Origin of the sequence: Cronobacter sp. HA18006, from assembly GCF_011605445.1 — a bacterium.
Lineage (GTDB): Bacteria > Pseudomonadota > Gammaproteobacteria > Enterobacterales > Enterobacteriaceae > Cronobacter > Cronobacter sakazakii.
Genome location: NZ_JAANQB010000022.1, coordinates 286,374 through 343,671 on the forward strand (window position 1 = coordinate 286,374; position 57,298 = coordinate 343,671).

Genomic DNA, 57,298 nt, shown 5'->3' on the forward strand with positions numbered 1-57,298 from the left:
CGCGCCCGCTTCACGCAAATTCGAGAGTGAAAACGCCACGCCGCCGCCGCGTTTGGAGAGCTGGAGCGCGGCGTTTACCGCGCGGCCGATAGACTCCATATTATCCTCAATGCGCAGCAGGAAGCAGGAGACCAATTCGCCGCGCTGCTTTTTCCCGCAGTTCAGGAACGTGGGCGTGGCGGGCTGGAAGCGGCCGCTTAAGATTTCATCGAGGATCTGGCGCGCCAGCGTTTCATCGCCGCAGGCGAGCGTCAGCGCCACCATGCAGGCGCGATCCGGGAAGTGCTCCAGATAGCGCTTGCCGTCGAAGGTTTTCAGCGTGTAGCTGGTGTAAAACTTCCACGCGCCGAGAAACGTTTTAAAGGTAAAACCGTAGCGCTGTGCCTCATCAAACAGCCCGGCGACGAAACCCGCGTCGTAGCGTTTGAGGACATTCTCATCGTAATAGCCTTCGCTTACGAGATACGCCAGACGCGCGTAGGTGTCGGGAAACGTCACCGAGCGCGGTGCCACATGCGCGGTTATAAACGCCGCCACCGCCTCGCGGTCTTTCTCAAACTGGATGCGTCCGTCGGCGTCGTAAAGGTTGAGCATCGCGTTCAGCGCGTGATAGTCCGGCGGCGTTTGCAGCACGGCATCGCCGGTTAATGTTGTCGTTGCCAAAATTCGCTCACTCCCTTACGCACGTTATCGATATCTTGCCCGGTGCCCATCAGCTCGAAGCGATAGAGAAACGGCACCTGACATTTATGGGCGATGATGTCGCCAGCGCGACAAAACCCTTCGCCGAAATTACGGTTGCCTGCGGCAATCACCCCGCGCAGCAGCGCGCGGTTGTGTTCATCATTAAGAAACCGAATCACCTGGCGCGGTACGGCACCGGCGGTGCCGCCACCGCCGTAGGTCGGCACCACCAGGATGTAAGGCTCGTCTGCCCGTAGCCGCTCGCGGTCTTCCAGCGGAATTCGCGCCGCCGGCAGCCCCAGACGCGCGATAAACCGGTGGGTGTTTTCCGAGCGGCTGGAGAAGTAAATGAGCCTGGTCATGCGTTCGCCGCAAGGGAGTCCGCGCGCAGGCGGTTAATCATGTCCGGGCGAAAACCACTCCAGCTCAGGGAATCGGTCATCACGACCGGTAACTGGCGAAAACCCTGCGCGCGCAGCGTGTCGATGGCTTCCGGCTGCTCGTCGAGATTGATGGTGTCAAACGCGATCCCGCGGCTTTCCAGCGCGCGTTTAGTGGCGTGACACTGGACGCAATCATTTCTTGTGTAAATAGTTATGCGCATGATTCGTATTCTCATCAATAGATTAAAATCCCCACAGCGAGGCAGTGAAGATTGGGGTTGCCTGATAAGAAAGATACTAGATGTAGTTATAATAAGTTTCAACTACGCAATATATAGGGTTTATGGAGAAAGACGTGTCAACGCCGCGCAGACACAGGCAGGACGCCATTCAGGCACAAGAAAGATTTTTTGAGAGGAAGAAGGGCAGAGAAAGGACTTACAAGACGCCGTTCCCCGGCAGCGCCGGGGAAAAGGCATTGAACCGTGCTTCAGAGGTTAGCGGCGGGTAATCAGCAGCGCGCCGAGGAAGATCCCGACCGCTGCGCCGATACCCAGGCTGCTCAGCGGGCGCTCGCGCACAAAGGTGCTCGCGCAGCTCACCGCGTCACGGGCCGCCTGAGAAACCTGGCTTCTCCCGTGCATACGGGCGCGGGTTTCGCGCAGCAGCGATTCTGCTTTACGGCGCGCCACGTCCGCTTCGCCTTTGGCATCGCTGCCCCAGGATTTGAGTACGCCTTCCAGCGTATCGGCAAGGCGGCTAATGTCCTGGTTAATCTCATCCACACCAGCGTTCACGTCACTACGGGTATTTCGGTTAAACATAACGCTCTCCCTTTTGTGTTTACTTAATAACAGTATAGAACAAAATGTGAGCCGTCTCGGCGCGTGGGGCCGTCAGGAGGCGTTTCTGGACTTTTCCGAAAGCCCTGCTATTCCTCCTAATGTAAGGTTTCCCCGCAGCTGAAGCAGATGAGGAAAATTTATGTATTTACGACCCGATGAGGTGGCGCGCGTCCTGGAGAAAGCCGGATTTACCATGGATGTGGTAACGCCAAAAACTTATGGTTATCGTCGCGGCGAGAATTATGTCTATGTGAATCGTGAAGCGCGGATGGGGCGCACGGCGCTGGTTATTCACCCGACGCTCAGAGAGCGCAGCCAGTCGCTGGCGGACCCGGCTTCAGAAATGAAAACCTGCGATCACTACCAGCAGTTTCCGCTGTGGCTTGGCGGGGACGCGCAGGAGCATTACGGCATCCCGCTGGGATTCAGCTCCCGCATGGCGCTGGAGCGTTATCTGAACGGCTTATTTGGCGAACCGCAGTAAACCGTCCCTTCTCAGGCCTGCGCGCTGACCGGCGCAGCGGGGCTTACCCGGAACAGACGGCGGCAATAATCGAGGAAATACCCGTAGGCCGCCCCCATCATCATCGACACCACAATATTGGAGCTTACCGCGGTGATAATCTGCGGGATATCCGCGCCGACAAACAGCAGGATGGCGGCGTACACGGGCGACTGAAAAGTAATGTAGGCGATAACATCTGCCAGATTTTTCACCAGGCGGCCCTTACCCACACGCGCGGCAAGGCGCATCACGGCGTCACGGTAAAGGCCATACGGCCAGGCAATCACCATATTGACCGGTATCGCCACCAGGCGTGACGAGAGCGATTGTTCGAAGCTCATTCCTGAGACGAATATTTCAATCATCATCCCCACGACGGAGCAATACACTACCATGGCAAACGTGTCCGCTACGGCGTGACGCAGGCGAGAATGCGGCGAAAACATCGAATTAAGCTCCTGGCTCATCAACAGGGAAAACGGGAAGGTAAAGGCTATGCTGGCGATATGCCTTGCATTTTGCGTTGATGATAGAGTATATGGCTGGATTATTGCTTTCAATTAGCGATAAATTTTTATTTATTGCCGCTTTGTCCATAAAATCCTCTGTAAATTCAAAAACGTGCGGCGCTTCGCTATTTTTTCGCACTCGTTATCATTTTTATATTTAGTTTCAATGAGTTATTTTTTCTCTGGCAAACGTATTGCTTCGCCTGCGGCAGAGAATTTTTTGCCAGGCGTTTTTGGGTTTGTCGTGGAGTTTTCCATAGCGTCTGCGTGAAAATTGCAGCTTTTTATGCTGTTCTGACGTGAGGTACAGGCAGGTGCCATGGGAAGGATTTATCGGTGCGATGAATATGATTAGCCCGCCGTAAAACAGGTTTAACCATTATTCAGCCCAACTCTGTGCGTGCTGTCGGATAATGCCCGTCATGCTTTCTACGGGGATTAACTATCATCATGGACGCCATTAACGACGTGTTATATCAGGTTGAACGGGGCATTATGGCGCTCGTTCGTGAAGGGGATTTGCGCAAAAAATTGCGGCGATTCTGGTTTGAATCGCTTATCGACATATCGCCCGCCGCACTGCCAGAAGCACTACAGCGCGAGCTGCATATGCTTCGCGCGCCTTTCAGCGCTGTGCAGGCGCGCCCGGTCGCGCAGTGGAGTGAGAACGAGGTTCAGCAGTGGCTTAAAGCTGTCCTGGGGTTTTATCACAGGCTTAGTGAACAGGCGTTCAGAGAAAATGCGGGGCAGAAAATGTAAGGCGGATGCACTTCGCTTATCCGCCAGACGTAAAACCGAAGGGTGGGTAAGCAAAGCGCACCCACCGTGAAACGCCGCTACCGCACTTACAACCGGTGCGGCCGCAGATCAACACACCCCGAAATCGCCGTCTTCTTTATACAGCGCCACATCGGCGGCTTTCAGCGTGACTTTCTCACCCTGCTCGTCATCCGGGCGCACCGCGACAATCTGATCGCCATGCACTTCGATAACTTTCAGTTTCGGGCCGCCCAGACGCGGTTGAACGATATCGCCTGCTGCAAACATCATGACCTCCTTTATTCATAGGGTTTCTGTAACAGTAGCCCACCACCGCGTTCACCGACAACCGCAATCCCGCGCTTTGTTGGCAAAATGTTAATAACTTATCTTCTGTATAGCCGCGTTAGGCCAGGTAAAGTCCTGTATGGCGGGTGGCGCTTTGTCTTTCAGCGACTAAACTTAATAAAAATAAGCGACTTACAACACCTGCAAAAAACTACAGGAGTAACTATGGGATTCTGGAGAATCATTTTTACCATCATTCTGCCGCCGCTTGGCGTACTGCTGGGGAAAGGTGTCGGTGGGGCGTTCCTTATTAACATCCTCCTGACGCTGCTGGGCTATTTCCCGGGGCTCATCCACGCCTTCTGGGTGCAAACCAAAAACTAATCCCTCTTTTAAGAAACCCGCTATGGCGGGTTTTTTTATGCATGATTTCTGCCATTTTTTCCCGCCCTTTTCCCGTTTCAACCTTACTGCGAAACCGCTCACGATTTAACCGCTGTGTTGGATTTTAATTGCATACAAAACGTGCGGATTTACTCACGCTTAACAATATTTTAGCGAATGAACTGTTTTAATCGAAACTTTTGCCGATAACAGAGGGGCAGAGAGGCGTTTTTCTCTGAATAACTTGAAAAATAGAGATAAAAAGAGGCCACCATGGGGATCCTGTCAACATTAATCACGGGTCCAGGACGGACATTTTCGGCGCAAAGCCCCCGTAGCGGTGTGTATCGCTGTAATAAATTACCTACATCGTTACGTGACGCGGGCGTGCCGGATAAGCCGGGCATCTTGATGGTATTTGTACCGCCCAACGCGGATTTTCATGCTGTCAGTCAGGTCTGGCAGCGCTTCGCCACGCCGGAACGCACCGTACTGGTGCTTTCCTCCACCGGCACGCTGTGCCAGCAGGATAAAGCGACGGTCTATTGCTCGTTGGAGAGCGACGAGGGGAGCTGGCTGCTGCTCCCTAAAGGGCTGATCGGCCGCCACGAAGTGCATTCTGTCGATCTTCATACCCGCATTCCGGGCGCGGTACAGCGCGTGCAGGCGATTTCACGCGATCTCAGCGCACTCGACGTGAAGATGTCGTTAAGCGCAGACCGCACCTTTGCAATGATCTATTGCGACGGGCTCGCCGCCTCGGAAGGGTTCCTGATGCAGGCCTGGTATAAATCCGGGCGTTTCCCGTGCCTCGCGGTTGGCGGGGCGGCGGGCGGCAAGCTCGATTTCAGCGGCACCTGGATGAGCGTTAATGGCCGGATGATGGATGGCCGCGCGATTGTCATCCTGTGTGAAATGGCACCGGGTAAATCTTTCGCGCCGTTTAAAAGCCAGAACTTCCAGCCGACCGACAAAAGCTGGCTGGTGGCGCAGGCCGATCCGGTCGCGCGTACCGTCACGTCGCTGTTCGACGCCAAGGATCATCAACAGCCCATTACGTCGTATCTGGCAAGCCAGCTCAACTGCAAACCGGATCAGCTGGCGCAGGCGCTGGAGGGGTATACCTTCGCGGTAAAAGTGGGCGATGACTTCTTTATTCGTTCCGTGGCGCAGATAGAATCCTCACAGATCCGTTTTTTCTGCGATCTGGAGTTTGGCGACAGGCTGTATCTGATGAAAGCGACCGATTTTGTCGCGCACACGGAGCACGACTGGCAGGCGTTCACGCGCCGTTACGGTAAACCGTCCGGGATGCTGCTTAACGACTGCGTACTGCGCCGGATGAACAACCTGGCAACGCTGCCGCGCGCCGATTTCTTTCGCAAGATCCCGGCGGCGGGCTTTTCAAGCTTTGGTGAAATTCTTGGGGTGCCTATCAACCAGACGCTCTCCGCGCTGGTGTTTTTCGATAAGCCCAATCAGGCGATGAGCCAGTTCCCGGTGGAATACGCGGCTTACGCGGCACACTACGCGCAACGCACGCTGCGCCGCTGGGAGGCGATGCACCGTATGCAGTCGCAGGTGATTGAGCAGGTCATCAGCTATCAGCAGGAGCTGTCGCCGCTGCTCTCCACGCTGCCGCTGCTGGAGCACGCAACGTCGCAGCAGACCGAAACGCTGGATATCGCGCAGGGGAATATCCGCTCCATGAGCAATGCCGCGCGCGACACCCGTGACGCGCAGGACAGGCTGGAGCAGGGCTTAAGCGATCTGGAGACCATTTCGGCGGGGATCACCAAAATCACCAGCGGGATCCGCTCTATCGCCGATCAGACCAACCTGCTGGCGCTCAACGCCGCGGTGGAGGCGGCGAGAGCCGGTGAATCCGGGCGCGGTTTCGCGGTGGTGGCGGGCGAAGTGCGCCGTCTGGCGCATCTGTCACGCGAGCAGGCGGAGGCAACGGCGCACAGCATCAACGAGTCTGTTGAGACGATAGCGCGTATTCGCCAGGTCACCACGGAAACGGTCAGCGCGACCCAGACCATGGCGGACCGCAGTATCGAAGCCGCGGATCGTATCGCCTCGATGAGCGAGCAGACCAGCGAAGAGCGCGAAAACGTCGCCCAGAGCCTGGGCCGCCTGAAAGTCGTCGCGAAAGGGATGGACGCGATGCAGGAGGCGGTCGCGCAACTGCGCACGTTGCAGGAGCTGGCGAAGTAGATTTAAGTCCGTTCTGAAAAGCGCGGTGTTTATATAAAAGTGAGACGGGATAACACCCTCTCGCTTTTTTTATCGGTTTCGTCGGCGGGCGTTACTCTTCTTCGCCAGGCGGGGCGGGAAGGCGTTATTCACAAAACGCGTAAAACCGTGTGCTATTCTCCCTTGATCTGGCTTTACATTGATTCGCGCTATCCGGCACCTTTAATTCCACGGTCTTAGAGGTGTTTTCATAACGGCATACCAGCCAGAGCGGTAAACCCATTTTCTTTCCGTAAGACTGATATTCTTTCAGCGTCCAGACCATGCGGTTGTCATTATCAGGCATCAGCTCACCCTGTTTTTCCGGCGGCCCCTGAAAAAGGCTGGAATCATTTAAACGGTGCGTGATTAACGCATTCGGTAACGTGTTCGGGCATGCTATTTTTTCGGCACAGGCAGCGCCAGAAAAGATAAGCACAGCCGTACTCAGCAGTAATATTTTATTCCACGACATAATAATTATCCCCGTTTTTTTCCGCGCGCGGCGCATGCCGGAAATAAATTGTACGCTGGCTGACGGGGTGGGGTGAGTGATTATTGGGTAGTTGTTTTCTGAATATGCCTTTAGCGAAGAGAAGAAACAGTATGCTATGCAGTATCAAGACAGACGGGACAAACGTTATCAGGAAGTCAGAAAATAAACGTTAAGGAGGCGTTCGTCTGAATGGTTTGTACTTCTGACGCCAGTATCCAGGCGAGTAACCCCGAATAATGCACCATTTTTCTAACCCTGTTTATTACCAGGCCAACATGGTCGATGAAAAATGGATTGATCCCGAAAACTAAAGGGGGATGTTGAGCGAGTAAGCTAAGATTCTTCTCACCTTCATTATAAAGCCAGGAAACCATTAGCCCGGTTTGCACAGTGGCAACGATCTGCGCCTGAAGCCTTACGCGCGGTTACGCGTTAGAATCATCGCAACATGCACAAATACACGTTAAACCAGGCAGGGCCAGTGGCCCGTAATCAGGAGCAGAGATGTTCAGTAAAATTTATGAGGTTGATGAAAGCCATATCGATTTTCAGGGCGTCGTGGACGGGCTCTATTACCCGTTTTACATGGAATGGGCGCGCCACGCGTTTATGAGAGAAGCGCTGGGGATTGATATCGAAGAGGAGTTTAAGCAGGGGCGACTGTACATGGTGCTGGAGTATTCTCTGCGTTTTCGCCAGAGCCTGAAAAAAGGCGACACTGTGGAAGTGACCTGCCAGCTTGAAAAAAACGTCAAACGTAACAGGGTTAACTTCGCTCAGCAGATCCGCGTGAATGGCGCGACCTATGCGGAAGCAACCTTCGTCGCCACGTGTCTGGTCAATGGCAGACCTTCTATGCCGGACGCGGTGGTCAAGGCGTTGGAAGAACTCTGATTTTCTTTCATGACCGGCGCAGTCGTTTTTGAGGGGGCGTGCGCCGGTTTCAAGCGGATCATCCTTTAAAAGCCCCGCCGCTGAATGCGTGGGGCGGTAAAACAGGAAAGGTTACGCTCAGCGCGTGACCTGAACAGCTAAAGTGGCATTCGCCAGGAAGCGATATTCAGATGGCGCTATCCAGCCCAGCGCAGAGCCGGTCGATTTCAGTCTGAATATATTTCCTGCGCTGCTTAAACAGGATACGGGCAGGGACGAGGCGCTCAATCAACATTGGCTTTCTGATGACGTATTCTATGACCATCTCTTTTACATCTTTTTCTGACCATCCCTGCGCAGCATATAAAAATAGACTAAGTTCCTTTAAGTATATCCTCAAAGTCTGTACTGCTTAAATCTGGTGCAGCACATAGCATATCTTTGGCCAGCGCGCGTCGACGCTTAAGAAGTTCATCAAGCGTTACTTCAAAAGTGGTGATTTCAGGATCTCTCACTGTAGGGTAATAAACATATACATCTTTAGTTTGCCCAATTCGGTACGCCCGATCCGTTGCCTGATCTTCTTTAGCTGGATTCCAGCATCGCGTGAAATGAATAACATGATTAGCTTTCTGTACATTAACGCCGAAACCTACGGCAACCGTAGACAGAATGATTACTCCAAACCCTGGTTGAGACTGGAAATTATCTATCAGGCGCTGGCGGCTGTTTTGACTGTGACTTTTAGTACTGGTATCACCATTGATAATAACCGGTCGGAAACCAAATTTTTGGTATATCGCATGTTGAAGTTCACGCTGTAAATCACGAAGCTCTGTAAAAATAATAACCTTGTCTTTTGTGGTTGCTTTTATTTCCGCAAGTTTTTTTAGCAGCCAATTAAGTTTGGGAGAGTTGTCCCGAAAAGGAGGGGCTGGATCAACGACTGCGGGATGCGCGCAAATGAGTTTCAGCTTGTGTAACAAACCTAACATACCAGTTCCTGCCTGTTGCATCTCTTCGCTAAAGGCTTGTTGCTGTTGCCAGTTTGCAACAGACGAAAGGTAGAGCTTTTTTTGAACACCGGAGAATATCAACTGTTTGCAGCTTTCCACTTCAATTTTCCGGGGTAAATCACGAGCAACCTCTTCTTTAGTGCGGCGTAAAGTCTGAGGTTCTATTAGCGCGCGCAAAGTTTCCAGCCGTTCAGTATCTCGTCCAGCTTCGTTCTCTATAGAACGCACATAATGTTTACCAAATTCATTTAGCGCTCCTAACAAGCCTGGCTGGGCAAAATCAAACAAGCTCCACAGGTCAACAAGGGTATTTTCGACCGGTGTGCCGGTGCAAGCCACTTTAAATCTTGCTTGTACCGCGTTAGCGGCATGTGTGATTAGTGCTGCAGGATTTTTTATCTTTTGCGCCTCGTCGCATACCATAATAGACCAGGACTGGCGTGCCAGAGAAAACTCTTGATCGCGAAGTGTTTCATAGGTCGTCAGTACGATTTTCGACTCACCTTGCCAGCCTGGTTTAAGCAGGTTCTTGATCCCCTGAGATTGCAGATGAGCAGGAATAGCTTGTTTAGGATATTTCAACGCTTTAATGGTCTCGCCATACAACTTCAAAACCGGAACACCTGTTGTGTAGAAAAAATTGTCCAGCTCACGTTCCCAGTTATCAAGAAGAGAGACAGGCGCAACAATAAGACTTGGCGGCTCTTGCGGGAATTTTTCAATGAACCATACCAGGAAGCTTAAAATTTGTAGTGTTTTCCCAAGCCCCATATCATCCGCAAGAAGGCAACCTGCGGTTTCCTCTGGTGAACGGATGAATAGTTGCTGAAGCCAGGCGAGACCTTCGCGTTGATGATCTTTAAGTCGGATATGTTCTTTGAGACTGAGCGGAATTTCAGGTTCTGCATTACGCGCACTGAGAAGTAAATTACGGCGCTGTTTTATGTAGGCAGCTTCTTCAATATTTTGCTCAATTTTGAGTACGGCTCGGGTTGGTTTATCTACAATATTGCCCGCAGATCCATTCGCAACGCTCTGCTTTTTTTCCCATTTTTTACTAAAGATTTTTGCGGCATCCAGCGGTAATTCGCTGTCATTCCAGGGGGCAGTAATATGCGTTTCACCAGCAGCTTCAGCCTGATTAATTCTCTTCTGTAGTTCATCGAAATGGTGAAGATTTTCAGGTTGCCAATCAGTCAGCGTTTCGACTGCAAACACGGAAAAATCGATGTCATCTGGAAGCCAGTTTTCACTTTGCGCTTTCGTCAGCCAGGGCGAGGAAATTTTTTCAAACTCACCGATGCCAATTACCCGGTCACCATATTTCGCGATATCCAGCACATCGCTAAATTCTTTCCCTTCAATTTCTTGCTGCCAGCGAGCCAGGAGAGCCTGGCAGTCGTGCCACTGTTTTTCTGTGAACTGACTTAACTCCAGTTCGTACCCTTGCCATGAACCTGCAGGCATCTGTGCAGCGACACTAATACCGAGTTGCTGTACGAATTTTTCCAGCTCCCAGGGGGCGGAGAACACAAAAGCAATTTCTGGCTGGGGAACAGGTGATATAGGCTCAAGTACAAGTGTAACATCCGCAATTTTATTATCTGGATTCCATTGAGGTATTAACCTGAAATGATGAAAGAAAATTTTGGCGTTAAATAATGCTCTTTCATGCTCTTCTGGTGCAATAACTCTGGCTGCGTCTTCACCTAAAAATGCATAAGGATTGCGGACAAAAGAAAGCGCTTCACTTCCGGCTACTCTCCGACCTGGAATCGAATGAATTGAATTCAAAACCTCTTTTACTTCGGGAGCGATTATGACATGGCTGAGTTCACCATTCTCTCCTGGAATGCGGTAGCTATCGTGAACCTGCGAGTTCTTGTCAAAATTACTCAGCCAGTTAGCGGGCTGGTCTTCGAAATGAGGTTCAATTTCGATAACCGCGGTATCCGCAACGGTTGCTTTACGCAGACGTAATGACAATGAAGTCGGTTTGACGACATGCGTTTTTTCTAAATAATCATCAAATTTTGCGCCAGCTTGTTTCGCACATTTGCGGATAGCGGCCCAGCCCAGCTGGTTAGTGGTTTCGCCGGGAATCTGAATTTGCTGCGCACTGAGTTGTTCTGTTGCCTGTAAAAGTGCCCAGTTTTCCTGCGATAACAGATATTGCTGATTATCATGGGTTAGTATGGCACCAAGACGACTAAAACGGATTGGCTTGCGGCCTGGGACCGTAGCCCATTCCGAAATCCAGACGCGAAAATCGCTATCGCTTAACGCACCACGTGAACACAAGCTTGCGCGTAACGGCAGTACCTCAGGTACGCCGATAAGTGGCAGGCTAGTGGCATGATCTTCATCTTCCAGCAGGCAATATAATGCCTCCCAACTCAACAGCCACCGGTCTGTCAGCGATATCAGATAGTCTTCTTCAGCCAGTTGCTCAAGCCAGGATGCCAGTGCCCAGAGCTGCGAATCATCAACCAGAGACAGTGAAAAGCTGAGCCCGTTTTCCTCAACCTGATATTTATCTTTAAGGTGGCGCTCTATCTGCTGACGGTCTCCCGTCAGTTTACTTAACAGGCGTTTCAGCATTATTTTATCCAGTAACGATGGGGTGCTTTGGCTACAGGTGAAAAGCCTAATCGTAACAACTCTCTTTCTAATGCGTCGTCAGCGGTATTAAGCTGGACGGACAGCACTCCACCTTTTTGCCGGTTATCGCTAACGATACAGGGGACATTTTCTACAAGACGCTGTATAGCAGTATCCCGCTGTGGGTTAATAATTTTTACTTTGGAGAAAGAAATAGAAGAAGGCTTCTGTTTCTCAATAAATTTAACAGGTTCTTCGGCCAGCCAGCGAATACCTAATTTGCGTAACTCATCATCATATTTCAACATCCAGCCCGTGATATGAGCTTTGCTATATCCTTCAGCACGTGGCATATGAGGTATTCTTAATACACATTGCCCTTGATCTTTTAAATGAAGGTTGATGTCCAGAGTACTTGATTCAGGATTAAAAGGGGCCTGGCCAACTCGATAGGCGTACATCGCGTTCCCGGTTCCTGAGAACTCAACGAAGATATAATCATTAATCTGCATAATCATCGCGTTATCAAAATTACGTCCACCTCGTAAGTTACTTAAGCGTCCTTTATTCTCTTCCCTGAATTTCACAAAATCACCTCTTCGATCTTGCCTTGCATCCGTGCCTAGCACAATACGGGTGAAGCCCATCTGATTTGCAAACCTGAGCCAGTAAAAGAGGCGGGCTTGATCTACATCGCCGTTTCCACGCAACAACTCGAAGAAATGCATCAAATCTTGTTTTGCCAGCCAGCTCCGAACCATGCCTGCAACGGGTTCAGAAACATATTGGTACCATTTATTCTGCTGGCTTTTTAGCTGTGGGTTATCCCAATATTCTAGTGCAGCTACTTTCAATGCGGAATGAGCCTGATCACGATATGTTGAATGGTAATAGCGAGTAAGGGTTGCGCTTATAATGTCATTCCGAAAGCGAACCCATTGCGCTGCCAGATCTAACAGCCAGCTGATTTTATCCAGATATTCTGGGTCATCCATAGTATCAAGCTGTGCCAGGAGCACGGTAAAAATACGTTTCCACAACCAGCTGCTGTCATGAATTTGAGCGATCTTTTCCAACGATGAGAGTGAGTTATGCTCACCTGCAAGTAACTGTCTGGAGATAACGCCGCCTGCCTGCGGGGTAAAAATATCGTGATAAAATTCTATGGTTTTCATCCAGGGTTTTTCTCGCCTTATGGCCGATTTCACAACGAGGTAACCCTGTGCTATATGACCACGTAGTACGCACCAGTGTGGATTTTGTTCAGGAGTTTCATTCTGGTAGGCAAAGTAGCTTGCACAAAGTGCAGCCCAATCCTTGCGCTTAAGATTATTTGATGCGATGCATTTTTTAATTTTACTATCTACTTTTGGAAAGAGCGTGTCGTCTTCCAGCAGTATCGGTTGGTTAGGATATAACGGATCATTATCGGCAAGCCCATAAAATATCATCCGCCAGTCTCGCCCGCTGAGTTCTTGTGCAAGGCGAAGACGACGTAGCGCCTCCAGACGAATTTCATGTGGTGGAGCGGGGATTTTATCGGCTTTATCAAACCTTTTTTCCATTTCTATTCCTGCTGACGTCAATGCATCAAAGTCATTTCGCAAAAAAGTTTCACTCTGCTGGGTGACTGAGAGAGCCGCAGTAATACGTTGTGAAAGCGAATTCAATGCTGAGGTCATTGCGGCATTACCAACTGACAAACTTCTTTATTTATTACAGGAGGAAAGTCCACCGTCTCATCCCCATCGCGTTTATCTTTAAGCCCGAAGAACTGCATACGTAACTCAACACGACGGCTGGCTTCTTTACTCTCTTTAGCATTATTAAAGGAAACACCACCTGCCAGGAAAAGCTTACGGATTTGAAGCTGTTGCTCGATGGTAATGTTTTTTTGCAGAGGGCTGCGGCTATCTAGCAGGCTGCACATTACCCATTCAGAACGCTGTAAAGAAAGATGCAAATTATAAAGATATGAACCGTCGGTATCGGTGAATCCTTCAATAACAATTTGCTTAAACCACTTTTTGCCTTCTTCACTTTCGGCAGCTTCAAGCACCAGAGGGACGACATCCTGCAATGCCTTTTGTCCTTCTGCATTGAGGAAAAAACGATTGTGATCGAAGCGGCCAGCCTCGCCAAAACTGATACGATTATCGTGACAATCTACCACAATGGTTTTGTTTAGATTACGGGCATGGAGTTCAAGGCGCTCGCACAATCGCGTAATATCCTGCCCACGTGTTTTTTCGCCTTGTTCTGCTTTCTGAATGCGTTGAGTAACCGAACTTAGCGAAGCAACCATGACAACCAGAAATAGCACCATCATTGCCGTCATCAGATCAGCATACGAAATCCAGAAGGGTTTCTCCGCTTCGTCACCGCGCCGTTTTTTTATGCTCCATGTATTACCAAACATTTACTGTTCCCTCTCAGACACGAACGCGGGACAGGACATCATCAAGCTCGCTGATGCTTTCTCCGACTTGTTCAACAGCGCCTGCAAGCAAAGTGGAAGCTTTCGCCATTTCAACGTCCAGCTTGCCAAGCGTCTTGTCCAGACTACGTGATACGCCTTCAGCGAAGTCTTCAAAACCTTTGCCGAGTACATCACTGACGTTATCCATAAAGGTCTGCGCTTCCCGGTTATAGCTCTGTAAACGCTCGCCATGTTGCTTAAGATCGGCAATAAACTGACTACGGGTGGTTTGTTCAGATTGTGTATTGGCAGCGAGCAGCTCGAGCATGGCGATAGATTTGCTAATGGCTTCGCGATTGTTACGATAATCTGCCACGACAGAAGTAAGCTCGCTGGTAGCGCCGGAAAGGGTTGAACCTGCCGATTGCGCTTTATTCAGGACATCAGCGGTAATGTGGTTGGCTTGCGATACGCGATCACCTGCCTCTTCGAAACGTTCAGCCGCCACTCGCATTTTGTCTGCGCCGTGTTGCATATCCTGAATTTGTCGGTTGGTTTGTTCCGCAAGCTGGCGCAGCGTTTCAGTGGTGCTCTTATGTTGCTGCGAAACGGTGTCGATCAACTGTTTAATCTGATCATCAACCTCACCCATGACGCGCTGTGTCTGTTCGTGCAGCGACTGCTGATTTGCTTGCTGATGTGCAGATATCTGTTGTTGGCCTTTGTCCATCTGACTAAACAGACCGCCAAGCTGTTCGCCAAGTGCCTCAACGGAGGACGCCATTTTTTCCATTGTGGCGCTTTGCCCTTGCTGCACTGAATTCTGAATGGCTTCGATAAAGGCAGCCATATGTTCAGCCTGAGCCTTTCCACGGGCTTCACTGTCAGCGAACATTTTTTCAAGCTGTCGAGCCATACGCTCACCTGCGCCTTCGCCTTCGGCGCCGATTCTGGCGACCGATGCCTGCAGGCTGGTAAGCATATCGTTCATGCCTGCCTGCATGGCTTGCTGACCGGATTTCATTTCAGCTAACAATTGTTCAATTAACTGCGCGCTCCCCTGACGGGAATCGTCGCTGACCTGACGCATGTCCTGTAACAAAGCAGAGAAACCACTTTGCATCGTTTGGATCGCGCCAACGGTTTGTCCCATCATGTCGTTGAGGTTCGTAAATTGCTGACCAAATGTGGTATCGAGCTTCGCCATAAACGCCGTCAACACATCCTGCAGCATGTTCTGCACCATACCGCTTTGATCGCCACTGGCGGTCTGAACTGCACCCGCAATTTTATCAAGTGGAGACTTCAGGCTATTTTCGATAGCACCACTGACCTGATCGGCGAACTGCATGCCGGATTCACGATAGGTAGCACTTAGCGTATTCGCCAGTCGTTCGTTTTCAACCTTTTGACTCTCGGTGAGATGCAGCAGCATATCGCGCAGATCGGTGACCAGGCTTTCTTTTAAATGACGAGCTTGTGTCGCGCTGTCATTGCTGGATTTCACCAGCGAGGCGAGGTACTCCTCACCCACACCGCTGATATAGAGTTTGTCGAGCGAAGCAGTAAACTTTTCCAGATATTTGTAGCATTTGGCGATAGATAGCTTTTCGATCCAGGTCACTACAATAGAAGCACAAATGGCGGCGGCTGACCCCAGGAAAGCGTATAACACGTCGTGCAGCAGATTATTGACGCTGCTGGAGACTTGCTCTGGAGTGCTGGGGTCGAAATGATTGAGGCCTATCATCAGGCCATAAGAAGGTGCCGATAATACCTATGCCGGTCAGAATACCGGGTAAGTGCTTAAAAAATTCGGTGTTCAGCGGAATATCAATAAGCTGCTGCTCAGAGAAGAAACTGGCGCTTGGCGCTGTGGCCCGAACGCGAACAATTTTCTCTTCACCGTTTTCCAGCTCACGTTGAGGGTGCAACGATTCCTCAAATTCATTCCATGCGTGCCTGAATTCAGGCTTCTGGAACAAGTTTCGCAGATGATCAAGCTGCTCGACTGGCGCGGTGTTTTCGAGGCTATTAATTGAGTGTGTATATTTTTTCAGACCGTTAATAATTTTTATGGCTCTGAACAAATAAAAGTAAATAAAGCAACCAAAGGCCACGCCAACAAGAATGCCAACTGTAATTGGTACGTTATGAGGATGAACTGAAGTAAGCGTCAGCAAGAAAGAATTAAGCCATGACATAGTTTTATCCGTTGAATATATTAGCCAGCACCCATAATTACCATCGACAATTCTTGGTTTATCTTTAACCAAAATTTGTATGCTGAGATAGTCATTGTTGTACCGTTCCACAATTCACAAACAGCCCCGTCCGTTCAGGGGATGAACGGTGAAAGCAGGGGGCTCAAAAGGAATGGCAAGATAGTTTCCTATCATTTGACGCTCAAATGCAAATTTCTTTACGCAGTGTCGTTTGTAATCATTACCGTTCCCGGTATCATTTTGCGCACCAGATTCCAAACCTGAATTTGCGCTGAAGCATGACTGCTTTAGCGCTGCGAGCTATCAAGGAATTTTCATGAACAACGCCGAACAACAGTTCCTGAACGAACTGGATAACAAATTCTGGAAGGCCGCAGATAAACTGCGCGCCAACATGGATGCCGCCAATTACAAGCATGTGGTGTTGGGGCTTATCTTTCTGAAGTATGTGTCCGATGCCTTCGAGGCGCGCCAGCAAGAGCTGATGACGTTATTTCGTGATGTCGGCAACCCGGACAACATCTATGCGATTTCTCGCGACGATTACAGCAGTGACGAAGAGTACGCGCAGGCGCTGCTGGATGAGCTCGAAGTAGAAGACTACTACACCGAGAAGAACGTCTTCTGGGTGCCGAAAGCCGCGCGCTGGGAAACGCTGAAAAACAAAGCCATGCTGCCAACCGGCACCGTGTTGTGGGTGGATGAAACCACCGGGCAGGAGGTGAAGCTGCGCTCCGTCTCCTGGCTGGTGGACAACGCGCTGGATGAAATTGAAAAAACCAACCCGAAACTGAAAGGTATTCTTAACCGTATCAGTCAGTATCAACTGGGCAACGAGGTACTGACCGGGCTGATTAACACTTTCTCTGACGCCAACTTCAGCAACCCAGAATATAACGGCGAGAAGCTGAGCCTTAAGAGCAAAGATATTCTCGGTCACGTTTACGAATATTTCCTCGGTCAGTTCGCGCTGGCAGAAGGCAAACAGGGCGGCCAGTACTACACGCCAAAAAGCATCGTGACCCTGATCGTCGAAATGCTCCAGCCCTATAACGGCCGCGTGTATGACCCGGCGATGGGCTCCGGCGGGTTCTTTGTGTCCAGCGATCGCTTTATTGAAGAGCACGCGGGCGAGAAGCACTACAATGCTGCTGAACAGAAGCAGAAGATCTCCGTCTACGGCCAGGAATCTAACCCGACCACCTGGCGTCTGGCAGCCATGAACATGGCGATCCGTGGCATCGACTTCAACTTCGGCACTAAAAACGCCGACACCCTGCTGGACGACCAGCACCCGGATCTGCGTGCCGACTTCGTGATGGCTAACCCGCCGTTCAACATGAAGGAGTGGTGGAGCGCGAAGCTGGAAAACGACGTGCGCTGGAAGTACGGCACACCGCCGCAGAGCAACGCTAACTTCGCATGGATGCAGCATATGATCCACCACCTCGCGCCAAAAGGTTCGATGGCACTGCTGTTGGCCAATGGCTCGATGAGCTCTAACACCAATAACGAAGGTGAGATCCGCCGCAACCTGATCGAAGCCGATCTGGTGGAGTGTATGGTGGCGTTAAGCGTTTTGTTCTCCAGCGCAGCAGCTTCAGCGCGCTCTTCTGCCTCGATCACCATCAGCGCCAGCGCTTTGCGGCTGATCGCTGCCTGACTTATTGGTGCTGAAATCGCCTCGCGTTGGGTGAAGTAAAATTCAACCAGGTCTTCGTGATAGTCCCATGCCTGATCGGTTTCGAGCATCTTCGCGTGGTTTGCGGCGCCGCGTTCCGTCCAAAGACGCAGATTGCGGGCTCGTTTACCAACTGCATTACTTAAAGATACCCAGTTCTTCATCTTACGAAGCTCTTCCCCCTGGACGTCAAAGTAGTGTTTACCCTCAATGAATCGGTCTTGGTTGCGGTGATAGTTGACAGTGATATTGTTCACGTCAGTGCCATATCCGGCGGCCAGCTGTTCAGTGGTCACAACGCGCTGACCGCGATATTCGATGATCTGCAAGTCACGAGCCGCTACTGGTGCTAATTCAGTTTTCATTGCCATTCCATCTCCCCCTTAATGCACAATCGGTTTTACAGGTAACTCCCCGCCGGCACGGAGACGAACAGCCAGGTCGATAAAAAGGTCGTCAAGAAACTGGTTGAACCACGACTGGCCGTTCTCACGGACTTGCGAATCATTCGAGTGATAAAACTGATAAACAGCGATATAGCGTTCTTGCGGTTTGTGAGCGATAAGCTCCTCTTCAACATATTTGATAAGCACGCTTTCGATCAGCTGCTGCGTTATTTCAAAAACATGCTCACCGTTTTTGAATTGGTATTTACCTTCACGAAGCCCCCAGCGTTTATCGCATTCGATAAGGTAAAGAAGGGCAGTGCTGGCGCGCACGTGAGGGACTACATCAAGGGACCGGTAATAAACATCTTTGATAGTTTCATTTCCCTTTTTGGCTCCTGCCTCACGACGGGCGAGTAACTCAAAACGGGATAACAGACCGTCCATAACAATTTCTGTTAATTCGATGGTGGTAATGCCGCCTTTCGGTAATTTGATAACAATTGCGTTACCGCCAGTTTTGCGTAAGTGGCGCAACAGCGCTGATTTAACGATGCGGCGGCGATAAGTGAGAATGCTATTTTCCATTTACTTACGCTCCCTCTGAGCATCTTCAATTGCTAAAACTATCTTTTCTTCTGCATCAGTCCACGAATAAACAGAACCAGCGAGGTCGTATGCGAGCCCTAAAAGACCATCCAGTTGTTGACTGTCAAAATCTTTATGATGGGAGCAAATTGTTTGCATTAATGCGTTGAGCTGTTCGGCAATTAAATTGACGCTCTGGATGTCCTGCCTTTGTTGCGTTTTCATAGGTTACCGCCCGTAAGCTTTTTTCAGGTGAAGTACTGCGATATCCCAGTAGCCCAGGCGCGCGAGAATTAATGCTGATTTGAAGGCTGATTTATCTTTCATTTTCTTCACTCCATTTTTAGGGTGAGCGAATCCACAGCGGTTAGCTGTTATTTATTCGGTTGCAAATGATGTTTTATTTTTTTAGCGAATCGAGCTTAATATCGGCATCATTAATTGCTTCCTCTACACCTTCCAGAAGTGTTATTACGGATGATATTAGCGTTGCTTCGTAATCATCCCGAGGGCTTTCCAGCCACACGCCAAGAACTGCTTCAGCTTGCTTGACACGGTTCTTAGCGCTCAGTAAACAAATAGCCATTATTTATTACCTCTTTGCGATTGCTCTTCCAGTAACCAGCAATACACCTCTCCCGCCAGACGTCGAGTAAGAGTTACTACTGAACTCAGTTGCGCTTCATCAATATGATCGGGATAGCTTTCAAGCATCCTCAATACCGTTTCCATAAGGCAGGACTTTTCCACGGCCTGCTCCAGGGTAATTTCATGCGCCATGTTTCCCATCCTTTAATCCAGAAAGGTATGCAGCTGTCTGAGAAACTTTGTTAGTTGCAATTGCCAGTTCAGATAAATCAAAAATAATATCTGCAAGAGAAATTATTTTTTGCGATTCATTTTCATCATCATCTGATAAGTTGCGCACGCCAGCGCTTATGAACTGTATTGCCTCTAACAGAGAAATAGTTTTTCCATCTGCATCCTCAGCGATGCTCGGATAATCAAAACCTTCGTCGCCGTCGTAGCGGAAATCAGAGATATGTACTATCTGATGAAATTTAGTGGCGCTCATCTTTATTCCTCAGTCATTTAAGATGATTAAAGAATACAGATAAAACTGTATTTTTTGCAACAGATTAAACTGTAAAATATCCATGGTTTTACATATGTAATTGTATTTTATGAATATTTAATTTTGGAGTGGCATAAAAAAACCGGCGAAAGCCGGTTTTCATATTCAAATATGAGGAGGTGAGGGCTAGCGTTTTCTGCGAAAAATCCGGTGCTCCACCATTACTCCGAGGATGGTTAGTGGCTGGTTATCGCTATTGATAACAGGATAATCATCATTGAGGGGGACCAGCTCAAAATGCTGACAGCCTTTCATATCAGTATAAGTTGGACGGTATTTTTTAAAAGTGGCTTCGTTACCACCATTTTTGGCTACTACAAACTCTCCCGGGCAAGGCTCAATCTCAGGGTCAACGATTATTATATCGCCATCTTTAAAATCAGGCTCCATAGAGTCACCTTCAATACGGAGCCCGAAACTGAACTCAGACAATTCAGAATCTGTAAGAATGTACTCGAAACTGCCGTCAAATGCCTCTATCGGTGGCTTTTCTGCGAGCGCTCCTGCCTGAACGTAGCTAATCAATGGAACTCTCCTGCTGTTCACTTCCGAGAGCGGCTTAAATGCACCGCCATTCATAAGCCAGTTAGCATCACAGCGTAACGCCTTAGCTATGCCAATGATGTTACGTGGCTTGAGAGTCTTTCCATCTTCAATGCTTTGCCATGATTGCTGACGTATCCCGGCAAGCTCTGCTGCTTCTGTTTGGGTAAGTCCGAGCTCAATTCTCTTTTGTTTCACCCGTTCTGCCAGTCCCATGCGTCTGCCCCTGTAAATTATTTTATTAATTTTTACAGCTTAAACTGTATTTGACAAACAGTAAATTCTGTAGAAATATACAGATAAAACTGTGAGGTGTTTACAATGAATCTTGCTCATCGAGTTAAGCAAAAACGAGTTGAGTTAAGCCTGTCTCAAACACAACTGGCTCAAAAAGTAGGTATGCGGCAGCAATCATTACAGGCTATTGAGTCGGGAGAAACCAAACGACCACGTCTTCTTATCGAGCTGGCTGCCGCGCTTGGATGCGAACCGCATTGGTTACTTTATGGCGAATGATTTCTTTAAGCCAGAACCGTCAATGCCGCAAATATACAGTCAGGCCGATGCCGCCTGGATACAGGAACAACTTCAGGTACTGCCGACGCCGATCAGGCAGAAAGCAGTAGCGAGATATGTGGAGGTCTATCAGGCGGCTTGGGAAGAGGAGCCGGTTAGCTTCCGAAAGGAAAACAAAGCGAGACACGAAGCAAACACCAGGCTTCGCCTGTTCGTGAGGAATCACGGCAGGGCATTACAGGGGTATACCGCCGAACCGCCCCTGGCTGGAACGCAACCGCGTTCTTGATCACTTCGGGTTTAAAGGTACCCGAACAGAAGCAGGCTTAAAGGTGCCTGTTTAGGTCGGCAACCAACTGACTCAAATCCTCATATGTACTAGGGAAATAGTACGTTTTTATGGGGAAGAGGGAAAGGGGGGTAAGGGGGGATTGGGTGTAGGGGTAGGAATAGGGCCTTTTCCAACAGGAGAGATCCATAGGTTAGGTAGATCTCAGTCTTAAGAGCTACACCAAAAAAAAGCGACCGTATCAGCAAGGTAGTACAGAAGCTGAAGGCGCAGAGAATTGAGGAAGGTTCTTCCTGGAAGAGTGCATTTCAGGGGAGCTGATTCAGAAAGGAGGCTGGCAACCTTTGGGGAGGTCGCCAGCCATGTGAAGAGGTATCCATGAACACCACGTCACAAAATTATTATCTCATTACCGCGGGGGCAGCACAATGCAGCTGACTATCACACCGAACTTTGCACAGGAACGCGCGCTCAACATGTTGCGCCGTAACTGGAAGGCACACGACACCTTCATGGTGTACTCGCCCACCGGCAGCGGTAAAACTGGGCTGGCCGCTTTCATCGTTGCCGGGTTTGTCAGCCGTGGCATGCGAGTTCTGTTCTGCGCGCCATACACCATCCTGATTGGTCAGACAGCTAATCGCTTTGTTGAGTATGGGCTGCCCGGCGATGAGATTGGTTATATCTGGGCAGACCATCCGAATTACGATCCGGCTCGGAAAATTCAGATTGCGAGCGCCGATACACTTATTCGCCGTGTTTTCCCTGACAACATCGACCTGCTGATTATCGACGAAGCGCACCTGCGCAAAAAACGCATCCTGCAGGATATTGATCGCCTGCGCGCTAAAGGCGTGAAAGTCATTGGGCTGTCGGGTACACCGTTCTCCCCGTTCCTGGGAAAATATTATGACCGACTCATTAAACCGACCACCATCGGCGAGCTGATTCAACGCGGTGACCTGAGTAATTACGAGTTTTACGCGCCCACCAAGCCGGATCTGAAAGGCGTTAAATCATCTCCATCACTGGAGTTCGGCAGCGATTACAACGAGGCGCAGCTGGCCGAGATTATGTGCGGCTCTACGCTGGTGGGCGATATCGTCCAAAACTGGCTGGAGCATGGCCGGGATCTGCCGACAATCGCGTTCTGCGTGAACGTAGCCCACGCCAATTTCCTGACCATCCGGTTTAACCAGGCTGGCGTAAATGCCGAGGTAATGACCGCTGATACCCCGGTGGACGAACGGCAGACCATCATTCACCGCTTTGAAACAGGCGCCACGAAAATCATTGTCAGCGTGGGTGTGTTGGTGGCCGGGTTCGACAGCGACGTTCGCTGCATCATCTACGCAAGGCCAACCAAGAGCGAAATTCGCTGGCTGCAGGCGCTCGGGCGTGGTCTGCGCACTGCACCGGGAAAAGAGTCCTGCCTCATCTTTGATCACAGCGGCACCGTTCACCGGCTGGGCTATCCGGATTCTATCGAGTATGACGATCTCCCCGGTAAATCTGACGGCATGGAGGAAAGCGCACGCCGGGCAGTTGAGGAACGCGAAGAAAAGCTGCCGCACGAATGTCCGCAATGCCACTACATGAAACCAGCTGGCGTCTATGTCTGCCCGAAGTGCGGCCATAAGCCGCTGGCAGGCGAGGACATCGACACCGACACCGGGCGCAAGCTTAAAAAGCTGGGTAAGGATAAGCCGCAGCCGACGAAGGCCGAAAAACAAGCCTGGTGGAGTCAGATCAAGTTTTACCAGAAGCAGCGCGAATCCCTGGGCAAAACACCTGTAAGCGACGGATGGTGTAAGCACACGTTTCATGAACGTTTCGGGGAGTGGCCCCGCGGACTGAGCGACTATCCGATGGATATTACCCCCACGGTTTCGAACTTCATCAAGCACAAGCAGATTGCTTTTGCAAAGGGTAAGGCCAGGCGCATAGAGGAGGCTCAGAAATCGGAGGTTCCCGCGTCAATTCAGCAGGCACAAAAAACGATTAGCGACATCAGACAGCAGTTAGGGAAACGAGCATGAAGACAGCAGATGCAGCTAAGGGCCAGTGGGCCATGATTTTTGAGCATTATGGGCTACCGCCGATCACCGGGAAAAACCACTTCAAAGGGAAGTGCCCGGTATGTGACTCGATTGGCAAATTCCGCATTGATGATCGTGATGGAGCGGGCACCTGGATCTGTACGTGCGGCAGCGGCGACGGTCTGAAACTGGTGACCACCACCCAGGGCAAACCCTTTAACCAGCCTGCGCTGGCGGCGTTCACCTCTGAAATCAACTCCATCAGCGCGACCATCGTCGGCCAGCTCGATACCAATTTCAAGATTGGTCGCCGTGCTGCGCTGCGCGAGATTGAAGACGTTAAGCACGATACCCGCGAAGCAGAAGACGTGCTCGATGTGGCGGTTGCCATTGCTGAAGCTGACGGTGAAGTTGAGCCGGAAGAGCGCAAGGTGCTGGAAGAGATTGCTAACGCGCTGGGCCTGCGTCTGGAAAACCACCTCTGATGAAAAAACTCCGCTTCGCCGCCGCCGGGGTGCTGCTCTTTCTGGTTGTCGCTATCGACTTCACCAGCAAAGTGATGTCTGTCCTGGCGGATGGTGTGCTGGTGGCCGGGGTAGTTCTTCTGCTCCTGCCGATGCTTAAAACAACTAAATAACTCTCTGCAAAAGGCGTCTGCGGGCGCCTTTGACAGCGCGTTATTTATTCCCGGTAAACATCGTGTGAGTTTGGCAGCAGAATTGAGCAAGTCTTATCGCACCGCTATAAGCCCACTCTATAATTCCACCGTCTGGCTGTTTAGTTTAACAATCACAGGGGGCGGGGATGGAAGAGGGCTTTTACTGGGTGCTTTACGCTGGCGAAAAGCTGGTGGCGTATTATTCGCAGGAAGAAACGCGGCACCATGAAACAGGTGAACTGGTTAACGGCGTCTGGCACTTTGCCGGAACCAGCGGCTGGGTAGCGATGAAAGAAGAGGCTTCGGTTCTTGATGGTCCGTTACAGCCACCAGCATGAATAAAGATTTACTCGCTCTGTGAGCGGAGTCACCCCTTCGCTTATCCTGGCATCTATATTTTAACCGTGGCGGCAACATCTCCCCGGCATAACCCCGGCGCCACGCCATAATTAGCTTACTTGAGTGAATCCTGATACTCGGCCAGTTCTCTGTGAACTGGCCTTTTTTTATCCGCTGCGCAGTAACCATTACGTCTTTAATGGCTTTGTATTATTGACGGTAATATTTGTCTGCTAATAATTAACTATCTGGTAAAACCCGTGTATCTGAACGCGTTAGCAAGAGACTCCCTCATTGCATCTGATGCGAACCACTAAAGCCAGATGTGGTTATCAAATGGTTTCCGGCACGGAAAAAAGACTGCATGTGTGTTAATCGCCAGCTCTGACCGGGCTGGCTTTTTTTATTCCCGATTTCTGCCCGGTTCATCCGGGCTTTTCTTTGGCCGCAGGCAATCAGCGCTAATTCTTCCCCTGTAACGAGTGCCTGACGGCCATTCCCTGACTACGCACAGCCTCCACCAAACGGAGGTAAGAGAAATGTTTGATATGAGCAAACTGGCTACGGGCGCTGCTTACGGCGCATCTGCCGGGACGGTAGCCAATAGCCTGCTTACCCGGCTCAGTCCCGACGAGTGGAGCGCCGTCGGCGTTATCGTTGGCATCGTGGTCGCGATTATGACCTTCGGCATCAACTGGTATTACAAGCGCAAAACGACGATGGCTCAGATTCAGGCTTATGAGCGCTGGCCCGCAGGTCCTCAACAAATCAAAGAGGATTAACCATGGCGATATCTGCATCATTACGTAACAAGCTTATTGCCGTGGCGGGTGCTGGCTCTATCGCAATCGCAACGGTATTCCTTGGTGGTCAGGACGGCGTGGAAGGGCGCAAGTACGAAGCCTATAAGGATGTGGCTGGCGTCTGGACAGTTTGCGACGGGCACACTGGCCGCGACATCGTGATCGGCAAGAAGTACACCGATCGCGAATGCGACCAATTGCTGTGGAAAGACCTGCAACCCGCTAAAAAGACAGTTGACCGACTCGTTAAGGTTCCGCTCGGCGAATACCAGCGCGCGGCGCTCTACAGCTTCGTGTTCAACGTTGGTGCGGATGCCTTCTCTAAATCAACTCTGCTTCGCAAGCTGAACCGCGGCGACCAGGAAGGCGCCTGCGAAGAGATGCGCCGCTGGGTTTACGCTGGTGGCATGAAGTGGAAAGGCTTGCAGAACAGACGCGAGATGGAACGCTCCATGTGCCTGGCGGAGAGCAAAGATGACCTTTGACTGGAAACCTTTGTTTCTGCTGGCTGCGCTGGTGGCGTTCGGTGCGTTGGCGTTCTGGTACCACGGCAGGGCGGCAGACGAGAAGCAGCGTGCCGACGCAGCCGAGCATAACCTGAAGCTGGCGAACGACACAATCAGCGACATGCAGACGCGCCAGCGTGACGTAGCGGCGCTTGATGCGAAATACACGAAGGAGTTGGCGGATGCTCAGGAAAACATTAATCAACTTGAGCGTGATGTCGCTAATGGTAATAAGCGGCTGCGCCTCGCAGCAACGTGCGGAAAGAACGGAGCGACCAGCACCACCGGCGTGGATGATGGCACCGGCCCCCGACTTACTGACGCCGCTGAACGGGATTATTTCACTCTCCGGCAGCGAATCGAAATCGTCACCAAACAACTGACAGGCCTGCAAGCATATGTGCGCGAGCAGTGCCTTAAATAACCCGGCTTTAAATGTGATCTGGATAGCAAAGTGCAAATTTTTATTGCCTCCTAAAATCTATTAATAACTCCCAATAGCTATTCAGGCCTATTCATTGGCCGTTTCGATAAGCCTGAAAAAATTTGATTTACTCAAGCCTCGCCACTGTGCGGGGCTTTTTTATGCGCTTCGCACGCGCAAACAATAGCCCGAGCCTTTCAGAAAGCTGAGCCTGAGAACAACCGTTGGCATCATGGCGGCCTCTCGGGTGACGGCTGTTCTGTGCGACAGGCTCATCTTCCTAAAAGGTAATTGTCATGAAAGAGATGATCTCGGTAGAGCGTGAAGTGTCCATGAACAGTCTGGACTTTCTGAATAGCATTATTAACCCGGCCCGTGTCGACGCCGGAGAAACCCCTCATGAACCACGTAAGTTCCTGGCAAAAATTGAGGATGAGCTGGAGCTTGACGGAACCGGAAAAAAATTCCGGTTAAATAATAACCAAACTCAAACAGCTTATTACGACCTCGACTTTGACCAGATGATGCTGGTAGGCATGAGAGAGTCAAAGGCTGTAAGGCGCTCAGTACTTGCAAAACTGAAAGTGATGCACGGTCCGCAAATTCCGCAGACGCTTCCCGAAGCTCTCCGTCTTGCAGCAGATCTGGCAGAGCAGAATGCCCAACTGGAAAACAAGCTCGCTATTGCCGCGCCGAAAGTTGAATTTGTTGATCACTACGTCGAAGCAACTGGTGCTATGGGATTCCGTGAAGCAGCAAAACTGCTGAAGGTAAAAGAAACTGACTTCCGACTGTTCCTGATAGAGCAGGGAATCATGTATCGCCTGGCGGGGAAATTGACACCCTATGCTCAGCATCTCGATGCCGGTCGATTCACCATGAAAACCGGAGAGAACCAGAATAACGGCCATGCCTTCACTCAGGCTAAGTTCACTCCGCGTGGCATCCAGTGGATCGCCGCATTACTGGCAAGTCACAAGCTTGACGACCAGGCAGCCTAAGAAGACGTGAGAGCCACTTTCACAACGGCTCTCCATTACAAAGCTTATCCACGGGTGGGCTTGATAATGTATTTAAAGTTTTTTGTACTTTGGCCGATCAGATTGTGTGGTTACTTCTAACGAGGGAAAGCAATGGCTAAGGCAACTGTTTCATGCCCACACTGTGGTGGCACATCAACTTATGATGTAGGTATTTCAGAGGGTGATGGTTCAAGTGGAAAAAAATGTCCGCAGTGCAAAAAACATTTAGTAATTCATTTTCGTAAAGGCTCTGTTTATAAGGTTACATCTTAAACCGTCTAAAGAATAATCAAACCGCCTTCGGGCGGTTTTTTATTGCCATCGCCATGGGCAGCCCCATCGTAATGGCGTAACCAAATCCAGCGTTAATCATGACCTTTTAATAAGCACTCATTAAGGCTGAGATGCGCCTGCTCCAGTTGCGGGTTGATAAGTACCGATGGCAGGCCTGGTATAAAGCGGTTAGGTAGTTGCAGAAAATTGGCCCTTCTGGTGAAACCTCTGTTGAAACACCAGAAGGGGGCCAAGGGCCACACATAGTCTAACGATATAAGTTTTATTAAGGACGCCTTGATCTGCCAGATACATAAGATTATTTCGAGCGTTTAGCCATAAGCTCGCTTGCACTTATTTCCGCATAAGTGTTTCTGGATAATTAGCAGGGTCAGCCGAGGTGACACTAACTGTTCAGGCATTCCAGCAGGCATTCACTGAGTGCCTGTGATAATGCAAACCAGAGGATGAATCCATGCCCCAGTACGCTGTAACGGTCAAAAAGAAAGACGGCACTGTCTACGAAGGCATCATGACCGTCAAAGAGCCTCAACTGGTCAACGGCATGTTTGCCCTCGCCAGAGCTAACGGCGGGTGGAAATACCTTCAGCCTGACACGGTTGATGAAATCGACTATGAGCCGGTTGAAGAGACAGACACCAACGGCACCGACGAGCCTCAGGCAGATGAAGCTGGCGTTACGGAAGAGGCAACGGAGTAACCCATGGCGAACGATGACGAGCGCAGGCCATTCCCGCCGGTTAACTTCATCAACTCCGATAACTGGCAGCCATACACCAGGCTAATCCCCGCCAATGAAGTACATGAATGGGTAAGCCGTCAAATCCTCAGCGAAGCCGGAAGAATCCATAACCCTGACCACGCACACCTTACTGATGCTGACCTTTGCTTCATGTGGGCCTCCGACTCTTTCGCGAAGAAAGGCCGTTACGTTCTGGGGCAGGCTGAGCAGGTAATGCTGAGAGCTGGGGGATGGCAGAAAGCCCGCATGGAACAGCAGATGCATGAATGGTTCGGTCGCATACCGAAGTTCATCATCACGCTGGCTGCCGATTATTGCGCTCAATGCAATGACATTGAGTTCTGCGCGCTGGTGGAGCACGAGCTTTATCACATCGCCCAGGCAACTGATGATTTTGGTGCGCCGAAGTTCAACAAAGAGACCGGGCAGCCAGTGCTGACATTACGCGGCCACGATGTGGAAGAGTTCGTCGGCGTTGTTCGTCGTTACGGCGCCAGCAAAGACGTACAGGAACTGGTTGATGCAGCAAACAGGCCAGCGGAGGTTCCCAAAAAACGTGCCAGCAGGTTCAACTCCTGAAACCACGGGTGGCATTGGTGCCGGTAAGTGGCTAAGTGTGGGCGATGCCACGCTGAGAAGAGACCTGGCGACCGGACAGCAGGCGGCACTGATTGGATATGAAGACGGGACGGTAAAGTCAGCTCTGGACGAGTTTAGCGCAAAAACAGGCTTCAACGCGGTAGGCCGCTTCCTCAATTTATCAGAATTGCGCGCGCAGGCACCATCATCAGCCGGCCAGATTGTCTATGTTGCATCGGCTGCCAGCGCATCTCATGCAGAAACCCATGTTGGGGGTGGCTTCTTCCAGTCGGTTGATAACGTGCAGAATTGGCCCGACGATGGCGGTATTGTCATCAAGCCAGCGACAGGAACGCTTGTCTGGAAGCGTATCAACTTCACTGCGTACGATATGCAATTTTGGGGCGTGAAGGCTGATGGCGTTACCGATAACGCCGATGCTATTACGCTCGCGACAAATTACGCGCGCGCAAACCGCATCATTCTTGATGCTCCAGCGGGTAATATTCATACAAGTCAGATGGTCCCCATCTACAGTAACATGGGTATTCGTGGGCAGGGCGTTAAAGCAGAGGGGACTGTATTCTGGAAAACCACTAACAATGCTTTCCCCTATAAGAACGGCTCCAGTACAGTCATAACTATGGATGCGCTTGTAGGGCTTGTGCCTAACAAGTATGACCGGGCAGATTCAAGCATGGAATCATTCTGCGTTCATGCAAGACTTGAGGCCTGCATGTTCCGCCGTCTTGGTTTAACCGAGGCAAATGTTGATGCTATCCGCCCTGCTGTCGGACTCTTTATCAACAAGGCTGGTGCCGCTGTAATACGACAAGTGGCAGTAGAGGGCGGTTATCAGGGCGTTGTATGGTACAACATGTTCTCATCTGTGATGGAGATGGTTTCAGCTACCCAATGGCCTGGACACGGATACTCAGGTTTCTCAGGCGTAGATTATCGTAATGGTGTACTCAATATGTCTGGTACAAGTGTTGATATGCGCTTGTGTCAGACTAATGGATATCAGTTTGGTTTTGATATTCAGCGCTTAGAATATACGACGATGACAAACTGTACCGCTGAAACCATTACACCTATGTCTGGCGAAACTGTTTGTTATGCCTTCAACTTTGTTGACCCGTACTGCATCCAGATGAATACCTGTGCCACTGAATTTGTTAAAGGTGGTCAAATACGGGTATCAACCGCTCCAAGTCCCAGCTTTGTCCGATCCCTTACCATCAATGGTTATCTGCCGATTGACCAGCAGAATCCGGTGGCGTCTACGCCTATCTATTCAGTAGATAGTGGCGCCGTTGGTTCGCTTAAAGTCACGTTTATCGGTGGCGATCTTTCCAGACAAACCTTGACTAACCTTACTGCGCCATATGTTTCTGGTTCTAACGCTAAAGTGGTTGTTATAAACGCTGGCGGTGAAGACTGGGTGGAAGCTAGCGGAGGAGAATTTATTAGGCTGGGGTAATTTAGTAGATATTTTCTGGGTGGAATTCCACCCAGAATTTTTAATTTTTAAAATCTATGAGTATAACTTCGTCTTTTGATCTTACATCAAAGAGTGGAGATTGAAATTTTAACTCGTAGCTAGCTAAGTTTTTAACGCTATCATTCCATTTTTCGTTGTCGCATGAACGTAAGTCAAATCCGTAGTTGTTCATGTAAAAAACCATCCATGACAAATAATTTTCAGCATATACAGGTCTAATTCCCTTCATGAAAGGGAATTTTGAGGATATAAGTCCTTCGTTTTTGTTTTCTGGCATCACTCCATTTACTGCGAGGCACTTGGTGCTTTCATTCACGTACATAGAGGCTGTGTAGGCTACATTCTCGTATTTTTTTTCCATATCAGAATAAACGCCACAGAACGCAGATACTGCTGATAGAGTATAGCATATAGATATGACTGCAAAAACAGTAAATACTCTAGATAAAAATACCCCTAACTTATTTTTAATTATAAATCCGCATGATATAGATATAACAATAAGGCTGACATACGAAGCCCCAAAAGATGTATACGCTCTGGCGTAATCAGGTGCTTTATGTAATATAAGAAAAAAAGAAGGTGTCGATAAAGTAACGATTAGTGGGCATACTAATATGGCAATATTTGTTAATTTATTTTTTTTATCTATTTCATGACTAAACGCAAGAATAAAACAAAGTGCAAAGCAAGCAAGCAGAGTGCCCGCATACATGTAAAACATAAATTGTGGAATGCTAGCGTTCAAGAAGTTATAATATAGATAAAGGTTATTTATTATTTCATTGGTGCTTCCTGCTATTTTTCCGTTACTTCCTGCATAGTCTCCAGCCACAAAAAAGTTAACTATTAAAATCTTATAAGCCGCAATTGAAATAATTGCTATACATCCCACTTTTAAAAAAGCACTCAAAGAGATATGCTTTTCTTTTACTGCTTTAACGAATATATAACAAATGCCTATAGATAAATACGCGCCAAATGATGGCTGATAAAGGCTAAGACAGGATATGATCATGATGATTTTAATAATGGCGTCATGCCTTTTGAAGCTTTTAACAGCGGCAAGGATGGACATCGCCAGAGACAAAGACATCGTTACATTGTCAAATCTATAAGCCGCGTTTGGAATGAAATTCCAGCTTATAAAAGATAAAGAAAATATGATGACGCCTTTAACCCCCAGTTCGCTTGGCGCAGATTTGACCGTTGAATAAGATAATAAAATTATAGATAAGATGTATGTATATGGATAAAGGTCAGTCAGCTTACCACCAAAGGAAATACCCTTAAATATAAGCTCCGCTAATGGCCGACCATCCACAGACCAATAGAAGTAACCTAAATTTAGTCTGCTAAGGTCGTCAAAATATTTAGGCCCCAGCAATATAAAAGGTAAAAAGAACAGCAAAGCAAGAGCTGTTGAAGTTACATTTATGCGGTTGTTCATGTCAATCCTTAATAATATACTTTGGTCTTTTTTTAGTTTCTATGTAAATTCTACCGACATATTCACCCATAATGCCAATGCCGATAAGCTGAACCCCCCCAAGGAATAGCACCGAAACAATGACGGAGGGGTATCCTTTAACTGGGTTACCAAAAATTAGCGTATCTAATATCATCCAGCCGCCATACAGGAAAGACATTGCCGACACGAAAAGTCCAATATATGTCCAGATACGAAGCGGCAATGTGGAGAAGCTTGTTATTCCTTCAAGGGCCAGATTCCACAACCTCCATCCATTGAATTTAGTCGTGCCCGCCACGCGCTCGGCACGGATGTATTCGACTACATCAGTTTTGCCACCAACCCATGAAAGTACGCCCTTCATGAATAAGTTGCGCTCAGGCAGTTGCTTGATGTTCTCTACCACCTCTCGACTCATGAGCCGGAAATCACCAACATTCTCTTCAATCTGTGGATTGCTGATTTTGTTGTGCAGCTTATAGAACATTTCGGCGCTCTTGCGCTTCAGTCGCCCATCTGTCGATCTGTCAGTGCGTTTAGCTAAAACGACATCTGCGCCAGCCCGCCAGCGTTCTATCAGCTGCGGGATGACCTCAATCGGGTCCTGCAAATCTACATCAATTGGAATAACCGCGTCGCCGGTTGCGTGGTCTAGGCCTGCGAAAAGGGCTGGTTCTTTCCCGAAGTTGCGAGTAAAGGACAAAGGCACGACTAACGGATCTGACACAGCCAGCGCGTTGATAATTGACTCTGTAGCGTCCTTACTTCCGTCATTGATGAATACGATTTCTACATCAAACGATTTAAGAAGCTCATATTCCCTGACGGTTTTATAGAAAATAGGGATAGTGTCTTCTTCATTGAAGACAGGAACCACAAGTGAAATCTTCATTTCGCTTCCCTGAAGACGATGTATTTCGAATAGATAAACCCGCACACCAGGCTTATAGCTGAGAACACGACCAGTGTCACAACTGGCGGGAGAGAGCATTTATCAGCAGCCCATCCAACAGCTGCGCTAAGCGACCCCATGAAGCCCACGTAAAGCATGTAGCGCGTAGTCGTGGTAGAGCTGTTAAAGGTGAATCGAGCATTAGCGAAGAAACTGAAACTAACTGCCACAACGAACCCGGCGAAGTTACCGAGAGCCTGTCCTGTGTGGAATACATAGATGCAAACAGCGAATACCACCCAATGAATGAGCGTGTTAATAACGCCTATAGACGTGTACTTGGCGAATGACTTTAACATTATTGAAATCAGTGAATTCGGAAAGGACAGAAGTGTAGCATTACAACGGATATTGATCGACACAACCAAAAATAAGACACCCGTTCCGGCTTTTTTTTGCTGTCTGTAGGCAGCCCACTTCGAAGGGATTTCTTTCACAAGCGAGAACGGCAGAAACTGGAAGCCAGAATTAGCAGGCTTGAGGATTTATTTTCCAGCAAATAGCTATTGCTTGTGCTTCCATAGCGAATACTCATCCCAGAGCCATATCGCTATCATAGCAACATCAATGCCGACAAAGCCCTTCGCAGAAGACATGCCTGTTAGCAACATCAGCAGGCATGCAATCCCCATCACTCTAATAAACCAGTGTCCAAATCTAGTAAATGTATTCATGGGATATGACCTCTTATGAAGACCAAAGGGTACAGTCACCTGAGCGCTTAATCAATATCAGCGCGATAGATCAATAGGCCGCTCCGTCTTGATCTCCCCACTTGATAAAACTACTGTATATCCAAACAGTATAATTTAATTGGGAGGGGATATGCCGCGCAGAGATGATATTGAATCGGCTTTCAGAGCCGCAATGGAGATAGAGAAGAGCTTCACGCTGTCAAGTGGATGTGGACGCTGAAAGAGGTGAACCGATGGATAAAGCTGAGTTCAGAACATGAGCGACAACTGCGGGAGAAATAGCAGCAAAATCAGCCTGAGGATTCAGCAAGTCAAAGCGCTGAAGCAGAGGGAAGAGAATAATTTGAAAAAAAGCCCGCACGGGCGCGGGCGTCAATCCCTTAGTCTTTTTATTAGATATCCCGCGTTCAAAGCGCAGGCACATAACATATCGGCAACATCGGCCATTACTTTAAATGGTCGGTCTTAAAAAGTTCTAGGTAAGCTCAATGCTAAAGATGAGTTCTTACAATCCTGGATCAGCTATCTCATTAATGAAATCACGAGTTTTCTCGTTGAAGCCTACCGCAGAAAAATGCATGACAAGATCATTTTCTTGAATAGTTACAGCCTCTTTACGCATGAATTCTCCAATGAGGTACCTTTTGCCCTCTGGCGTGTAGGCGTACCAGTACATGCCCATCCTGCTGTCGCAGTTCTGATACCAGCGGACTTTAACGCCATTAACGGTCATGCCTTGTGTTGGGCCACTTTGTGGGCATTCGAAAAAATTTCGTGAGGTAAGGTAAATGTTAAGATCGCCAGCAGAAGTTTTTCCGAGAAACATGTACCAGTTACCGTCGTCTGACATAACAGTTGGCTGATTATTTTTAGCTATATACCAGCCTTCTGCATAGGCAGGGGCAATGCAAATTAATAAAATTGCAATAATTAACTTACGCATATTTTTATCCTTTTGAAAGGTATGCCGGGTTTTCCAATGCATAATAGAGGCTAAGTTGCGGAAGAAAGTATTATAACTGGGTTGTTTTTTTTAATCTACCAAGTGAAATCTCACTATTTATTGCACTTTAGTCTTTATGAATAACCTAACTAAACGTTTTTACTCATACCTAGCGATATTCCCTGTTGCTCGAATACCGGAACGCAAATCTAGGTTGTGCTGACTTGCTGAGAAGATAAGTTATAGCCATTTTGTTTTATTGAGTTTAACGGCAGCCATAATCGCCGCCTCAATCCAGGGCGTGGCGCAGCTTAACCTTTTCGACGATAACGCACCGAAGCCAAACAGTGCCGCGCTGATGTCAGCAATGGACACGCTGAACATGAAAGACGGAAAGGGCACGCTGTATTTTGCCGGTCAGGGGATTACGCAGTCCTGGCAGATGCGGAGGGAAATGCTGTCGCCGTGCTACACGACGCGCCTTGCTGATGAGCAGCAACCTACAAAAAGGTATCTAATCATTTTGACGGCGTGTTTTTATCTGCTCCGCTATCCATGCATCTATTTCTGAAGATACCCACCTTGAACATCTTCCAAATTTCAACGGTTTGGGAAAACTCTCTTCTTTTATCCATTTGTAAATTTGGGTCTTTTTGAAACCGATGGCAGAAGAAATCTGTTCAATTTTCATCAAATTTATGCTCATTTGATAGTCTCCTTTTTACTGGTGGGGCTGATCATGGAAAAGCTAACTTTAACCAGAAAGCAAGCCGCAGAGTTGCTTGGCATATCTACGGCTACTGTTACTCAATGGGTTCTGGAGGGGAGACTCAAAGCCTACCGGGTCAGTGACAGGCCCAAGTCATCGTACTTGTTTATGAAAGAAGATTGTCTGACTGCTTTGTTAGCTGTGGAGGTAGAACCTACCAAGCTCAGGGACAAAGAGCGGAAGGTTGAAGCTGAGGCGGCGTTCACTCGAAGGCAGAAAGACGTGAATAAAAAGCTGCGCCGGATGCTTAACATGCCTGAAAATGAATAAAGAAAACCCGGCGCGGTGGCCGGGAGAGGAATTTTTAATATTTTTTTATAAGCAATAGATTATCGTAAATCGTGCAGGAAGATGTCAGGCGGTTTTTTTTCTTCTTGGTCTTCTTGCTGGCCTTCGAGGATTATTTATAGCAGACTCGTTTGCTGCTTTTTCAGTCTGGCGCTGTAATTTATTTCTTTTTCTTCTATCAATCATATCATCCCAACCATCAGGTTTGAAGGTAGGTTCGACTTGACAAGCCATTGATATTGCGAGAACAATGTTAGGGGATTGGACACCATCAACATGCTCGGATAGCGTTGGCGGAATATCTTGGTCTAAAGGATCCAATATAAAATCCACGCCTTTAATTCTTGCATGTTTTGCTGCGGGTACAAAATCTGCATCTCCCGCGACAAGAACAATCACATCAACTTGTTTCTCATGTGATAGAATCGTGATATCCATTCCGAGCTTAATATCTACAGCTTTTTGTTTATACTCGTAATGGAAATCATCATTTGTAAGGCTGTCCCAATTACGTTTGCCATCAAGTAGATCTTTGAGTGCATAATCATTTAATTGCCACTTGGCGTGGGACGATAAAACTCCCATCCGAAGAGCTGTCTTACGGTTTTTCCTCAGCTCCTCATGGAGTTCACTTCTCAAAATACTTCCAGGATCTTGTTTGAAGTTTTTGTTAGGCGCTGAAGTATGACCCTGCGGTTTGATTGGGTAACGAACCTGCTTATCCAACGGAGGGCAATCGTAATAGTAGATACGGTATAGCTCAAGCGGCTCACGATCTGCGTGGCTACCATGTGGAACTTCAATGTGATATTTGACTAATCGCCAAATGATTTTCAATAACTGTTGAGAGGTTAGGTTTAGGTCTAACCCTTTGAAGTGTTTGCGTTTTATGTGCTCAATTCGGCGGATAAAATAGCCGCCATCTATTAGAACAGCAGTCCTTTTCATCTGAATCCCCAAAAAAATAGCCCAGAACCATCGTGTAGACCCTAAATATTATCTACGGACGGTGCTGGGCTTGACGCGAATAAAGATAGATTACCTTAAAGGTAGAAGCAAGACAAAAAGTGCTATTTTTTGAATGTCAAGTCGGTGCTGATATTATATACAGTACAATAGAGATTAAACTAACTAGCCAAATCGTCACTAAGCCACATATCGGACTCTTCAAACATTTCCTCCAGCATGCGGTTGAGCTTTTCCCGATCGCTTTTGCTGGCATCGCTATTTAAGCCGTTTGCCTGCATCGGCTTCACCTTCACTTCGGCATCAGGAAAAATCTGGTGCACTCGCTTCGTCAGCTCGGCCAAGATGATTTCTCTGACCCCTTCAAGTCCTTCTATATTTCACTTGTCATAAACCAGTTCAACGAACATAAAATCCTTCGGAAATCACTGTGGTTCTATACAGTATTGTTGCTGTAAAAATAAACAGTATCAAGGCGAGCGCAGCGCGAGGGAGGGAAGTATTTTTGTTACCCTTAGTTACAAATAGAAAAACCCAAGACCGTGATAGCTGGGGTTCTTTTAAAGTGCACGCGCATTTCACGTGCATATTTTTGTCTTTTCTCGGTCTGCCTGCTGTCTGGTCAGCGTCCGTAAGTGGCTGTTTTTATTGCCGCTGTCCGGTTGCAGTCCTATCAAAAGTGGTGGAGCTGGCGGGAGTTGAACCCGCGTCCGAAATTCCTACATCCTCGGTACTACATGCTTAGTCCAGTCTTTACATTCGCCTGGCAGCTGCGGACGGACACGCCACTACCAGACTAGCCTGATTAGTTTTAACGCTTCAACCCCAGGCAGGGCATCCACGCGATCTCTTTTGGGTTTGACCTCTCTTGATCCCCGTCCTAAGAGCGGAGGCTAGGGAGAGAGGGCTCTAAGCAGGTTATTAAGCTGCTAAAGCGTAGTTTTCGTCGTTTGCGACTATTTTTTTGCGGCTTTTTACGAGGCCAACCGCCCCTCGGCATGCACCTTGGGTTTCGCGAATCCCGTCGAATCCAGAATCAGCCCCAAAAGTGTAACGCTAAGTATAACAGAGTTTACCCGTGCGTGACCAGTCCATATCGTTTCGCCTTCTGACTGCTGCATTTTTGACCTTATCGCTGAGTTCTCCGGTAGTTGCATAAAGCGAGAAGCCGCTACACAAAGAGTCGATATGTATAAGCGCATCATGTTAAATACCCCCTGGATTTCCAGGCAAATAAAGAAAATAGAAAATACGATATATTTTTACGTTTATTTAAGAACAGAATGATTAATTCATTTTGGATGATTTTATTTTGCACTAATAACGGGTGTGGAGTTTTTTTAAAATTCCAATACTTAGCAATTAATTAAGCGAGGTAGACCACATTTTTTATTCTGCAAGCCCTCTTTTTTTTATCATTTCTTTGCCAAACCGCACCGCGTTGCTTATACATTTTGATAAGGTTTTGTACACATAAACCGCTTCGTTTTGCGTTAAGTCGCTGTTTTTAGTCTTTTTTAAAGGTATTTCATAACGTTTCTGTAAATTAACCCTCCCCGCTGCCGCCCTGTCTGGTAAGGGGTAACCCATAAGTGTCCATTAATGAACACTTGTGCAGGGCTGTGTGCTTCCCCAGTCAGAGGAAATGAAGAATGGCCGTTCAAAATAGTCTTTCGCCTACCGTAGATATACTTAATCAGGATACGGGAAAAGTGATAACCCATTATTCAGAGAACGCAGATCGGGTGGTCAATTTATCCCAGACCAGCATTGTGCGAATAAATGCTTCTCCTGAAACGGTTAATTTTTATGAGCGGCAAGGAAATGACCTGATTGTCCATATGAAAGACGGGACAACGGTACGCTACCAGAACTTTTTCCATCTCGACGCGGAAGGTCAGCACAGCGAACTGATTTTTGAGGATGACAAAGGCGTACACCACGCGCTGTTCCCGTTCGCCTCTGAAGCGGGTCCGGCGGTTGCAGAAGCGATTACACCCACAATGGCTGATACGACGCTTGGCGCGCTCACCGGCGCTGAGGGGCTGACCACGCTGCAGGCGCTGGGCGGCATTGCGGCGATTGGCGGTATCGCCGGTGTGGCGATCGCCGCCAGCAACAGCGGCGGTGGTGGCGGCAACGATGATAACAACAACGGCGGCGGCGATAACGGCGGTGGCGACAATGGGGGCGGTGATAACGGCGGCGGCGACAACGGCGGTGGTGACAACGGCGGTGGTGACAACGGCGGCGGAGAAACCCCGGACCCGGCAGAAATCGCGCTCGATCCGCTTACCGATGACAACATCTTAAACGGCAGCGAAGTTCTGCAAAACCAGGTCATTAGCGGCACGGTAGATGCCGCTAACGCGGGCCGCACGATTACCGTCACGCTTAACGGTAACACTTACACCGGCGTTGTCGGGGCGGATGGCAGCTGGAGCGTGACGCTGCCCGCCAGCGCGCTGCAGGCGTTGCCGCAGGGGCTCAACACCATCACCGTGACGCTCGTTGACGTCAACGGCAACACGGTAACCCAGACGGCTGATATCAACGTCGATACTGTCGCGCCCACCCTGCAACTCACCCCGTTTACCGACGGCGTGCTCGGCGGTGAACAGGCCGCGACCACCCAGATCCTGCGCGGCTCGACTGGCGTCGCGGAAGAGGGGCAGACCGTCACCATCACGCTGAACGGCAAAACGTACACCGCCACGGTTGGCGCAGACGGCAGCTGGCAGGCCGCCATTCCGTCTGCGGATCTCCTGGCGTTGCAGAACGGGCAGCAGTATGTGCTCAGTGTGAGCATCACCGATCTGGCGGGCAACACCACCACCAACGAAACGCGCTTTACCGTCAACTTTGACCGGCCTGTACTGGCGGTGGATGATTTTACGGGCGATAACGTGCTAAACGGGGCAGAGCTTGCCACCGATCAAATCCTCAGCGGCACCACGCAAAACATCGCGGCGGGCACCGTGGTGACGGTGACGCTGAATGGCCAGAACTATTACGCGACTGTCGGCGGCGATGGCACCTGGCAGGTGACTATCCCGAGCGGCGATCTCCAGGCGCTGGCCAACGGCAGCGCGACGCTCACTGTTAGCGTGCCCAACGGCACCGGCGCGCCGCTCACCGTTACCGACACGCTGACGGTGGATCGCACCGTTCCGTCCGTCTCCATCGCCATTCTCTCAACCGATGACTATCTCAACGCGGCGGAGGCTACCCAGCCGCTGGAAATCCGCGGTTTTACAACCGTGACCGGCCCTGGTGCGCAGGTGACCGTCACGTTTAACGATAAAACCTACACCGCCGTGCTGGACAGCGCCGGTAACTGGAGCGTGCTGATCCCGCCAGCCGATCTCGCCACGCTGCCGGATGGCCCGCGCACCGTGACGGCGACCGTCACCTCCGGGAGTACTACCGCCACAACAGACCGTGTCATCAACGTTGAAATCAACGATTTGCCCGCGCCCACTATCGTCACGCCATTTGGTGATGGCGCGCTGAGCGCGGCGGATTTGCAGCAGAACCAGACGCTCAGCGGCAATACGGGCGTGAGCGGCAGCGGCCAGACGGTCACTGTTCAGATTGGCAACCAGACCTACACCACCACCGCAGGCACCGACGGCGGCTGGAGCGTGACTATCCCGGCCTCACAGCTTCAGGCGCTGCCGCCGGGGCAGACGCCCATCGTGGTGACCGCAACGGACGGCGCGGGCAACAGCGCCAGCGCCACATCAAGTGTGAACATCGACACCACGCCGCCTGCGCTCTCGCTCTATGCGGTGACCGATGACGGCAAGCTGAACGCGCAGGAGCTGACGACCAGTCAGGTGCTTTCCGGCAACAGCTCGGAAGCGGGGCAGACGGTCACCGTCACGCTCAATGGCAAAACCTACACCACCACCACCGGCAGCGACGGCAACTGGCAGGTAACGCTGCCTGCCGCCGATCTCGGTAATCTTTCGCCTGGCGCTAACCCGATTGTGGTCACGACCACCGACGCGGCGGGCAACACCGCCCAGATTACCGATTCGCTGAACGTGAAAACCGCGCTGCCCTCCGTTACCGTCACGCCATTTACCGGCGATAACGCGCTGGATGCGGCGGAGATCAAAACCGCGCAGCCGTTGCAGGGCAGCGTCACCAACGCCGAGCCGGGCAGCGTGGTTACCGTTGCGATTGGCGCATGGAACACCACGGCGACGGTAGACGCGGCGGGCAACTGGCGCGTGGATGTGCCGGCGGTCGTGCTGCAAGGGCTGGCGAATGGCGATAACAACATTCAGGTGAGCGTCACCGATACCTGGAATCAGACGACGACGATACAGGCACCGATCACGGTCGATACCGCAGCGTCCGGCGTCGCTATCAGCATTATCGCCGACGACGATTTTATTAACCGCACAGAAGCGGATTCACCGCTGACGATTCGCGGCACCAGCGCCGGGCTTCCTGCCAATACCGAAATCACCGTCACGCTCAACGGTATCACCTACACCGCGACGGTCGACGCTAACGGCAACTGGCAGACCACCGTACCGGCGGCCGATTTGCAGGGGCTGGCGGATGGCAATTATGAAGTGACGGCTACCGCGCAGCAGGGCGGCGTCAGCGACAGCCATACGCTGACGGTGATTATCAACAACCTGCCGGATACCACAATCGATCCGCTGTTTACCGATGGCACCTTAAGCCAGGCCGAAGCGGGCGTGGATCAGGTACTGACCGGCTCTACCGGCGTTGCGGGCGCGGGCCAGTCGGTGACGGTCACGCTTAACGGTCAGGCGTATCAGGGGACGGTGGATGCGAACGGTAACTGGTCGGTCACGCTGCCGTCCGGCGCGCTGGATTCCCTTACCGGTAATGATTCGCCGGTACCGCTGCAAATCGTTGTTCGCGACGCCGCTGGCAACAGCCAGACCACGACGACCGATTTTATCGTCGACGTTGACGCGCCGACGCTAACGATCAACCCATTCGCGCAGGATGACGCGCTGAATATCAGCGAAGCGGGCTAGGCGCAGGCGTTCTCCGGCGTCGCCACGGGCGCAGCGCAGGGCGATGCTATCGTCGTCACGCTGAACGGCAAAACGTATAACACCACGGTGACCGGCGCGAACGGCGAATGGTCGGTGAATATTCCGGCGGCGGATCTGCAGGCGCTGCCAAACGGCCAGGCGCAGTTTAGCGTCACGGTGACCGATGCCGCAGGCAACAGCTCAACCGCCACGAAGCCGATTACCGTCGCGGTGGATCCGGCGCGCGCGCCGCTGCTGACCATCGATCCGGTGGGCGGTGACGGCGTGATTGACGCGGGCGAGCGTGCGAGCGGCGTCACGCTGAGCGGCACCGCCACCAACGTCACCGCGGGGCAGACCGTCACCATCACGCTTGGCAATGATACTTTCACCGGCGTGGTGGATTCCGCCGGGCGCTGGGAAGTTAACCTGCCCGCTGACGCTCTGGCAGGCCTTGCCAACGGCGCTTACACCGTAACAGCAGTCGTGAGCGACGCGGCAGGCAACAGCGCAAGCCTCGATCGCGGCTTTAGCGTCAACACCGATATCAGCGCGCTGACGGTGTCGCCAGTGACCGGCGATAACCGCGTCTCGCTTGATGATATCGCAGGCGGGCTGATGCTGAGCGGCAGCAGTGTGAACTTTGCGCCGCAAACGACGCTCACTATTACGCTTAACGGTAAACAATACACGGCCACCACGGGCGTTGACGGCAGCTGGAGCGTTACCGTACCGCGCGCCGACGCGCTGGATATCAGCGACGGTAAAGCGACGCTGACCGTCTCCGGTACAGATGAAAACGGTGCCGTCATCTCCGGTAGCCAGAGCTTTACGATAATCACCACCGACCTGCCGGAAGTCACGCTGAACACGCCGTTTACCGACGGCATTATCAGCGCCGCTGAAGTCAGCGCGGGCGGCGCGCTCAGCGGCACCACTGGCGTGACGGGCGCGGGGCAGACCGTTACGGTACAGCTTGGCGGTAACACCTATAACGCCGTGGTGGACAGCAGCGGCAACTGGTCGGTCACGCTGCCGCCGTCTGCCCTGCAGGGTCTTACGGAAGGCACCACACCGCTGGTCGTGACCGCGACCGACGCGGTGGGCAACCAGAACACCTCGCAAAGTACGGTAACCGTCGATTTGACTGCACCGGTACTGACCGTGAACGACATCACGGCCGATAACATCGTTAACGCCACTGAGGCGGCGCAGCCGCTCACCATCAGCGGCAGCGCAACGCCATACGATCCGCAAAATCCGCAAACGGTCGTGGTACAGATCGGCGGCCAGAGCTACAGCGCGCTGGTACAGAGCGATGGCACCTGGAGCGTGACGCTGCCTGCGGGGGCGCTCACCACGCTGCCGGATGGCCCGGTCAGCGTGACGGCGACGGTCAGCGATGCGGCGGGCAATACCTCAAGCGAAAAAGTGTCGCTGACGCTGGATGCGTCGCAGGCCAACGCGCCGCTGGTGGCGGTGAATACCGTCGCGACCGATAACTTTATCAACGCCACGGAGGCGCAGTCGCCGCTGCAAATCACAGGCACCACGACGCGCGTGGAGCCGGGCCAGACGGTGACCGTTACCCTCAACGGGCAGACCTACACGGGCGAGGTGCAGCCGAACGGCACCTGGAGCGTGACCGTGCCCGCCACGGCGCTGGCGCAGGTGGCTGACGGGCAGCAGACCATCGGTGTGACGGTCACCGACGCCTCGGGCAACCAGGCGTTTGTGCAGTACCCGGTGACCTTCGCAGCCCAGCCGGGCTCGCAGCCGCAAGTGACGCTGAACGCCATCGCAGGCGATGACATCATCAACAGCCAGGAGAGCGGGCAGCCGCTCGATATTACCGGTACCTCCACCAACCTTGCGCCGGGCACCATCGTCAGCGTCGTGTTTAACAATGTGACTTATACCGGCACCACCGGCGCAAATGGCCAGTGGAGCGTGACGGTGCCCGCGTCGGCGCTGGCAGGCCTCCAGAATGGCGATTACACCGTGACGGCAACCGCGCGCGACGCGGCGCAGAACACGGCGACCGACAGCAGTTCCGTCACGGTTGATACCACCGCGCCTGCGACGGATATCAACGGGGGCAGCTTCCTGGAAGATGGCTTTTTGACTATCACTGAATCGCTCACCGATCAGACGCTCGGTGGCACCACGACGGCGGGCGCCACCGTTCAACTGGTGGTCGGCACCCAGACCCTGACCACCGTAGCGGGCACTGACGGCACCTGGAGCATCACCATTCCGGCGGCGCAGTTACAGGCGCTGGATAACGGCCCACAGGATCTGACGCTGACCGTCACCACGCCGACCGGCAACACCAGCACGGTGCCGCTGCCGGTCACGGTCGGCAACGACACTGTACCGACGCTCGCGATAGGCACTGTGTTCACCGACGGCCTGATTAACCTGAGCGAAATCCAGAACGGCGGCGTCATCAGCGGCACCTCGACCGGCCTTCCGGAAGGCACGCCGATTACGATCACCCTTGGTGGCATTACGCTTAACGGCACGGTGGGCGCAGGCGGCGCATGGCAGATTACCGCGGGCGCCGACGCGCTGGACGCGCTGCAAAACGGCCAGTACACGCTGACCGTTACCGCGCAGGATCAATACGGCAACCCGGCGACGGCAGGCGTGGCGGTGGATGTGTTGCGCACGCCGCCGACCGCGGCCGTGCCGGATCTGCTTTTTGGCGACGGAACAGTCAACCAGAGTGAAGCGGCGCTCGGGCAGCAGCTGACCGGTACTACCGGGCTGACGGGCGCAGGCCAGACGGTGCAGATAAGCATCGACGGCGGCCAGCCGATTACCGGCACTGTCGATAACAACGGTAACTGGACGGTATCGCTGACGCCTGCGCAGCTAAGCGCGCTGGCGGATGGCAGTCACACGATTTCTGTCACGGTGTCTGACCGGGCGGGCAACACCGCCACCAGCCCGGAAGCCACCTTTACCGTCTACGCCGATCCGCTCCCGACGCCGGTGGTCACGGAGCCGTTTACCGATGGCATTCTTAATGCTAGTGAAGCCGCGGCTGGCGCTACGCTCAACGGAACGACCGGCCTGCCGGCCGATCGTATTGGCACCGTGATGGTGAGCCTCAATAATGGCGCGATGGTACAGGCCACCGTCGATGCTGACGGTAACTGGTCGCTGCCGCTAACGCCTGCACAACTCCAGGCACTGCCGGACGGCACCATCCCGATTACCGTGATCGTCACCGATACGGCAGGCAATACCAGCACTGGCACCACCAGTTTTGACGCGCGCATTAACGCGGTGCCGGACGCCACCCTCAACACGCCGTTTATCGACGGCGCGCTCAATAACGCCGAAGCGGCTGTAGCCCAGACGATCACCGGTAGCACCGGCGTCAGCGGCGCTGGCCAGACGGTAGAAATTGTACTGAACGGCACCACCTACACCGGGACGGTGCTTGAAAATGGCGACTGGTCGGTCTCGCTGCCGCCTTCCGCGTTTACCGGCCTTACCCCTGGCAGCACGCAAAACTTCCAGGTTAACGTGAGCGACGCTTACGGCAATACCGACAGCGCGCCCGGTTCGTTCCAGGTGGAGACCCAACTGCCGACGCCTGCCGCGACCACGCTGTTTGGCGATAACGCCATTTTGAATATCAGCGAAGCCAACGGGCCGCTGACGCTTACCGGCACCACCGGCGTTACGGGCGATAACCAGTATGTGACGGTCACTATCGACGTTAATGGCACCACCTATGTTGCGAATGTGGACAGCGCAGGCAACTGGTCGTTGCCGCTGCCGGCGGGTGCGCTCTCCGGGCTGTCACCGGGCCAGCATACGCTGACCATTGTGGCGCAGGATAACTTCGGCAACAGCCAGGAGATCGAGGTGCCGTTCCAGGCCGCGCTGACCCCGCCGCAGGTGGCGCTGACTCAGCCGCTGTTTGGCGACGGTTATGTGAATATCGCCGAGGCGGGCGCTACCAGTACCATTAGCGGCACGCTGACAAGCGATCTCCCGAATGACAGCCAGATCTCCGTGACCATCGGCAACAAAACCTTCGGGCCTGACCGCGTCACCGTTACTGGCAACACCTGGACGCTGAGCCTGACAGCCGCCGACTGGACGAGCGTGCCAAACGGCCTGCAATCGGTGAACGTGAGCCTGACGGACGGCGCGGGCAATACCGCGACCACCACCGCGCCGCTCTATGTATCGCTTGCCGCGCCGACACTTACCATTGACGCGCCGTTTGGCGGCGACGGTCTGAGCGGGGCGGAGAGCCAGCAGACGCAGACCATCACCGGTACGGTCACGAATGTTGAACCGGGGCAGACCATTACGGTGACGCTGGCGGGCCAGACCTTTACTACCACGGTGCAGAACGGCAATACCTGGTCGCTTCAGCTCTCACCAGCACAGCTGGCGACGCTGGCTAACGGCCCCGAGCAGATCACCGCCACCGTCACCGATAAAGCGGGCAACGTGGCGAGCGCGCCTGCGGTAAACGTGGATATCGACACCACGCCGCCTGCGGTGGCCGTCGCCATTAATCCGGTGGCGGGCGATAACATCATCAACGCGGGCGAGCTGGGCGATGCGGTGACGATTTCCGGCACCACGCTGGGCGGCGTCTCGCAGGTGACCGTGCAGATCAACGGCACCGCCGTCGGCACGGCGACCGTTCAGCCGGATGGCAGCTGGTCGCTGGATGTGCCCGCCACGCAGTTCCCGAACCAGGGCAATTACACCATCGTTGCGACGACCGATGGCGGCACGCCTGCCACGACCAACGTTACCGTCACGCTCGATACCGTACCGCCGGTGGTGACCGTGGGTACTATCGCGGGTGATAACGTGATTGATGCCTCCGAAGCCAGCCAGCCGCTGGTGCTCAATGGCACCGCCAGCACCTCCGAGGCGGGGCGGCAGGTCACGGTCACCTTTAACGGCGAAACTTACTACGCCGTGGTGGGCGCGGATGGCGCATGGAGCGTCACCGTACCGCAAAGCGCGCTTAACGGGCTTTCCGATGGCACTTACCCGGTGACGGCGACGCTTACCGACGCCGCGGGCAACGTGGATACCGACACCCGCAACATTACGCTGGATACCACCGGGCCGCTGCTGACGGTGGACGCCGCGGGCGTGCCTGCGGTGCTCAACACCGTGAATGCGGCGGGCGGACTGCTTTTGCAGGGCACCGGCGAGCCGGGCCAGACGGTGACGCTGCGTCTCGGGCCGTTGACCGAAACCGCCACCGTGGATCAGAACGGCAACTGGAAATATACCTTCCCGCAGCTCGATCTCACTACGCTCACCGACGGCGCGCAGGTGATCAACATCTCCTCCACCGACGCGCAGGGCAACACGTCCACCAATAACGTGGCGCTGAACGTGGCGTTGAATAAAGGGTTTGGTGTGCTGGTGGACGATCTGTTCGGCGGCGACGGCATCCTGAACGTGGCGGAATCGCTGGTCACCCAGACGCTGACGGGGCAACTAAGCGGTGACTATCGCGGCGCGACGGTGACGGCGACGCTGGTCGGCACCGATGTCAACATTCCGCTAAACGCGCTGGTGGGCGGCGACGGGCGCATTTCGGTCGACTTCCCGCCAAGCCTCTGGCAGGGCATTGTCGATAACACGCTGCAGGTGCAGCTCAACGTCACCGACGCCTTCGGCAACGTCACGAATAAGATTATCGATATCAACCTGGCGCTGACCGATGTACCGGTGGTAAGCCAGGTGCTGGTGGGCACCGATAACCTGATTAACTTTGCTGAAAGTACGGTTAACCAGACCATCAGCGGCGTCGTCAGCAACGCGGAAAATGTCTCGTCAATTATCGTTAACTTCGCAGGCCAGCGCCTGACGGCGGTAGTGGATGACACCGGCCGCTGGACGGCGACGCTGCCCTCAACACTGCTCGGCGCGCTGCCGGATGGCCAGGCCGCGTTGCAGGTGGTGGTCACCGATAATGCGGGCAACGTCAACACTACCGGCGCGACCTTTAACGTCGCCATTAATAACCTGCCGACGATTAATATCGGCTCGCTGTTCGGCGACGGCACGCTGAGTATTCCTGAGCTGTTGCAGGGCACGCTGAGCGGCACCACCACCGGCCTCGCCGGGCAGACGCTGACCATTCAGATTGGCAGTACGCCAGCCTTTACGGCGACGGTCGGCCCGAACGGCGTCTGGAGCGTCAATCTGCCGGAGGCCGTGCAGAGCGCGTTAACAGGAATAGCGACCGGAAACCAGACGGTAACCGTGACCGCCTCTGACGTTAACGGCAACTCGGCCTCGGCGACGGGCTCGCTGACGCTGGATCTGCTGGCACCGGCGCTCTCGTCGCTCTCGGTCTTTGGCGACGGGCTGCTGAATGCCGCCGACGCGCTGGTCAGCCAGACCATTTCAGGCGTCGTCACCAACGCGACGGCAGGCTCCAGCGTCTCCGTAGCGCTGGGCGCGCGCACCTTTACCGGCACGGTGGGCACAGGCGGGCGCTTTACTATCCAGCTTAACCCGACCGATCTCGCCTCGCTGGCGGAGGGCTCGCTGACACCGCGCGTCACCATCACCACGCCGGACGGCAATACCACGACGGTCAACGGAACGCCGGTGGTCGTGGGCATCACCACGCTGCCGACGGTCGCCATCAATACGCTGTTTGGCGGCGACGGCTGGCTGAACGCGGCGGAGGCGAACGCCGGGCAGGTTATCAGCGGCACCAGCAACCTCACGAGCGGTACGGTCACGCTTAATGTGGGGGGCAGCACCTTCACGGCGGCGATTAGTAACGGTGCCTGGTCGGTGAATGTACCGGCGGCAACGCTGAAAGGCCTCCAGGACGGCACGCTTGCGGTCAGCGCCAGCGTTACTGACCCGGTCGGCAACGTGGCGACCGGGTCGCAGATAGTGAATGCGATTGTTCAGGCGCTGCCGCAGGTGGCGGTCAACCCCATCTTTGGGGATGGCATCCTGAGCCTCAGCGATCTGTTAAGCCCACAGCTTATCAGCGGCACCGCCACTAACCTGGCGGCGGGAAGCGCACTAACGGTCAAACTGGGCGCGCTGACGTTTAACACCACGGTGCGCGCCGACGGCACCTGGCAGGTGTCGGTGCCAACCACGTCTCTGCAGGGGCTGACCGACGGCCCGCTGAACGTCACCGTGACGGCGCGCGACGCGGCAGGTAACACCGCCAGCGGCAGTAACGGGCTGACGGTGAATATCGGCGCGCTGCCGACGCTCGCCATCACCTCGCTGTTTGGCGACAACGGCCTTAACGCTACCGATATCCTGAGCGCCCAGACCATTTCCGGCACCAGCACCAACGCTGTCGGCTCGCAGGTCACGGTGTCGCTTGGCGGTAAAAATTACGTCACCACCGTCGGTAATGACGGCACCTGGCAGCTGTCGGTGCCGAAAACCGACCTCAGCGGGCTGCTCGACGGCACGCTGACGGTGAACGCGAGCGTCACCAACCCGGCGGGCAACAGCGCTAACACCAGCGGCGTGCTGAATGTCATTACCCATTCGCTGCCGACCGTGTCGCTCACCTCGCTGTTTGGTAACGATGGCTATCTGAACGTTAGCGAGGCGGGCAGCGGCCAGACGATCAGCGGGAAAATCACCGGCGCGGCGGATGGCGCGACGGTGAAAGTGACGCTTGGCACAAACACCTATAACGCGACGGTGGCGAGCGACGGCACCTGGTCGCTGCCGGTCAGCAGCTCGATTCTGGATGGGCTGTCCAACGGCGCGCTGAAAGTGGGTGTCTCGGTGACGGATAAAGTGGGCAACGTCAACAGCACCAGCAGCGACGTGACGGTGAAACTCACCACGCCGACGCTGACGTTCAACCCGCTGACCAGCCTTAACCCGCTGGCGCTGCTCTCAACAGGCCTGACGCTGCGCGGCGGCTCCGCTAACCTGGCGCCGGGCTCGGTGGTGCATCTGTCACTGCTGAACGGGACGGTCAATACCACGGCTATTACCGACAGCAATGGCAACTGGTCAGCAAACCTCGGGCTGGGGCTGAATATTCTGCAACTGCTGTCGCTCTCCAGCGTGCTGAATATTTACGCCACTGATGTGGCGGGCAATACCGGGTACCTCAACGTCGGGCTCGGCGGGCAGATTATCTCCAACACGCCGCCAGCCACGTTTGCGGCCGCGAGCGTTGAGCATGAAGCCTCGCTGTTCGCGCTGGCTGATGAGACCAGTCAGACCGCGACGACAGCCGACAGCCAGCAGTCTGCGGTGACCGCGAAAATCGCCGCTGTTGGCGCGATCACAGAAACAAACAGTGATAGCGGTTCCACCGTGGCGGACGACAGCAGCAGCGTAGCGGGTGGCTATACTATCGGCGGGGTCAGCATCGATCTCGCCGATGGCACCAGCCAGAGCGGCGAGTCGGTGCAGGGCAGTAGCGGCAGCGACACGATTCATCTCGCCTCGCTTGGCTTTGCGTCGCTCGACGGCGGCGCGGGGACCGACACCTTGGTTATCGATGGCGTCAATCTCAAACTCGACCTGACGGCGCTGAGCGGACAGGTCCAGCACATCGAGATCTTCGATCTCGGTAAGTCCGGCACCAACAGCCTGACGCTGGATCTGCACCAGGCGCTGACCATCACCGACAAACCAGAAGACGATCTGATCGTCAAAGGCGTGAACGGGGATCAGGTCAATCTGGTGAAAGGCGGCAGCGATATCTGGGAAGTGAGCGGACAGCGCGAAGTGGATGGCGTGCAGTTTGATGTCTGGCATAACAGCTCGCAAACCAACACGTTGGGGGATGTCCTGATCCAGCACGGATTGCACGTCAATATGGTCTAACGCCACGGCGCCTCAGGGAGGAGGCGCCTGTGTCATCTTAACAATATCACCAGCCGCGCAGACGGCGTCATAAGGTGGAACTGGATGTACAACAACACAATGCGCTACAGGCGGCTGGCATTGCTGCTGGCCGCTGCCCTTGTCAGTTTTCCCGCCGTTTCACAGGAGGAATTCGCCTGGCAGACCGCTCCCAGCGAGCAGCTACAGGCGCAGCTTACGATAAAAGAAGCCATACTTCGCGCCTTCGCGCGTAACCCCAAAATCGCACAGGCCGCGGCGCAAATCCGCGTCGGCAAAGCCAATCTGGAAGAGGCGCAAAGCGCCTGGTTTCCGCAAATCTCCTTACAGGGCAATGTCGGGCGAAACCACCGTACCGACTCTTCAGGCTCTCTCAACAGTAACGCCGCAGGTGGCGTGAACCTCAAACAGCTGATTTACGATTTCGGCAAAACCGGCGGCAGTATTGACGAGCAGGAAAATCTCTCCGAAGCCTACCGCTTTCAGCTCTACGACACCCTGAATCAGGTCGGAATGCAGACGCTGCAGGCGTATTTACAGGTGCGCCGCTATCAGAGCCTCGCCGCGGCCGCCGAGCGCAATCTTGAGTCGCTGCGTTCGGTACAGAGCATGGCGGATTTACGCTCTGAGGCCGGGCTCAGTACGCAGTCTGATGTGTTACAGGCGCAAAGCCGCATCGCCGGGATGAACGCCACCCTTGAGCAGTACCGCGCCCAGGCGCGCTCGGCGCAGGCGGCGCTAAGCGTGCTTACTGGCGTGGTGGCCGACACGCTGCCGGATCTGCCAGAGGATTTGCTGCGCCAGCCGATTGCGCTGAAATCGCTGCCGTATGAACAGACCAACGCGGTACGCGCGGCCCAGGCCAAACAGCTCGCCGCCGAACAGCGCATTCGCCAGGCGCAGGCCCAGCACTGGCCGACGGTCTCGGTGCAGGCCGGGCGCACGCGCTACCAGAACGATAATTCCAACTACTGGGATGACCAGGTTCAGCTGGTGGTCGATGCGCCCGTCTATCAGGGCGGCGCGGTGAGCGCCCGCGTGGAGGCGGCCGAAGGCGATCGCGCCAGCGCGCGGGCCGATGTCGAGGCGAGCAAGCTTGATATCAACCAGAAAGCGGCCACCGCCTGGGCCGATCTGACCGGTGCCCAGCAGCGTCAGCAGGCGGGTGAACAGCAGATCGCCAGCGCCGGACACGCGCGCGAGGTGTACCGCGATGAATACCGGCTCAGCAAACGCAGCCTGAACGATCTTCTGAGCATCGAGCAGGACGTTTTCCAGGCCGACACGCTCGCCATCACCGCCCGCTATGACGCGTGGGATGCCGCGGTGCGCTACGCCGCTGCCGTGGATAACCTGCTCGATATGCTTGGCATTGAACGCGCCCGGATGACCGGGGATACCCTGCCGTCGCTCTGAGCGCGGCATTTTAAGGAGTAGCGATGTCCCAGATCCCTGATACCGAAAGCTGGATCCGCGCCATGACGCGCGCGGCGGGGCGCTTCGGACTGCCTGCCGATGCGCCGGCAGTACGCCAGCAGATGCGCTGGTTTGAAAATTTACCGCTGGCACCGCGACTCGACCGCCTCGCGGGGCTGATGGGCTTACAGGTTCGCCTGACGCCGATAAAAACGATGCGCTGGAACAGCCAGACGCTGCCGGTCATCGTACAACTGGAAGAGGGCGGGCTGATGCTGCTGGAAGCCATCGACGCCGACGGCGTGGTGACCTACTGGCTGAGCGAAGGCGGTGACCTGGTGCGCGAAGAGCCGCTGGAGGAGTTGCTCAAGCGCGTCAAACCGGAGGTGGCGCTGCTCGGTATCGCCGCCCGCGGGCGCGACGCGCGCATCGATGATTTCACCCGCCCCTACGAACAGCACTGGTTCTGGCGTCACTTTCGCCATGCCGGACGCAAACTTGCGGAGATTTCGCTGGCGTCGATTCTCGGCAACGTGTTGGCGCTCGCGGGCATTTTATTCTCAATGCAGGTGTATGACCGCGTGATCCCGGCGGAGTCGTTCCCGACGCTGTGGGTGCTGTTCTTCGGCGTGCTGTTGGCGGCGCTGTTTGAATTTTTTATCCGGCTTGCCCGCACGCATGTCTCCGACATTATGGGCAAGCATATCGATCTCAATGTGTCGTCGCTGTTTTATGCCCGCGCGATGGCGATCAAAAACGACGAGCGGCCGAAATCCACCGGATCGTTTATCTCGCAGTTACGTGAGATCGATCAGGTGCGCGAGCTTTTGACCTCCACCACCGTCGGCGCGGCGATGGATATTCCGTTCGTGCTGCTGTTTCTTGGGATCATGGCGCTGGTGGGCGGGCAACTGGTGGCGATCCCGCTTATCGCGATCCCGCTGATTGTGATCCCGGGGCTTCTGATTCAGTGGCCGATGGCGAAACTGGCCAAAGAGGGGATGCGCGAGAGCGCTATCCGCAACGCCGTGCTGGTGGAGTCGATCGAGGGCGTTGAAGATATCAAAGCGCTCCAGGCCGAGCCGTATTTTCAGCGCCAGTGGGAGCATACGCACAGCGTGGGCGCGAACATCGGCATGAAGCAGCGCGTCTGGGGCGCACGCTTAAGCGGCTGGGCCTCGACGGTGCAGCAGATTACTTACGCGGGCATGCTGGTGTTCGGCAGCTATCTGGTGCTCGACGGGCAAATCACCACCGGGACGCTGGTGGCGTGCAGCCTGCTTTCCTCGCGCACGCTGGCACCGCTGATGCAACTGACAATGGTCTTTTCCCGCTGGCAGCACGCCAAAACCGCCATGAGCGGGCTCAATGAGCTGCTGAAAAAGCCGCTCGATAAAGAAGCGGGCAGCAAGATGGCGCACTGCCCGGTGCTGGCGGGCCACTATCAGTTTCAGGGTGTGCATTACAGCTACGATAAAGAAAAAGGCGATCAGGCGCTGCTGGTGCCGTCGCTTGAGATCAAACCCGGCGAGCGCGTGGCGATCCTCGGCAAAGTGGGCGCCGGGAAATCAACATTGCTGAAACTGCTCTCCGGCCAGGCGCAGGCGAGTAAAGGCAAAGTGATTATCGATGGCGTCGATCTCGCGCATATCGACCCGATGGACGTGCGCCGCCAGGTGGGGTTTTTGTCGCAGGAGTCGCGACTCTTTTTCGGCACGCTGCGCCAGAACCTGATGCTCGGCCACCCCAACGCCACGGATGCTGAGCTGTTGCAGGCGCTGCGTATCAGCGGCGCGCTCTCGATGGTGCAACATGACGCCGCAAGCCTCGACCGGCTGATTAACGAAGGCGGGCGCGGGCTCTCTGGCGGGCAGCGCCAGATGGTGCTCCTGAGCCGTCTGCTGGTGCGTAATCCGCAGATTGTGCTGCTCGATGAGCCGACCGCATCGATGGACGAACAACTGGAAAGCTACGTCATCCGCCAGCTTCACCAGTGGCTGACCGGCCGCACGCTGGTGCTGGTGACGCACCGCCCGGCGCTGTTGTCGCTGGTTGACCGCGTGGTGGTGATGGAGAACGGCAAAGTGGTGGCGGACGGCCCGCGCGACGCGATTTTGCAGGCGGCGCAGCGTAACAGCAATGTCGCCTCGGTGGCGTAAGGAGCATTGATGAGCCAATTAACGATGCAGGAAGAGCTGGCGCGCCAGGGGCGGTTTTATTCGTCGGTTATCTGGCTGACGCTGGCGGCGCTGGTGCTGTTTTTCGTCTGGGCGTGGTTTGCCACGCTCGATGAAGTGACGGTCGGTACCGGCAAAATCACGCCGTCGAGCCGCGCGCAGGTGATTGAGAGCCTGGACGGGGGCATAGTTAACGCGCTGATGGTGCATGAGGGCGACGTGGTGGAGCGCGGACAGATGCTGGCGCGGCTCGACCCGACGCGGTTTCAGTCAAACTACGGCGAGGCGGCGGCGAGAGCGCGGGCGCTGCGCGCGTCCAGCGAGCGGCTGCGCTCGGAGTTGACCGGCGAGCCGCTTCAGTTTAGCGAGGAATCAATGCGCGAACCGGCGCTGGTGGCCCGCGAACGCCAGCTTTATGAATCACGCCGTCGTAATCTCAACGAGACGCTGGAGAACCTGCAAAAAACCTACAATCTGGTGATGGCGGAGTTGCGCATGACCCAGCCGCTAGTGGCGAAGGGGGCTGCCAGCGAAGTGGAGGTCATTCGTCTGCAACGTCAGGCCGCGGAGCTGAAAGGCAAAATGGATGACGCGCGTAACCAGTTCGCGGTGCGCGCGCGTGAAGAGCAGGTGAAGAATAACGCCGATCTCGACGCGCAGTTGCAGGTGATGGCGGGCAAGGCGGATCAACTCGATCGCGCTACGCTGTTTTCGCCGGTGCGCGGGGTGGTGAAAGATATCCAGGTGACGACGGTGGGCGGCGTGCTCCAGCCCGGCGGCAAGCTGATGGAGATTGTGCCGCTGGAAGATCAACTGCTGGTCGAGACGCGCATCAACCCGCGCGATATCGCTTATATCCGGCCGGGATTACCCGCGACGGTGAAGATCACGGCATACGATTCGTCTATCTATGGCGATCTGAAAGGCGAGGTGGAGATGGTCTCGCCCGACACGCTTCAGGATGAGGTAAAGCGCGATCAGTTTTATTACCGCGTGTATGTACGTACGCAAAGCGCCGAACTGAAAAACCGCAACGGCAAGCGTTTCCCTATCCTGCCGGGGATGGTCGCGAATGTGGAGATCAAAACCGGGCAGAAAACGGTGCTCGATTATTTGATTAAGCCGCTTAATAAGGTGAAGGAAGCGTTAAGGGAGCGGTAGGTTGTCGTTTGATATTAAAGTGGCGGTTGTTATCGATATTGAGGTGGCGGGTGCGCTGCGCTTACCCGCCCTACACGCGTATATGGTGTCATCTTGTAGGGTGGGTAAGCGAAGCGCACCCACCGAAGATAACACGTGACGATATGGCCATCCAGGGTGGGTAAGCGAAGCGCACCCACCGCGCCCATAAAAAAACCGGCATCCGCCGGTTTTTTTGTCGCCAGGCTTAACGCCCCGCGTTTTTCATAATGCGTGCTTTATCAAGCTGCCATTCGCGCTCTTTCAGGTCGGAGCGCTTATCATGCTGCTTCTTACCTTTCGCCACGCCGATTTTGACTTTGCACCACGCGTTCTTCCAGTACAGCGACAGCGCCACCACGGTATAACCATCGCGGTTAATGCGGCCATACAGATTATCCAGCTCGCGCTGGTTAAGCAGCAGCTTACGCGTGCGGGTCGGGTCGCAAACCACATGCGTGGACGCCACGTTCAGCGGCTGGAAGTTGGCACCAAACAGATACGCTTCGCCGTCTTTGAGGATAACGTAACTGTCGCCGATGTTGGCTTTCCCCGCGCGCAGGGATTTAACTTCCCAGCCCTGAAGGGCCAGGCCTGCTTCAAACTCTTCTTCGATGAAGTACTCATGGCGGGCGCGCTTGTTGAGCGCAATGGTGGCTGAGCCAGGTTTGTGTGCTTTTTTCTTGGTCATAGTGCCGCTCAGTATAGGTAATCCGGTCGTAAAACGCACCCCTTTCCCGGGGTGGAAAAGGGTTATCTTAGCATGTCTGCCGGCGAGTTTTTGTTTAATGGATGATAAATGTTATTATTTCTAAGTCGTATGACTCACAGGAAATACTATGCCCCAGATTAGTCGTACTGCCCTGGTGCCTTACAGCGCTGAGCAGATGTATAAGTTAGTGAACGATGTAAAATCCTACCCGGAGTTTCTGCCAGGCTGCGTGGGAAGCCGCGTGCTGGAATCGTCGCCGGGCCAGATGACGGCCGCGGTGGAAGTATCGAAAGCCGGCATCAGCAAGACGTTCACCACCCGCAATACGCTGATCAGCAATCAGAGCATTTTGATGCATCTGGTCGATGGCCCTTTCAAAAAACTGATGGGCGGCTGGAAATTTACGCCACTGACCGAAGACGCCTGCCAGATTGAATTCAATCTTGATTTTGAATTCACCAACAAGCTTATCGAACTCGCGTTTGGCCGGGTCTTTAAAGAACTCGCCTCTAGCATGGTTCAGGCGTTCTCACAGCGTGCCAAAGAGGTTTACAGTGCCGGGTGAGATTCAGGTGGAAGTGGCGTATGCCCTGCCCGAAAAACAGTACCTGCGTAAGGTAAAACTGCCCGAAGGCGCATCGGTAGAAGAGGCGATTGTCGCCTCCGGCCTGCTGGAGCTGCGTAAAGATATCGATCTGAAAAAAAATAAGGTCGGGATCTACAGCCGTCCGGTTAAGCTTGCTGATACGTTAAATGACGGCGATCGTGTGGAGATTTACCGCCCGCTGATTGCCGACCCGAAAGAGTTGCGTCGCCAGCGTGCCGAACGCGCGGCGAAAAAGTAAGCGGCGAGCCTCGCAACGCATTACTCAATGTCGCCGTCTGGCTCACGCCATAAAGCGGCCAATAAAAAAGGTGCCTCAGGCACCTTTTTTCGTTTCAGCATCCGCTGCGATTAACGCTTCGCGTCGAGCTTCGGCTTGTTATCCATATTGGTCAACACACCGTTGCTGTTGAAGGTCAGCGTCAGCGTTTGCTGCGTGACATCTTCGTGACCCGGCTGCTGGCGGAAAACGTAGAACCACGTATTGCTGCCGAACGGGTCCGTCATCATCGGCGTGCCCAGCGCGTAAGCAACCTGCTGTTGCGTCATGCCAATACGGACTTTAGCAATGTCGGTAGACGTCAGGTAGTTACCCTGGTTTATGTCGGGGCGGTAAACCACTCGCTCCAGAGTAGAACAGCCTGCGGTCAACATGAGAAGGACCGCTGCGGCAGCAGTCAGCGTTTTACAGCGCATAGTGATTAGATTCCTTTTCGGGCCCGAGCAACACGCGGCTCATACATAATTAGCCGATGATAATAAACCTTCAGTCAGTTTAAAACCTTAAGGCGCTTCACTATGACCGTAGCGGAGGAAAAAAGTTAGCGCAAAAAGCGATTAAAGCACGCCATGCGTTTCTGTTGCTGCTTTTCTGAGCGAAAGCGCGGGGCGCAGAGCCCCGCCGGAGAGAAAATTATGCAGCCAGCAGCTCTTTAGCATTCGCCAGCGTATTGCGCGTCACTTCGCT

At 53.1% G+C, this 57,298-nt stretch carries 54 protein-coding genes, 1 other RNA gene and 7 pseudogenes (2 of these 62 only partly in view); 31 read left to right on the top strand and 31 right to left on the bottom strand.

Annotated elements, in window-relative coordinates:
* The 4 genes from nrdE to G9X48_RS15975 all read right to left on the bottom strand — a co-directional run.
* Positions 1-663, bottom strand: partial view of a class 1b ribonucleoside-diphosphate reductase subunit alpha gene (gene nrdE / locus G9X48_RS15960; RefSeq protein ID WP_097641781.1) — the 5' end (the start) only. 1,488 nt of this gene lie to the left of the window's left edge; only the first 663 of its 2,151 coding nucleotides appear in the window; the start codon lies at positions 661-663; its stop codon lies beyond the left edge, outside the window.
* Positions 645-1,046, bottom strand: coding sequence for a class Ib ribonucleoside-diphosphate reductase assembly flavoprotein NrdI (gene nrdI / locus G9X48_RS15965; protein ID WP_007870329.1), 402 nt, complete (start codon positions 1,044-1,046; stop codon positions 645-647). The genes nrdE and nrdI overlap by 19 nt, the downstream gene beginning before the upstream one ends.
* Positions 1,043-1,288, bottom strand: a complete 246-nt coding sequence (nrdH, locus tag G9X48_RS15970) for a glutaredoxin-like protein NrdH (RefSeq protein WP_004386455.1) — start codon at positions 1,286-1,288, stop codon at positions 1,043-1,045. The genes nrdI and nrdH overlap by 4 nt, the downstream gene beginning before the upstream one ends.
* A 276-nt stretch (positions 1,289-1,564) precedes the next feature.
* Positions 1,565-1,891 (bottom strand): DUF883 family protein, encoded by a 327-nt coding sequence (locus G9X48_RS15975; RefSeq protein ID WP_004386456.1) that lies wholly within the window; start codon positions 1,889-1,891, stop codon positions 1,565-1,567.
* A 160-nt stretch (positions 1,892-2,051) separates the two neighbouring features.
* On the opposite strand from G9X48_RS15975, the gene G9X48_RS15980 reads away from it, so the two are divergent.
* Positions 2,052-2,396 (top strand): DUF2002 family protein, encoded by a 345-nt coding sequence (locus G9X48_RS15980; RefSeq protein WP_004386457.1) that lies wholly within the window; start codon positions 2,052-2,054, stop codon positions 2,394-2,396.
* Between the two features lie 11 nt (positions 2,397-2,407).
* Here the strand turns inward: G9X48_RS15980 and G9X48_RS15985 are convergent, their stop codons facing one another.
* Together G9X48_RS15985 and G9X48_RS15990 are read right to left on the bottom strand one after the other, a co-directional pair.
* Positions 2,408-2,863, bottom strand: coding sequence for an L-alanine exporter AlaE (locus G9X48_RS15985; protein WP_007870324.1), 456 nt, complete (start codon positions 2,861-2,863; stop codon positions 2,408-2,410).
* 4 nt (positions 2,864-2,867) lie between these two features.
* The gene (locus tag G9X48_RS15990) at positions 2,868-3,065 is read right to left on the bottom strand and encodes a hypothetical protein (RefSeq protein ID WP_097641782.1); all 198 of its coding nucleotides are present in this window, start codon (positions 3,063-3,065) and stop codon (positions 2,868-2,870) included.
* A 311-nt stretch (positions 3,066-3,376) separates the two neighbouring features.
* Between G9X48_RS15990 and G9X48_RS15995 the strand changes: the two genes are divergently transcribed.
* Positions 3,377-3,685, top strand: a complete 309-nt coding sequence (locus G9X48_RS15995; protein ID WP_063265386.1) for a hypothetical protein — start codon at positions 3,377-3,379, stop codon at positions 3,683-3,685.
* A 108-nt stretch (positions 3,686-3,793) separates the two neighbouring features.
* Here G9X48_RS15995 and G9X48_RS16000 read toward each other — a convergent pair whose 3' ends face one another.
* Positions 3,794-3,973, bottom strand: a complete 180-nt coding sequence (locus G9X48_RS16000; RefSeq protein ID WP_004386460.1) for a hypothetical protein — start codon at positions 3,971-3,973, stop codon at positions 3,794-3,796.
* A gap of 225 nt (positions 3,974-4,198) precedes the next feature.
* Between G9X48_RS16000 and G9X48_RS16005 the strand changes: the two genes are divergently transcribed.
* Together G9X48_RS16005 and G9X48_RS16010 are read left to right on the top strand one after the other, a co-directional pair.
* Positions 4,199-4,357 (top strand): YqaE/Pmp3 family membrane protein, encoded by a 159-nt coding sequence (locus tag G9X48_RS16005; protein ID WP_004386461.1) that lies wholly within the window; start codon positions 4,199-4,201, stop codon positions 4,355-4,357.
* A gap of 342 nt (positions 4,358-4,699) precedes the next feature.
* Positions 4,700-6,577, top strand: coding sequence for a methyl-accepting chemotaxis protein (locus G9X48_RS16010; RefSeq protein ID WP_032987812.1), 1,878 nt, complete (start codon positions 4,700-4,702; stop codon positions 6,575-6,577).
* A 124-nt stretch (positions 6,578-6,701) separates the two neighbouring features.
* On the opposite strand, the gene G9X48_RS16015 is transcribed toward G9X48_RS16010, so the two are convergent.
* Positions 6,702-7,070, bottom strand: a complete 369-nt coding sequence (locus G9X48_RS16015; protein WP_097641783.1) for an STY0301 family protein — start codon at positions 7,068-7,070, stop codon at positions 6,702-6,704.
* 525 nt (positions 7,071-7,595) lie between these two features.
* Here G9X48_RS16015 and G9X48_RS16020 point away from each other — a divergent pair.
* Entirely contained in the window at positions 7,596-7,985 is a 390-nt protein-coding gene (locus G9X48_RS16020; RefSeq protein ID WP_038878335.1) for a thioesterase family protein, read from the top strand.
* A gap of 353 nt (positions 7,986-8,338) precedes the next feature.
* Here the strand turns inward: G9X48_RS16020 and zorD are convergent, their stop codons facing one another.
* The 4 genes and pseudogenes from zorD to zorA1 all read right to left on the bottom strand — a co-directional run bounded on the left by zorD (position 8,339) and on the right by zorA1 (position 16,204).
* A complete protein-coding gene (gene zorD / locus G9X48_RS16025) occupies positions 8,339-11,581 on the bottom strand; it encodes a type I Zorya anti-phage system protein ZorD (protein WP_097641784.1) in 3,243 nt (1,080 codons plus the stop codon).
* Complete coding sequence (gene zorC / locus G9X48_RS16030) at positions 11,581-13,263, bottom strand: type I Zorya anti-phage system protein ZorC (protein WP_097641785.1); 1,683 nt, start codon at positions 13,261-13,263, stop codon at positions 11,581-11,583. Before zorC ends, zorD begins: the two co-directional genes overlap by 1 nt.
* Entirely contained in the window at positions 13,260-14,000 is a 741-nt protein-coding gene (zorB1, locus tag G9X48_RS16035) for a type I Zorya anti-phage system protein ZorB1 (RefSeq protein ID WP_004386112.1), read from the bottom strand. Before zorB1 ends, zorC begins: the two co-directional genes overlap by 4 nt.
* Positions 14,001-14,013: 13 nt before the next feature.
* Positions 14,014-16,204: pseudogene (gene zorA1, locus G9X48_RS16040) on the bottom strand (type I Zorya anti-phage system protein ZorA1).
* Between the two features lie 337 nt (positions 16,205-16,541).
* Here zorA1 and G9X48_RS16045 point away from each other — a divergent pair.
* Positions 16,542-17,798: pseudogene (locus G9X48_RS16045) on the top strand (class I SAM-dependent DNA methyltransferase); the annotation flags it as partial.
* Here G9X48_RS16045 and G9X48_RS16050 read toward each other — a convergent pair.
* From G9X48_RS16050 to G9X48_RS16085, 7 genes and pseudogenes are all read right to left on the bottom strand, one after another.
* A pseudogene (locus tag G9X48_RS16050) lies at positions 17,780-18,277 on the bottom strand (ORF6N domain-containing protein); the annotation flags it as partial. The pseudogenes G9X48_RS16045 and G9X48_RS16050 sit on opposite strands and share 19 nt — an antisense overlap.
* Before the next feature lie 12 nt (positions 18,278-18,289).
* The gene (locus G9X48_RS21295; protein WP_208091289.1) at positions 18,290-18,880 is read right to left on the bottom strand and encodes a hypothetical protein; all 591 of its coding nucleotides are present in this window, start codon (positions 18,878-18,880) and stop codon (positions 18,290-18,292) included.
* A complete protein-coding gene (locus G9X48_RS16065; RefSeq protein ID WP_105629600.1) occupies positions 18,881-19,105 on the bottom strand; it encodes a hypothetical protein in 225 nt (74 codons plus the stop codon).
* A 175-nt stretch (positions 19,106-19,280) separates the two neighbouring features.
* Complete coding sequence (locus G9X48_RS16070) at positions 19,281-19,466, bottom strand: hypothetical protein (RefSeq protein ID WP_105629601.1); 186 nt, start codon at positions 19,464-19,466, stop codon at positions 19,281-19,283.
* A complete protein-coding gene (locus G9X48_RS16075) occupies positions 19,466-19,660 on the bottom strand; it encodes a hypothetical protein (RefSeq protein ID WP_105629602.1) in 195 nt (64 codons plus the stop codon). The genes G9X48_RS16070 and G9X48_RS16075 overlap by 1 nt, the downstream gene beginning before the upstream one ends.
* Complete coding sequence (locus G9X48_RS16080; protein ID WP_029591912.1) at positions 19,650-19,955, bottom strand: hypothetical protein; 306 nt, start codon at positions 19,953-19,955, stop codon at positions 19,650-19,652. Before G9X48_RS16080 ends, G9X48_RS16075 begins: the two co-directional genes overlap by 11 nt.
* 186 nt (positions 19,956-20,141) lie before the next feature.
* The gene (locus tag G9X48_RS16085; protein WP_029591911.1) at positions 20,142-20,774 is read right to left on the bottom strand and encodes a S24 family peptidase; all 633 of its coding nucleotides are present in this window, start codon (positions 20,772-20,774) and stop codon (positions 20,142-20,144) included.
* Positions 20,775-20,879: 105 nt separating this feature from the next.
* On the opposite strand from G9X48_RS16085, the gene G9X48_RS16090 reads away from it, so the two are divergent.
* The 15 genes and pseudogenes from G9X48_RS16090 (at position 20,880) to G9X48_RS16150 (ending at position 30,252) form a co-directional block, all read left to right on the top strand.
* Entirely contained in the window at positions 20,880-21,074 is a 195-nt protein-coding gene (locus tag G9X48_RS16090; RefSeq protein WP_029591910.1) for a helix-turn-helix transcriptional regulator, read from the top strand.
* Complete coding sequence (locus tag G9X48_RS21530; RefSeq protein ID WP_029591909.1) at positions 21,064-21,363, top strand: hypothetical protein; 300 nt, start codon at positions 21,064-21,066, stop codon at positions 21,361-21,363. The genes G9X48_RS16090 and G9X48_RS21530 overlap by 11 nt, the downstream gene beginning before the upstream one ends.
* Positions 21,364-21,791: 428 nt before the next feature.
* On the top strand, positions 21,792-23,402 hold the full coding sequence (locus G9X48_RS16095; RefSeq protein ID WP_105629603.1) for a DEAD/DEAH box helicase: 1,611 nt from the start codon (positions 21,792-21,794) through the stop codon (positions 23,400-23,402).
* A pseudogene (locus G9X48_RS21300) lies at positions 23,399-23,626 on the top strand (primase-helicase zinc-binding domain-containing protein); the annotation flags it as partial. The gene G9X48_RS16095 and the pseudogene G9X48_RS21300, both read left to right, overlap by 4 nt.
* Positions 23,621-23,887: pseudogene (locus tag G9X48_RS21305) on the top strand (TerB family tellurite resistance protein); the annotation flags it as partial. The pseudogenes G9X48_RS21300 and G9X48_RS21305, both read left to right, overlap by 6 nt.
* Positions 23,884-24,039 carry a DUF3927 family protein gene (locus G9X48_RS16105; RefSeq protein WP_024559552.1) on the top strand — a complete coding sequence of 52 codons (156 nt, stop codon included), beginning with the start codon at positions 23,884-23,886 and terminating at the stop codon, positions 24,037-24,039. The pseudogene G9X48_RS21305 and the gene G9X48_RS16105, both read left to right, overlap by 4 nt.
* Before the next feature lie 167 nt (positions 24,040-24,206).
* Complete coding sequence (locus tag G9X48_RS16110; protein WP_024558469.1) at positions 24,207-24,398, top strand: hypothetical protein; 192 nt, start codon at positions 24,207-24,209, stop codon at positions 24,396-24,398.
* Positions 24,399-24,938: 540 nt separating this feature from the next.
* Positions 24,939-25,181, top strand: a complete 243-nt coding sequence (locus G9X48_RS16115; RefSeq protein WP_166499963.1) for a phage holin — start codon at positions 24,939-24,941, stop codon at positions 25,179-25,181.
* A 2-nt stretch (positions 25,182-25,183) separates the two neighbouring features.
* Positions 25,184-25,687: a lysozyme gene (locus G9X48_RS16120; protein WP_105629605.1), complete on the top strand. Its 504-nt coding sequence runs from the start codon at positions 25,184-25,186 to the stop codon at positions 25,685-25,687.
* On the top strand, positions 25,677-26,132 hold the full coding sequence (locus tag G9X48_RS16125) for a lysis protein (RefSeq protein WP_105629606.1): 456 nt from the start codon (positions 25,677-25,679) through the stop codon (positions 26,130-26,132). The genes G9X48_RS16120 and G9X48_RS16125 overlap by 11 nt, the downstream gene beginning before the upstream one ends.
* Positions 26,133-26,428: 296 nt before the next feature.
* Positions 26,429-27,133 carry a phage antirepressor KilAC domain-containing protein gene (locus tag G9X48_RS16130; protein WP_105629607.1) on the top strand — a complete coding sequence of 235 codons (705 nt, stop codon included), beginning with the start codon at positions 26,429-26,431 and terminating at the stop codon, positions 27,131-27,133.
* A 132-nt stretch (positions 27,134-27,265) separates the two neighbouring features.
* Positions 27,266-27,427: a hypothetical protein gene (locus G9X48_RS16135; protein ID WP_155486115.1), complete on the top strand. Its 162-nt coding sequence runs from the start codon at positions 27,266-27,268 to the stop codon at positions 27,425-27,427.
* Between the two features lie 475 nt (positions 27,428-27,902).
* Positions 27,903-28,148 (top strand): hypothetical protein, encoded by a 246-nt coding sequence (locus G9X48_RS16140; RefSeq protein ID WP_243760755.1) that lies wholly within the window; start codon positions 27,903-27,905, stop codon positions 28,146-28,148.
* A 3-nt stretch (positions 28,149-28,151) separates the two neighbouring features.
* Positions 28,152-28,769: a putative metallopeptidase gene (locus G9X48_RS16145; protein WP_105629608.1), complete on the top strand. Its 618-nt coding sequence runs from the start codon at positions 28,152-28,154 to the stop codon at positions 28,767-28,769.
* Positions 28,711-30,252: a phage tail protein gene (locus tag G9X48_RS16150; protein ID WP_105629609.1), complete on the top strand. Its 1,542-nt coding sequence runs from the start codon at positions 28,711-28,713 to the stop codon at positions 30,250-30,252. Before G9X48_RS16145 ends, G9X48_RS16150 begins: the two co-directional genes overlap by 59 nt.
* 40 nt (positions 30,253-30,292) lie before the next feature.
* Here the strand turns inward: G9X48_RS16150 and G9X48_RS16155 are convergent, their stop codons facing one another.
* The 4 genes from G9X48_RS16155 to G9X48_RS16170 all read right to left on the bottom strand — a co-directional run bounded on the left by G9X48_RS16155 (position 30,293) and on the right by G9X48_RS16170 (position 34,334).
* Positions 30,293-31,723, bottom strand: a complete 1,431-nt coding sequence (locus tag G9X48_RS16155) for a glucosyltransferase domain-containing protein (RefSeq protein ID WP_166499964.1) — start codon at positions 31,721-31,723, stop codon at positions 30,293-30,295.
* A gap of 1 nt (position 31,724) precedes the next feature.
* A complete protein-coding gene (locus G9X48_RS16160; RefSeq protein ID WP_097567422.1) occupies positions 31,725-32,636 on the bottom strand; it encodes a glycosyltransferase family 2 protein in 912 nt (303 codons plus the stop codon).
* Positions 32,633-32,995: a GtrA family protein gene (locus G9X48_RS16165; protein ID WP_105629629.1), complete on the bottom strand. Its 363-nt coding sequence runs from the start codon at positions 32,993-32,995 to the stop codon at positions 32,633-32,635. The genes G9X48_RS16160 and G9X48_RS16165 overlap by 4 nt, the downstream gene beginning before the upstream one ends.
* 901 nt (positions 32,996-33,896) lie before the next feature.
* A complete protein-coding gene (locus G9X48_RS16170) occupies positions 33,897-34,334 on the bottom strand; it encodes a hypothetical protein (protein ID WP_105629628.1) in 438 nt (145 codons plus the stop codon).
* Positions 34,335-34,629: 295 nt separating this feature from the next.
* Here G9X48_RS16170 and G9X48_RS16175 point away from each other — a divergent pair.
* Positions 34,630-34,824, top strand: a pseudogene (locus G9X48_RS16175) (DUF4113 domain-containing protein); the annotation flags it as partial.
* A 24-nt stretch (positions 34,825-34,848) separates the two neighbouring features.
* Here G9X48_RS16175 and G9X48_RS16180 read toward each other — a convergent pair.
* Positions 34,849-35,040 (bottom strand): AlpA family phage regulatory protein, encoded by a 192-nt coding sequence (locus G9X48_RS16180; protein WP_105629626.1) that lies wholly within the window; start codon positions 35,038-35,040, stop codon positions 34,849-34,851.
* Positions 35,041-35,073: 33 nt separating this feature from the next.
* Between G9X48_RS16180 and G9X48_RS16185 the strand changes: the two genes are divergently transcribed.
* Positions 35,074-35,373, top strand: a complete 300-nt coding sequence (locus G9X48_RS16185) for an excisionase family DNA-binding protein (RefSeq protein WP_208091290.1) — start codon at positions 35,074-35,076, stop codon at positions 35,371-35,373.
* An 84-nt stretch (positions 35,374-35,457) separates the two neighbouring features.
* Here G9X48_RS16185 and G9X48_RS16190 read toward each other — a convergent pair whose 3' ends face one another.
* From G9X48_RS16190 to G9X48_RS16205, 4 genes are all read right to left on the bottom strand, one after another.
* Entirely contained in the window at positions 35,458-36,339 is an 882-nt protein-coding gene (locus tag G9X48_RS16190; RefSeq protein WP_105629625.1) for an NYN domain-containing protein, read from the bottom strand.
* A gap of 179 nt (positions 36,340-36,518) precedes the next feature.
* A complete protein-coding gene (locus G9X48_RS16195) occupies positions 36,519-36,734 on the bottom strand; it encodes a DinI family protein (protein WP_347877707.1) in 216 nt (71 codons plus the stop codon).
* Between the two features lie 303 nt (positions 36,735-37,037).
* Positions 37,038-37,401, bottom strand: a transfer-messenger RNA (tmRNA) gene (gene ssrA / locus G9X48_RS16200).
* A 345-nt stretch (positions 37,402-37,746) separates the two neighbouring features.
* Positions 37,747-37,947: a hypothetical protein gene (locus tag G9X48_RS16205; protein ID WP_007850235.1), complete on the bottom strand. Its 201-nt coding sequence runs from the start codon at positions 37,945-37,947 to the stop codon at positions 37,747-37,749.
* 62 nt (positions 37,948-38,009) lie between these two features.
* Between G9X48_RS16205 and G9X48_RS21540 the strand changes: the two genes are divergently transcribed.
* The 6 genes and pseudogenes from G9X48_RS21540 (at position 38,010) to G9X48_RS16225 (ending at position 54,997) form a co-directional block, all read left to right on the top strand.
* Positions 38,010-41,384 (top strand): Ig-like domain-containing protein, encoded by a 3,375-nt coding sequence (locus tag G9X48_RS21540; RefSeq protein ID WP_279537498.1) that lies wholly within the window; start codon positions 38,010-38,012, stop codon positions 41,382-41,384.
* An 18-nt stretch (positions 41,385-41,402) separates the two neighbouring features.
* Positions 41,403-44,012, top strand: a pseudogene (locus G9X48_RS21665) (Ig-like domain-containing protein); the annotation flags it as partial.
* A 33-nt stretch (positions 44,013-44,045) separates the two neighbouring features.
* A complete protein-coding gene (locus G9X48_RS21670) occupies positions 44,046-50,225 on the top strand; it encodes an Ig-like domain-containing protein (RefSeq protein WP_347877708.1) in 6,180 nt (2,059 codons plus the stop codon).
* 84 nt (positions 50,226-50,309) lie between these two features.
* Positions 50,310-51,659 (top strand): TolC family outer membrane protein, encoded by a 1,350-nt coding sequence (locus G9X48_RS16215; RefSeq protein WP_054625658.1) that lies wholly within the window; start codon positions 50,310-50,312, stop codon positions 51,657-51,659.
* Between the two features lie 23 nt (positions 51,660-51,682).
* Positions 51,683-53,818, top strand: coding sequence for a type I secretion system permease/ATPase (locus G9X48_RS16220; protein WP_076728896.1), 2,136 nt, complete (start codon positions 51,683-51,685; stop codon positions 53,816-53,818).
* A gap of 9 nt (positions 53,819-53,827) precedes the next feature.
* A complete protein-coding gene (locus G9X48_RS16225) occupies positions 53,828-54,997 on the top strand; it encodes an HlyD family efflux transporter periplasmic adaptor subunit (RefSeq protein ID WP_097641801.1) in 1,170 nt (389 codons plus the stop codon).
* A 226-nt stretch (positions 54,998-55,223) separates the two neighbouring features.
* On the opposite strand, the gene smpB is transcribed toward G9X48_RS16225, so the two are convergent.
* A complete protein-coding gene (gene smpB / locus G9X48_RS16230; protein ID WP_004387953.1) occupies positions 55,224-55,706 on the bottom strand; it encodes an SsrA-binding protein SmpB in 483 nt (160 codons plus the stop codon).
* Between the two features lie 148 nt (positions 55,707-55,854).
* Here smpB and G9X48_RS16235 point away from each other — a divergent pair, with 148 nt between their 5' ends.
* Together G9X48_RS16235 and G9X48_RS16240 are read left to right on the top strand one after the other, a co-directional pair.
* Complete coding sequence (locus G9X48_RS16235; RefSeq protein WP_007763442.1) at positions 55,855-56,292, top strand: type II toxin-antitoxin system RatA family toxin; 438 nt, start codon at positions 55,855-55,857, stop codon at positions 56,290-56,292.
* Positions 56,282-56,572, top strand: coding sequence for an RnfH family protein (locus G9X48_RS16240; protein WP_088276115.1), 291 nt, complete (start codon positions 56,282-56,284; stop codon positions 56,570-56,572). The genes G9X48_RS16235 and G9X48_RS16240 overlap by 11 nt, the downstream gene beginning before the upstream one ends.
* A 110-nt stretch (positions 56,573-56,682) precedes the next feature.
* Here the strand turns inward: G9X48_RS16240 and bamE are convergent, their stop codons facing one another.
* Together bamE and recN are read right to left on the bottom strand one after the other, a co-directional pair.
* The gene (gene bamE, locus G9X48_RS16245; RefSeq protein ID WP_004387956.1) at positions 56,683-57,027 is read right to left on the bottom strand and encodes an outer membrane protein assembly factor BamE; all 345 of its coding nucleotides are present in this window, start codon (positions 57,025-57,027) and stop codon (positions 56,683-56,685) included.
* 217 nt (positions 57,028-57,244) lie between these two features.
* Positions 57,245-57,298, bottom strand: the end of a protein-coding gene (recN, locus tag G9X48_RS16250) for a DNA repair protein RecN (protein ID WP_007896285.1). Its footprint extends 1,608 nt past the window's final position; 54 of the gene's 1,662 nt are visible here — the last part of the coding sequence; its start codon lies off the right edge, out of view — the gene reads right to left on this strand; its stop codon occupies positions 57,245-57,247.

Bases quoted from the DNA above. Each gene is read 5' to 3' on its own strand.
- nrdI (WP_007870329.1), bottom strand. From the start codon at position 1,046: ATGACCAGGCTCATTTACTTCTCCAGCCGCTCGGAAAACACCCACCGG.
- nrdH (WP_004386455.1), bottom strand. From the start codon at position 1,288: ATGCGCATAACTATTTACACAAGAAATGATTGCGTCCAGTGTCACGCC.
- G9X48_RS15975 (WP_004386456.1), bottom strand. From the start codon at position 1,891: ATGTTTAACCGAAATACCCGTAGTGACGTGAACGCTGGTGTGGATGAG.
- G9X48_RS15980 (WP_004386457.1), top strand. From the start codon at position 2,052: ATGTATTTACGACCCGATGAGGTGGCGCGCGTCCTGGAGAAAGCCGGA.
- G9X48_RS15985 (WP_007870324.1), bottom strand. From the start codon at position 2,863: ATGTTTTCGCCGCATTCTCGCCTGCGTCACGCCGTAGCGGACACGTTT.
- G9X48_RS15995 (WP_063265386.1), top strand. From the start codon at position 3,377: ATGGACGCCATTAACGACGTGTTATATCAGGTTGAACGGGGCATTATG.
- G9X48_RS16000 (WP_004386460.1), bottom strand. From the start codon at position 3,973: ATGTTTGCAGCAGGCGATATCGTTCAACCGCGTCTGGGCGGCCCGAAA.
- G9X48_RS16005 (WP_004386461.1), top strand. From the start codon at position 4,199: ATGGGATTCTGGAGAATCATTTTTACCATCATTCTGCCGCCGCTTGGC.
- G9X48_RS16015 (WP_097641783.1), bottom strand. From the start codon at position 7,070: ATGTCGTGGAATAAAATATTACTGCTGAGTACGGCTGTGCTTATCTTT.
- G9X48_RS16020 (WP_038878335.1), top strand. From the start codon at position 7,596: ATGTTCAGTAAAATTTATGAGGTTGATGAAAGCCATATCGATTTTCAG.
- zorD (WP_097641784.1), bottom strand. From the start codon at position 11,581: ATGCTGAAACGCCTGTTAAGTAAACTGACGGGAGACCGTCAGCAGATA.
- zorC (WP_097641785.1), bottom strand. From the start codon at position 13,263: ATGACCTCAGCATTGAATTCGCTTTCACAACGTATTACTGCGGCTCTC.
- zorB1 (WP_004386112.1), bottom strand. From the start codon at position 14,000: ATGTTTGGTAATACATGGAGCATAAAAAAACGGCGCGGTGACGAAGCG.
- G9X48_RS21295 (WP_208091289.1), bottom strand. From the start codon at position 18,880: ATGGAAAATAGCATTCTCACTTATCGCCGCCGCATCGTTAAATCAGCG.
- G9X48_RS16065 (WP_105629600.1), bottom strand. From the start codon at position 19,105: ATGAAAACGCAACAAAGGCAGGACATCCAGAGCGTCAATTTAATTGCC.
- G9X48_RS16070 (WP_105629601.1), bottom strand. From the start codon at position 19,466: ATGGCTATTTGTTTACTGAGCGCTAAGAACCGTGTCAAGCAAGCTGAA.
- G9X48_RS16075 (WP_105629602.1), bottom strand. From the start codon at position 19,660: ATGGCGCATGAAATTACCCTGGAGCAGGCCGTGGAAAAGTCCTGCCTT.
- G9X48_RS16080 (WP_029591912.1), bottom strand. From the start codon at position 19,955: ATGAGCGCCACTAAATTTCATCAGATAGTACATATCTCTGATTTCCGC.
- G9X48_RS16085 (WP_029591911.1), bottom strand. From the start codon at position 20,774: ATGGGACTGGCAGAACGGGTGAAACAAAAGAGAATTGAGCTCGGACTT.
- G9X48_RS16090 (WP_029591910.1), top strand. From the start codon at position 20,880: ATGAATCTTGCTCATCGAGTTAAGCAAAAACGAGTTGAGTTAAGCCTG.
- G9X48_RS21530 (WP_029591909.1), top strand. From the start codon at position 21,064: ATGGCGAATGATTTCTTTAAGCCAGAACCGTCAATGCCGCAAATATAC.
- G9X48_RS16095 (WP_105629603.1), top strand. From the start codon at position 21,792: ATGCAGCTGACTATCACACCGAACTTTGCACAGGAACGCGCGCTCAAC.
- G9X48_RS16110 (WP_024558469.1), top strand. From the start codon at position 24,207: ATGGAAGAGGGCTTTTACTGGGTGCTTTACGCTGGCGAAAAGCTGGTG.
- G9X48_RS16115 (WP_166499963.1), top strand. From the start codon at position 24,939: ATGTTTGATATGAGCAAACTGGCTACGGGCGCTGCTTACGGCGCATCT.
- G9X48_RS16120 (WP_105629605.1), top strand. From the start codon at position 25,184: ATGGCGATATCTGCATCATTACGTAACAAGCTTATTGCCGTGGCGGGT.
- G9X48_RS16125 (WP_105629606.1), top strand. From the start codon at position 25,677: ATGACCTTTGACTGGAAACCTTTGTTTCTGCTGGCTGCGCTGGTGGCG.
- G9X48_RS16130 (WP_105629607.1), top strand. From the start codon at position 26,429: ATGAAAGAGATGATCTCGGTAGAGCGTGAAGTGTCCATGAACAGTCTG.
- G9X48_RS16135 (WP_155486115.1), top strand. From the start codon at position 27,266: ATGGCTAAGGCAACTGTTTCATGCCCACACTGTGGTGGCACATCAACT.
- G9X48_RS16140 (WP_243760755.1), top strand. From the start codon at position 27,903: ATGCCCCAGTACGCTGTAACGGTCAAAAAGAAAGACGGCACTGTCTAC.
- G9X48_RS16145 (WP_105629608.1), top strand. From the start codon at position 28,152: ATGGCGAACGATGACGAGCGCAGGCCATTCCCGCCGGTTAACTTCATC.
- G9X48_RS16150 (WP_105629609.1), top strand. From the start codon at position 28,711: ATGCAGCAAACAGGCCAGCGGAGGTTCCCAAAAAACGTGCCAGCAGGT.
- G9X48_RS16155 (WP_166499964.1), bottom strand. From the start codon at position 31,723: ATGAACAACCGCATAAATGTAACTTCAACAGCTCTTGCTTTGCTGTTC.
- G9X48_RS16160 (WP_097567422.1), bottom strand. From the start codon at position 32,636: ATGAAGATTTCACTTGTGGTTCCTGTCTTCAATGAAGAAGACACTATC.
- G9X48_RS16165 (WP_105629629.1), bottom strand. From the start codon at position 32,995: ATGTTAAAGTCATTCGCCAAGTACACGTCTATAGGCGTTATTAACACG.
- G9X48_RS16170 (WP_105629628.1), bottom strand. From the start codon at position 34,334: ATGCGTAAGTTAATTATTGCAATTTTATTAATTTGCATTGCCCCTGCC.
- G9X48_RS16180 (WP_105629626.1), bottom strand. From the start codon at position 35,040: ATGAGCATAAATTTGATGAAAATTGAACAGATTTCTTCTGCCATCGGT.
- G9X48_RS16185 (WP_208091290.1), top strand. From the start codon at position 35,074: ATGGAAAAGCTAACTTTAACCAGAAAGCAAGCCGCAGAGTTGCTTGGC.
- G9X48_RS16190 (WP_105629625.1), bottom strand. From the start codon at position 36,339: ATGAAAAGGACTGCTGTTCTAATAGATGGCGGCTATTTTATCCGCCGA.
- G9X48_RS16205 (WP_007850235.1), bottom strand. From the start codon at position 37,947: ATGGGTTACCCCTTACCAGACAGGGCGGCAGCGGGGAGGGTTAATTTA.
- G9X48_RS21540 (WP_279537498.1), top strand. From the start codon at position 38,010: ATGGCCGTTCAAAATAGTCTTTCGCCTACCGTAGATATACTTAATCAG.
- G9X48_RS16215 (WP_054625658.1), top strand. From the start codon at position 50,310: ATGTACAACAACACAATGCGCTACAGGCGGCTGGCATTGCTGCTGGCC.
- G9X48_RS16220 (WP_076728896.1), top strand. From the start codon at position 51,683: ATGTCCCAGATCCCTGATACCGAAAGCTGGATCCGCGCCATGACGCGC.
- G9X48_RS16225 (WP_097641801.1), top strand. From the start codon at position 53,828: ATGAGCCAATTAACGATGCAGGAAGAGCTGGCGCGCCAGGGGCGGTTT.
- smpB (WP_004387953.1), bottom strand. From the start codon at position 55,706: ATGACCAAGAAAAAAGCACACAAACCTGGCTCAGCCACCATTGCGCTC.
- G9X48_RS16235 (WP_007763442.1), top strand. From the start codon at position 55,855: ATGCCCCAGATTAGTCGTACTGCCCTGGTGCCTTACAGCGCTGAGCAG.
- bamE (WP_004387956.1), bottom strand. From the start codon at position 57,027: ATGCGCTGTAAAACGCTGACTGCTGCCGCAGCGGTCCTTCTCATGTTG.